Raw genomic sequence first — 55243 nt, forward strand, 5'->3', positions numbered from 1 at the left:
GGGACGCGCGTACATAGCGGCGATGCGGGTCAAGTTCAACTCGGCGCGCCGGGCGGGCTGGGATGACGCCGCGCCGGTTGGGTTGCTTACAGAGTCTGCGGCTCCGAACGGACGACGACGGACAGGCGGCCGCTACCCTGCTCGGTGTTCCCGTGCGCGGCGGGCTTCACCGTCACCTCGACGTCCTGCCCGAGGATGGTGAGAAACTCCATGAGGCGGCCGACCGAAACCGAAACCGGCTTGCACCGCATCAGGGCCGAGACCTGCGGCTGCGTCGTGCCGAGACGCTTGGCAGCCTCCGTCTGCGTGAGGCCGCTTTCCGAAAGCAGCTTGTAGATTTGCACGATGAGCTGGGCCTTCAGAAGCTCCTGCTCGGACTCCTCCTTGAAGCCAAGATCGGCGAACACATTGCCGCTGCTGTCGTGAAAATCCCGCGTCATGGCTCGGTCTCCCGGTACGTCTCTTTGTGAATAGCCTCCGCTATCTTCAGGCGGTCCTTGATGAGGTCGATATCCTGCTGCGGCGTCGCAATGCCCTGTTTCGATTTCTTCTGAAACACGTGCAGCACATAGAGCGCCGTGGCGTAACGCACGGTGTAGACCGCGCGATAGGTGCCGCCCTTGTCGTCCTCGATCAGTTCCAGCACGCCAGCGCCGCCAAAGCCTTTCAACGGCTTGGCAATCGGCGGTGTCACGCCGGTCTGCGCGGCATAGAGCGCAACGCCGAACGTCCGCCGGACACCCTTGGGCAAGGCCCGCATGTCGCGCTGGCTGGACGCGATCCAGACCAGCCTCTTTCCGGAAGGCTTGCACATACGGTTTCCGGTTGATCCCTTCGGGGTATCGGAAACCGTATCGTGCAGGCAGTATATAAATTATTATATAGAGATGGCAAGGCGCCTCCGGTTCGGTTTCCGGTCGATCCCTTCGGGGTGACGGAAACGGTCTCGCCGAAAACCCTGGCTCTGCCAGGGGCGCTCGATGGCGGGATTTTCCGCGGCCGGACGACGGCTTCCCGTACCGATCAGCGCGCCGGGGCCGCCTCCACCCTACGCGCCGGCCGGGATGACACCGTCCGCTCAGCCCGCGAGTTCGCGCCCGCGCAGGGTTGCGGCCGCGACCGCCTGCTCCAGCAGCGCATCGAACCCGGCCTCGGCCATCAGCACCGCCAGCGCCGCCGCCGTGGTGCCGCCCGGCGAGGTGACGTTGCGGCGGAGCTGGTCGGCCGGCAGGTCGGACAACCGCAGAAGCTCGGCGGAGCCGATCACCGTCGCCCGCGCCAGCCGCGCGGCGAGCTCGGCCGGCAGCCCGGCCGCGGCCCCCGCCCGCGCCAGACTTTCCACCAGCAGGAACACATAGGCCGGCCCGGAGCCCGACACCGCGGTGGCGGCGTCCATCAGCGCCTCGTCGTCGATCCACTCGCAGGCGCCGGTGGCGGCGAGCAGCGCATGGGCGAGTTCCCGCTGGGCCGGCGTCAGCCGGCCGTTGGGCACCGCCACGGTGATGCCGCGGCCGACCGCGGCCGGGGTGTTGGGAATCGAGCGGACGATGGCGGTGCCGGCCGGAAAGGCGGCCTCCAGATTGGCCAGCGTCTTGCCGGCCATGATCGACACCACCAGCGTGCCGGGGCCGGCGCGGCCGGCCACCACAGGCAAGGCGCTCGCCGCCATCTGCGGCTTGACCGCGAGCAGGATCACCGCCGGCGCCGGCAGCTTCGCAAAATCGCCCGCAAGGTCGGGATTGAGCGCGATGCCGCGCTCTCCGATCAGCGCCGCGGTCTCGGGCGGCGGCGCGGGGTCGACCACCACCACCTGGCCGGGATCGAGCCCGTCGGCGAGCCAACCTTCCAGCAGCGCGCCACCCATCTTGCCCGCGCCGAGCAGCACGAGCGGACCTGAAAACGAAGGAAGTGCCATGATGTCACACAGGATTCGGCGATCGCATCGCTCTCCTCTCCCCGCGCGGGAGAGGAGGCGCGCCGTTCCCGTCGAGGGCTATCAGGCCTCGCCGACCGTGTCGAGCAGCGAGGCGTCGAGCGCCTCGCGGGCGCTCTTGCCCGCCCACACCACGAACTGAAAGGCCGGGTAGAAGCGCTCCACCGCATCGACTGCCGCCTGCAACAGCGCCTCGCACTGCAGGTGGCCCATCGATGCGCCGCCGGCCAGCAGTTGCGCGTGGCGGAACATCACCACGCCTTCGCTCGACCACAGGTCGAAATGGCCGAGCCAGAGCTGCTCATTGACCATGGCCAGGAGCTTGAGCACTTCGGGCCGCCGTCCCTCCGGCACCTTGAGGTCGAAGGCGCAGGCCATGTGCAGCGCCTCGACCTGGTCCATCCAGGAGAACGAGACGTGATAGTCGCTCCAGCGGCCGTCCAGCGACAGGGTGATCTCGTCGTCGCCCGAGCGCTCGAACGTCCAGTCGTTCGCGCTGGCGAGTCGTTCGACCAGATCCACCGGATTGGCGCGATGCTCGACGTCGATTTCGATTAAGCTCATCCGGCCAACCTCGCGATCATGAGTCGTGGGGCGCGGTCGCAACTTCGAAACGGCGATGATCCACTCCCGCGAGAAGTTGAACGCGAATCATCGCCTGCGGAAATCATATCGTGGCCCGTGAACGGTCGGCTACCGCCCTCTGTATCCGAGGCGCTTGGATTCGCGCAACAGATTCAAGCGAATAGCCGGCTATATGCACATCTTCCTGCCGGGCTTCCGTCGTTCCTCTCCCGCAAGGGGAGAGGGACGAACGCAGCGGTCTCAACCGGCCATCTCTCGACCGGTCGTGTCTCGGCCGGCCATCTCTCGGCCGTTCATGTCTCAGCCGTTCATCTTGGCTTCGAGCGCGGCGAGGCGGGCGGCCAGCGCCTCGTTCTCCTCGCGCGCCTTGATCACCATGTCGCGCAGCACCTCGAACTCCTCGCGCGAGGGCACGTCGAGATCGCGCAGGATGCGCTCGGCCTGGGCGCGCACCACCGTCTCGGCCTCGCGGCGTACGCCATCGGCCATGCCGGCGGCATCGTTCACCAGGCGCGAAACATCGTCGAAGAACCGGCTCGTGGTTTGGGTCATGACCTCATCTCCTGATACGCGGTCCGCCCGAGCCGCTGGCGTTCGGGCGAATTCCAATCCGGTCATAGCCTGGATCCGGCCGGCGGGCTTCGCCAAAAATCGCAACCGGTATCTATAGGCTTAGAATGGCGACACAATGGTGGCGGTCCGTCGGGTGCGCAAGGCCTCCCGCGCGCCTGTGTCGCGCGGCGCACAGGCGCGGGCTTGACGCGCCGCGCCCCCACAGGCACAGCCTGCCGCCATGCTGCCGCTCTTTGCCCCGCCGCTCCTCGCCATTCCCTTCCCGGCCTTCGACCCGGTGCTGGTGTCGGTCGGCCCGTTCGCCATCCGCTGGTACGCGCTGGCCTATATCGTCGGGCTCTTGGGCGGCTGGTGGCTGACGCGGCGGCTGGTGTCGAGCCCGTCGCTGTGGGGCGGCACCCCGCCGATGCAGCCCGCCGACCTCGACGACGCGCTCTTGTGGATCGCGCTCGGCGTCATCCTCGGCGGCCGGCTCGGCTTCGTGCTGGTCTACAATCTCGACTATTACGCCGCCCACCCGCTCGATGCGCTGATGGTCTGGCGCGGCGGCATGTCGTTCCACGGCGGCTTCCTCGGCGCGGTGGTGGCGATGGTGCTGTTCGCCAGAAGCCGCGGCATCTCGGCGCTGTCGCTGTTCGACCTGGTGGCCGCGGTGGTGCCGATCGGCCTGTTCCTCGGCCGCATCGCCAATTTCATCAATGGCGAGCTGTGGGGCCGCGTCGCCGACGTGCCGTGGGCGGTGATCTTCCCCAATGGCGGGCCGGAGCCGCGCCATCCGAGCCAGCTCTATCAGGCGGGGCTCGAAGGCCTGCTGCTGTTCGCGATCGGCATGATCGCGGTGCGCATGGGCGCGCTCAGGCGGCCCGGGCTGGTGGCGGCGCTGTTTGCCACCGGCTACGGCATCGTGCGCATCGTCGGCGAGGTGTTCCGCCAGCCCGACCCACAGCTCGGCTTCTTCGCCTTCGGCCTGACCATGGGCATGATCCTGTCGGTGCCGATGATCCTGGCCGGCCTGTGGTTCATCCGCCGCGCCCTCGTCAATCCGCCGCGGGGATGACCCCGCTCGGGCGCGAGCTGGCCGACCTCATCCGCGCCGACGGCCCGCTGTCGGTTGCGCGCTTCATGGCGCTCTGCCTCGGCCACCCGCGCCACGGCTATTACCTCACGCGCGATCCGCTGGGCCGCGCCGGCGACTTCGTCACCGCGCCGGAAATCTCGCAGATGTTCGGCGAGCTGATCGGCCTGTGGTGCGCCGACGCCTGGAACCGCATGGGCGCGCCGGAGCGGGTGGCGCTGGTCGAACTCGGCCCCGGCCGCGGCACGCTGATGGCCGACGCGCTGCGGGCGCTGAAGGTGGTGCCGGCGCTGCGGGCCACCCTTGCCGTGCATCTGGTGGAGACCAGCCCTGCGCTCATGGCACGCCAGCGCGCGGCGCTCGAAGCGGCCGGCGTTCCGGCCGGCGTTCCGGTCTTCTGGCACGCCCGGCTGGCGGACGCCCCGGACGGCCCGAGCCTGATCGTCGCCAACGAGTTCCTCGACGCCCTGCCGGTGACCCAGCTCGTGCGCGGCCGCGACGGCTGGCACGAGCGGCAGGTGGGGCTCGATTCGGACGGCCGGCTCGCCTTCGGCCTGTCGCCGGCCCGCCTGCCCGACTCGCTGGTGCCGGCGGCGCTGCGAACCGCCCCGCCGGGCAGCCTCGTCGAGGTGTCGCCCGAGCGGGCGGCGGCCGTGCGCGAGATCGCCCGGCGGCTGGTGGCGCACGGCGGCGCGGCGCTGATCGTCGACTACGGCCACACGCAAAGCGGGCTCGGCGACACGCTGCAGGCGGTGAAGGGCCACGCCTTCGCCGATCCGCTGGCCGAGCCCGGCGAGGCCGACCTGACCAGCCATGTCGATTTCGCGGCCCTTGCGGCGGCCGCCCGCGCCGAGGGCGCCGCCGTCCACGGCCCGGTGACGCAGGGCGCGTTCCTCGCCGCGCTGGGCATCGACGTGCGGGCAGCGCGGCTGAAGGCGGCTGCCCCCGATCAGGCCGCGGACATCGACGCCGCTTTGCACCGCCTCACCGCCCCGGATGCCATGGGCAATCTGTTCAAGGTGCTGGCGATCGCCGATCCCAAGCTCGGCCCGCTCGCCGGGTTCGCGGGCTGAGGCGGGGTATCCCGCCAGCCCTCCCGCGTCATCCCGGGCGTAGCGAAGCGAAGACCCGGGATCGTCCCCCTTGTGGTGTCATCCCGGGCGAACGAAGTGAGACCCGGGATCGTCCTCCGAAGACGACACCCCTTTCCTGCGCACGGTCCCGGGTCGCGGGCCTTCGGCCCTTGCCCGGGACGACAGGACTACGGCGACCGGTCCCGGGTCGCGCGGCTGACGCCGCTTTCCCGGGATGACGGGATGACGGCCGGTGCCGTATCAGATCGCCGCGGCGGGGGCGGTCTCGTCGCCGGAGCGGGCGGGCTCCGTCCAGCTCTGCTCGCGGCGGTCGCGCCGGCAGCGCGGCGTGGGGATCATCCGGCAGACCTCGCCGATCCGGGTCGACCAGTCCCAGGCGCGGGCGAGCTCGCGGTCGAGCGCCGCCATGGTGCGCGACAGGTCGGGATCGTCGTCGACCAGCCAAGTCTCCGAGACGCGCGCGAACAGCATCGCCAGCCCCTGGGCGCGGGCCATGCCGCGCAGGCCCTTGGCCTCGATGCCGGCGCCGGCCAGCATCCACTGCATCGAGCGCAGCGACAGCCGACCCAGCGCCATGCCGAGCGGCGGGAAGCGCAGGCCCGAGGCGCGCAGATTCTCCACCGCCCGCCGGTGCGGCGCCAGAATCTCGAAGCGCTGCATCATCACGTCGAACAGCCGCTCGCGCGGGGTGGCGTCGGCGTCGTCATCGGCGGTTGCGGCCAGCACCTTGCGGTCGAGATCCTTGGAGAACGCCGCCACGATGTCGAAGGTGGAGCCGAACTCGCGGCGGAACTCGGCCAGCGGCACGCCGGCCCGCTCGCCCACCGTCTTGAGGTCGATCTCCTCGAACCGCCGCTCGGCGAGCAGGCCGAGGAACGCCTCGATCAGCCGCTCGCGCGGGGACGCCTCGGCCAAGCCGGGGACCGCCGGCTCGATATTGTCGCCGTTCGACATGTCGGTCATAGCCGCCTCCTCGAAAATGGGGGATCCGCAGGCCCGCTCGGCGGGCTGCGGACGTATTCGCGTCGCCTCAACATAGGACGTGCGCCGGCTGGCGCAACGGCAGCGCGACGCGCGTCGAAACGTCGAGCGTGAACCATTATATATCGCGCCGGCAGTTCCGCCGGCAGCAACCGAAAAGACCGATCGTGGCTCCCCCCGCCCCGCGCGCCAATCTCGATCCCGACCTCGACCTCGACCGCCGCGAGGCCGAAGCCGAGGCCGCGGCCGACCGCGCGCTCGCGGCGCAGGAGCTGGCCTCGGATCTGGCCGAGACGCTGGCGGAGGATTTCGGCGACGGCCCGGCGGGCGGCGAGGAGCCGGTGGTTGGCCAGCTTGTGCGCGGCGCGGCGCTGATCCGCGAGCTTGCCCGCCACGCCCCGAACGGCCCCGGCGTCTACCGCATGACCGGCGCCGCGGGCGACGTGCTCTATGTCGGCAAGGCCAAGAGCATCAAGCGGCGCGTGCTGTCCTATGCCCGTACCGCCGGCCACACCAACCGCATCGCCCGCATGGTGTCGCTGACCATGGCGATGGAGTTCGTCTCGACCCGCACCGAGACCGAGGCGCTGCTGCTCGAAGCCAACCTGATCAAGCGGCTGCGCCCGCGCTTCAACGTGGTGCTGCGCGACGACAAGTCGTTCCCCTACATCCTGATCACCGGGGATCATCCGGCGCCGCAGATCTGCAAGCATCGCGGCGCGCGCAACCTGCCCGGCAAGTATTACGGGCCGTTCGCCAGCGTGTGGGCGGTCAACCGCACGCTCAACGCGCTGCAGCGGGCGTTCCTCATCCGCTCGTGCTCGGACGCGGTGTTCGAAAGCCGCTCCCGCCCCTGCCTGCTCCACCAGATCAAGCGCTGCGCCGGCCCCTGCACCGGCGAGGTTTCGGCCGAGGCCTACCAGCGGCTGGTGAGCGAGGCCAACGCCTTCCTGTCCGGGCGCTCGCGGGCGGTGAAGGAGGAGCTTGCCGCCGACATGGAGGCCGCCGCCGCGGTGCTCGATTTCGAGCGCGCGGCGGTGCTGCGCGACCGCTTGGCGGCGCTGTCGGCGGTGCAGGCGCACCAGGGCGTCAATCCCAGCGGGGTGGAGGAGGCCGACGTCTTCGCCATCGCCCAGGCGGCCGGGCAGACCTGCGTCGAGGTGTTCTTCTTCCGCACCGGCCAGAACTGGGGCAACCGGGCGTTCTTCCCGCGCGCCGACCGCTCGCTGGAGCCGGGCGAGGTGCTGGCGAGCTTCATCAGCCAGTTCTACGACGACAAGCCGGTGCCGCGGCTGGTGCTGGCCTCGCACGCGCTGCCCGAGGCGGCGCTGCTTGCCGAGGCGCTCTCGGCCAAGGCCGAGCGCCGCGTCGAGCTGATCTCGCCCCAGCGCGGCGAGAAGAAGATGCTGATCGACAATGCCCGCCAGAACGCCGCCGAGGCGCTGGGGCGGCGGCTCGCCGAAAGCGCCTCGCAGATGAAGCTGCTGGCGGCGCTGGCCGAGACCTTCGCCCTGCCGCAGCCGCCGACGCGGGTGGAGGTGTTCGACAATTCCCACATCATGGGCACCAACGCGGTGGGCGCCATGGTGGTGGCCGGGCCCGAGGGCTTCCGCAAGAAGGAATACCGCACCTTCAACATCCGCTCGGCCGACATCACCCCGGGCGACGATTTCGGCATGATGCGCGAGGTGCTGCGCCGCCGCTTCGCCCGGCTGATGAAGGAGGCGCCGCGGCTGGCGGAGCCGCAAGCGGCATCGCAAGCCGCGCCCGCGGACGAGGCCGCCTGCGCCGGCGACGTCGCCGATGCTGCCGATGCTGCCGATTCGATGTCCGCCGCCGAGGCCAAGTGGCCCGATCTGGTGCTGATCGACGGCGGCGCCGGCCAGCTTTCGGCGGCGCGCGCGGTGCTGGCCGAGCTTGGGGTGGAGGGCGTGGCGCTGGTCGGCATCGCCAAGGGGCCGGACCGCAACGCCGGCCGCGAGCATTTCTTCATGGCCGGGCGCGAGCCGTTCATGCTGCCGCCGCGCGATCCGGTGCTCTATTTCGTCCAGAGGCTGCGCGACGAGGCCCACCGGTTTGCCATCGGCACCCACCGCAAGAAGCGCGGGCGCGACATCCGCGAGGGCGGCTTGCAGGAGATCCCGGGCGTCGGGCCGGCGCGCAAGCGGGCGCTCTTGCGCCACTTCGGCACGCTGAAGGCGGTGGAGCAGGCGTCGATGCGCGATCTCGAAGGCGTGGCCGGCATCAATGCGGAGACCGCAAAGCGGATCTACGATTTCTTCCATGAACGCGGCGGCTGATGCGAACTCCGGCCCAAGGGCCGGCGTTTCATACTCGGATCGCCGAAATCCCGTCTCCGAACGGTGATGTTCAGCGCGTATGTTTCGGGGGGCGCGACGCGCGCGCCCGGAAGCCGCACGAGGCAAGGAATATCCCTCCGATGCCCCAGGATGCGTTGACGGCTCGCCCGCTTGATGGCTTTTGTTGACCGCATGACTGATGCCGCCGGTTCCATCGCCCCGCCCCGTCCGGCCTCCACGCGCCAAGCGCACGTGCTGAGCCTGCCCAATGTGCTGACCTATGGCCGCATCCTGGCGGTGCCGGTGGTGGCCGCGCTGCTGTTCCTGTCGGACATCCTGGCGTTCGGGGAGTGGCTGCGCTGGCCGGCGTTGGCGATCTTCACGCTCGCCGCCGTCACCGACTATTTCGACGGCTATCTCGCCCGTTCCTGGAACCAGATCTCCAAGCTCGGCCGGATGCTCGACCCCATCGCCGACAAGCTTTTGGTCTCGGTGTGCCTATTGATGCTGGCGGCCGACGGCACCATCCGCGGCTGGTCGATCTGGGCGGCGATCGTCATCCTGATGCGCGAGATCCTGGTGTCGGGCCTGCGCGAATACCTCGCCGGCGTGCAGGTGTCGGTGCCGGTGTCGCGGCTGGCCAAGTGGAAGACCGTGCTGCAGCTCGTCGCCATCGGCTTCCTGGTGGCCGGGGCGGCGGGGGACGCGGTGCTGCCCGGCAACACCCTGATCGGCCTCACCTTGCTGTGGCTGTCGGCTATCCTGACGCTCTACACCGGCTGGGACTATTTTCGCGCCGGCATGCGCCACGTGCTGAACGAGTGACCGCCGGAGGAGCGTTCTTCCCTCTCCCCTTGCGGGAGAGGGTGGCGAGACCGAGCGTCAGCGAGGTCGAACCGGGTGAGGGGTGAGGTCGAGCCGACCTGCGGGTTTGGAATGAACGCCGGAGGGGCGATGCGGCTGGTCTATTTCGCCTGGGTGCGCGAGCGCATCGGCGTCGCGGACGAGACGGTCGAGCTGCCCGCGGGCATCGCCACGGTCGGCGACTTGGTGGCGTGGCTGAAGACCCGCGGCGAGGGCTATGACCACGCCTTCGAGAACCCGGCGGTGGTGCGCGCCGCGATCGACCGCCAGCACGTCAAGCCCGACGCCTCGCTCATCGGTGCCCGCGAGGTGGCGTTCTTCCCGCCGATGACCGGCGGCTGATCCTTCACATCCATGACCGTCCGCGTCCAGACCGCGCCGTTCGATGCCGACGCCGAAACCGCGGCGCTCACCGCCGGCCGCACCGACATCGGCGCGGTGGTGAGCTTCACCGGGCTCTGCCGCGGCGACGACGGGCTCGTGGCGATGACGCTCGACTGCTATGTCGAGATGGCCGAGGCCGAGATCGGCCGCCTGGTCGAGACGGCGCGCGCACGCTGGCCGCTGGAGGGCGTCACCGTCATCCACCGCCACGGCCGGCTCCTGCCGGGCGATCCCATCGTGCTGGTGGCGGTGGCCTCGAGGCATCGCCGGGCGGCGTTCGCGGCGGCCGAGTTCCTGATGGACTATCTCAAGACCCGCGCGCCGTTCTGGAAGCAGGAGGAGCGGGCAGGGGGCACCGCCTGGGTCGAGGCGACGGCGGCCGACGACGCAGCCGCGGCGCGCTGGGCGCCGGAGCGCTGATCGCCGGAGCGCCAGCCCGGGCCTCGTCATCCCGGGCTTCGCAACGCGAAGACCCGGGATCGTCATCCGAAGATGGGCCCCGTTCCGGAAAACGGTCCCGGGTCGCGGGCCTGCGGCCCTTGCCCGGGACAACAGACTGCGCCTCGTCACCCCGCCGGTTCGAGGTCGCGGATCAGGCCGCGCACGAAATCGGTGAGGCCGGTCTGGCGCTCGCGCTTCAGCCGCTCGGCGGCGAGGATCGCCCGCAACGACGCGAACGCCGCCTCGAACGCGTCATTGACGATGACGTAGTCGTATTCCGCCCAGTGGCTGAGCTCGCCCGCCGCCTTGGACATGCGCTTTCGGATCACCTCGTCGGAATCCTGGGCGCGGGTGTGCAGCCGCCGCTCCAGCTCGGCGGCCGAGGGCGGCAGCACGAACACCGTGACGAGGTCGTCGCCCACGCTTTCGCGCAATTGCTGGGTGCCCTGCCAATCGATGTCGAACAGCACGTCGCGCCCGCCCGCCAGCGCCGCCTCCACCGGCCCGCGCGGCGTGCCGTAGTGATGGTCGAACACCGGCGCCCATTCCAGCAGCTCGCCGTTTGCCGCCATCGCCTCGAAGCGGGCGCGGTCGATGAAATGGTAGTGGACGCCGTCGACCTCGCCCGGCCGCGGCGTGCGGGTGGTCACCGACACCGACATGGCGAGGGCCGGCTCGACCTCCAACAGCCGGCGCGACAGCGCGCTCTTGCCGGCGCCCGAGGGCGAGGACAAGACGAACATCAGCCCGCGGCGGGCCGGTGCGCGCGCGGGATCGGGATGTGGGCTCAACGTCTCACTCCAAGTTCTGGATTCACTCCAGGTTCTGGACCTGCTCGCGGAACTGGTCGATGACGTGCTTGAGGTCGAGGCCGATCTGGGTCAGCGACACGTCATTGGCCTTGGCGCACAGCGTGTTGGCCTCGCGGCCGAACTCCTGGGCCAGGAAATCGAGCTTGCGGCCGACCGGCCCGCCCTCGGTGAGCAGGCGGCGCGCCTGGGCGACATGGGCCATCAGCCGGTCGAGCTCCTCGCGCACGTCGGCCTTGGCGGCGAGCATCACCGCCTCCTGGTGCAGCCGGTCGGGGTCGAGGCCGTTTGCGCCCTCCAGCAGCACGCGCACCTGCTCGGTCAGGCGGGCGCGGATGGCGTCGGGCGTGCGCGCCGGACAGGCTTCGGCCAGCCCCGTCAGCCGGGCGATCTCGTCGACGCGGCCGCCCAGCACCGCGCCGATCGCCGCGCCCTCTGACAGCCGCGCCGCGGCCAGGGCGTCGAGCGCGGTCTCGAAGCTCGCCAGGATCGCCGCGTCGAGCGCCGTGCGCTGCTCGGCGCTCGGCTCGGCCTCGACGATCTCGATCACGCCCTTGAGCGCCAAGAGGCCGTCGACGCTGGGCGCGCCGGCCTCGATGCGGGTGGCGATCAGGCGCGCCGCCTCGATCACCGCCGCCAGCACCGGCTCGTTGATGCGCGCCTCGGTGACGCGGGTGGAGGCCTGCAGCGTCAGCGTGGCATTGATGGTGCCGCGGGCGAAGCGCCCCTGCACCAGCGGGCGCACCTTGGCCTCCACCGCCTCGAAGCCCGGCGGGGTGCGCAGGCGCACATCCAGCGACTTGCCGTTGACCGAGCGCAGCTCCCACGCCCAGCTCGTGCCGAAGAGCGCACCCTCGGCGCGGGCGAAGCCGGTCATGCTGGCGACCGACGCGGGGGCAGAGGCCGGGCTGGGAGACGGGCTGGCAAGGGTGGGGCTGGCAAGGGGCGAGTTGGCAAGGGACGAGTTGGCAAGCGACATGGCGCACTCCCCCCGCTGCAGGGCCGAGTCAGGGTCGGCGGGGCGGCCGGACCCTAAAGCATTCTCCGCAAAAGTGGGAACCGGTTTTGCGAACAGAGAATGCATCGCGAGAGAGCCATTCTCCGCAAAAGTGGGAACCGGTTTTGCGGGCGCTCCGAACCGATCCGGCCATGGCCCCTGGCCCCCCTTCCCTCGCGTGGCTGCGCCACGCGCGCCCGGGGGAGGCTGTCGCCCCGGGCGAGCAACGCGAGACCCGGGGCCGTCATCCGAAAGCGGCACCCCTTCCGGAACACGGTCCCGGCTCGGCGCCGGATGCTGCGCATCCCGCGCCGTCCGGGACGACAGGTTGGGCGGCACGGTTCGATCGGTTCGACCGCGGGCGCAGGTCGGCAGATGAACCGGCAGCCGGGTCGGACCGTATCTCGTCAGGTCGAACCCCGAAGGCAGTCTGCGGCTCCCCGGCCGTTTGAGGAGCCTTCCGGAAACATGGGAGACCAATGATGGAGCGCGCGAAGCGAATCGGACGGCAGGAAAACCCCGCCATTGTGGCGATCTACCCGCCGGGAGGCGTGTTTGCGCCGCCTGCCGGGCGGTGACGGTCACGGCGAGAGACCGGCAATCCGGGTGAGAACGGGCTCGGTCAGCACGCTCGTCTTCGAATAGCCATTGCGGCTATGGCGAAGGCCATATGCCGCCTCGCCGTCAAGATGCTCGTCGAGCTCGGCCTTCAAAGCCCGCTCGGCGAGCATCTTGTTCCGCTTGTCGACCAGCCCGTCCTTCGAAAACACCTCCTTGGGGTCGCGCCCTTCCAGACGCTGATCCAGCGTGTCCGTGCTGATCACCACGGCCTGCCCCCTCCACCGGGCTCGTTATGGCCGCTCACACAAAATTTCGGACAGTCCCATTTTGATGCGGCGATATCCGATCACCGTCTCGGTACGCGCCTCACGGCGCCTGCTCGAATGGCAGCGGCGGTCTCGGCAGCAATCCGTGACATGAACTTGCGCGAGAACTGGCCGAGCGGCTCGGCATCCTCGACCGCCCAGGATGTCTTGAGGTCGTCGGTGTTGAATTCGTCCACGATCACCCAAGCGGGCGTATAGAGCTTGGCGCGCCGCGCCTCGGTTTCCGGGATCTCGACGAAGCGCGTGGATGGCCCCGGAGGCCGGCTGGTGATCGGGAAGAGCAAGGGCTTCTGGCGACCGTCCTTGCCGGCGACAATCAGCATGACGCAAGTCGGCCGCACCTTGCGTCCGCTTTCCTCGCCGCGGTCGTGCTCCCGAGCCCACAGGTACGAATAGAGGATGACCTGACCGTGCTCGGGATCACTCATTGCGTCCATCATCCCGCACGACGGCATCGAGGCCCGCCAGGATTTCATCACGCTCCGCACCGGTCAGATCCTCGACGCGATACGCGCGTTGGGCGCTTCCTTGAACCAGCCGATCGAATTGCTCGGCGGTCAGCAGGACGAACTTGCGCTTGCCTCGTTTCGTGATCTCGACCGGCCCGCGGAACGCCGCTTCGACAACCTCACCGGATCGGTTGCCGAGGTCTGTCAGGGTGAAGCTTGCCATTGTCATCACCACACCTCTTAATCCATAAAATAGCTCAATTAGCTATTTTGCAGAATATAGGCATTTCCGATCAAGCTGGCCACAGCTTTCCGCGGAGCCGGCTTCTCGCACCGCGCGCCTTGGCGGCGTCCACTTCTGTCTTGCGCCCAGGAGCAATCGGTGCGCCCGTCGCCTGCCCTCCAGGTACGGATTTTTCCCCCACGGCCGCAATGACTTGCCGTCAAGTCGGGGGGAGGGCAAAGTTCGGTGCCGATTCACGCCCTGTCGGAAGCCTGGAAGAGACGCCTTGCGTCTATGTACATAATGATGTACAAAATAATAAATCATGTGCATGAGTTTGAATGGGATGAGGCCAAGCGCCTATCCAACATTGAAAAGCACGGCGTTGATTTTGAGGATATCGCTCCCGCGTTCGATGATGAGGGTGCGCTGCACATTCAAGATAATCGGTTTAGCTACGGTGAGGAGCGGTTTATTATGATTGCTCGTTATGAAAAAATCATCTTGAGCATCGTTTATACGCCACGTGGAGAGAAAACACGCATCATCTCCGCCAGAGCAGCCAACCTGAAGGAAAGGGCCCTCTATGAGCGATCCTGAAATGACAGAGGCGGTGCTGATAGACGGCAACCTCTACGTCAAGCAGCCTGATGGTAGCTTGCGACCGAGCGCCGGGAAAACGGATTTCGCCAAGCTTGCCGCGATGAGCGAGGAAGAGATCGAAGCCGCCGCCTTGAACGACCCCGACGCCCTGCCGATGACCGATGAGCAATGGGCGGAAGCGATGAAGGTGCCGCGCAAGCGCTACATTCACCTTGGCGTCGACGATGATGTGCTTAGCTGGTTCAAATCCCACGGGCGGGGCTACCAAACCCGGATAAATGCGGTTCTCCGGCGCTATGTCGAAACACACCGGAAGGCGGGCTAGACCATCCGTCGATCTCGTTGAACCGGGCGGACGCTCTAGCTCTGAGACTTCATTCTCGCCCCCCCTGTCGGCGCTGCTGGACTCCTTCTTTGTCGGCATCAGGAGGATCAACCGCGGTGGTGCGTTCTTGCGGAATTCGACCGCGCCTGCGCCCGTCGCCTGCCCTCCAGGCACGGATATTTCCCCCACGGCCGCAATGACTTGCCGTCAAGTCGGGGGGAGGGCAAAGTTCGCCGCCGATTCACAGTTTGGCCTTGAAGACGGCGTCAAGCCGGGCCAAATCTTCGCGGCGAACCCGGAGTGCATCATGGCCCCTGCCCGTCTGACCCTCGCCCGCGCGACCCGCGCCCGCGCGACCATCGCCCCCGCAACCGCCGCCCGCCTGATCCTGGCGCTCGCCGGATCGCTGCTGCTCGCCGGCCCGCTCGCCGCCCAGCCCGCCCCGCGCCTGCTCACCGTCCTCGGCGAGGCCCGGCTCGAGGTGGCGCCCGACCGCGCCTTCGTCACCGCTGGCGTGACCACCCAGGGCAAGAGCGCCCGCGACGCGCTGGCGGCCAATTCGCGCACCATGACCGACGTGCTGCGCATGCTGCGCGACGCCGGCCTGGAGGATGCCGACATCCGCACCGGCAACGTGTCGGTGCAGCCGGTGGTGGCCTATCCCGCCCCCAAGAACAGCGAACGCACCCCGCGCATCACCGGCTACACCGTCTCCAACCAGGTGAGCGTGCGCCTCGCCGACCCCGCCAAGCTCGGCGAGATGCTCGACAAGCTGGTCTCGGCCGGCGCCAACCAGGTTTCCGACATCCGCTTCGGCCTCGCCGACGAGGGCAAGCTGCGCGATTCCGTGCGCGCCGACGCCGTGAAGGACGCCCGCCGCAAGGCCGAGCTTTACGCCACCGCCGCCGGCACCCGCCTCGGCCGGGTGATGGCGCTCTCCGAAGTTGATGCGCCGCCGCTGCCGCGGCCGCTGGCCATGCGCGCCGCCGCCGCCGATGCCATGGCGGTGCCGATCGCCCCCGGCGAGCAGACGGTGAAGGTGCAGATCTCGATGACCTGGGAGCTGGATAACTGACAGCGGCGACAAGCGCCGCCGCAACGCCTCCCTGCGCCGGCATAACGCGCAGATGCGGCGGCGCAGCGTGCCCTCCTGCCAGTGTAACGCGACGATGCGGCGGCACAGCGGCGCGTTGCAGAACCATTATTCCGCACCCGCTCGAACAATAATCCGCCCACCGAGTTCTACCGGCATAGGGTTGTGTGGGAGGAGCGTGCAATGACCTGTGCCAAACGAGCCTTCAGGCAAGCGCAAATGGCGGCGATGGCGGGCGTTGCCGCGCTGACGCTGACCGCCTCGCCGATGAACATCGCCACGATGACCGTCACCACCCTGGCCACCGCGGCGATTTCCACCGCCTGGACGTCGCCCGCCGAGGCCCAGCGGGGCCACTATCGCGGCGGCGCGCGCGGCAGGGCCTTGCGCGGCGGCGGCTATCGCGGCGCCATCTACCGCGGCGGCTATCGCGGTACCGCTTGGCGCGGCGGTGCCTATCGTGGCGCCGTCTATCGCGGCGGTGCATATCGTGGCGCCGCTTGGCGCGGGAACGCTTGGCGCGGCGCCGCTTGGCGTGGAAATGCTTGGCGTGGAAATGCCTGGCGTGGAAATGCCTGGCGTGGAAATGCTTGGCGTGGAAATGCTTGGGGCGGCGGCTGGCGCGGCGCCGGCTGGAACGGCGGCGCCTACCGTTGGGGTTACCGCAACGATTGGCGCTACCGGAGCTGGAATCCGTGGGGCGCGGCGGCCGCAGGCTTTGCGCTCGGCGCGGTCACCGCCCCGGCGTGGGGATATAATTCCCCATATTATGCCGCCAACTATTATGACGACCCCTTCTACTCCTCGTATGGCGGACAGGTTTATTACATCAATGGTCGCCGCTGCTGGTGCCGCTAGAGCATTCTCCGCAAAAGTGGGAACCGGTTTTGCGACAAGAGAATGCGATAACTCAAGAATTGGAGCGTCCGACCGGGTCATTCCCATCGGCGGACGCTCCATCAACAGATAACCGCAGCGGTCGCCGCCATTGCGTGCTTGCGGTGAATATAACGGGTGATTGCATAAATTCTTGAAATCGCGCAAGGTGGCCCGAGCGCATACGAATGGCTGCGGGAAAAATGCCTCGGCAGATTTGGTCGAATGTATTGCGGCCACGGTCTTGCTGCCCCCTCGCCATAGGACGTTGAATTCGGAATATGAAATTCCATTCATCTTCCGGACCGTCTTATTTTGAACGTTTTTTCTCGCCATCTATTTGATAGACACAAGATATGCGAAGGACCATACATCATGTCCCTCTGGCCCCGCACGAAGACGTTTCTGGCCGTCGGCTTGGCAGGTCTGGTGCTGGCAGGTGGGGCCAGCGTGGCCACCAGCGTGCCGGCTGAGGCCCAGTATTACGGATCCCGGCATTACGGACCTCGGCACTATGGTCCGCGGCCCGGCCCCTATTACGGCCCCCGCCCCTATTACGGCCGCGGCTACTATCGCGGCTGGGACAATGGCGGTGCCGTCGCCGCCGGCGTGCTCGGCGGCCTGGCGCTCGGCGCCCTCGCCGCCCAACCGCGTGGGGTCTATGTCGCCGAATGCTGGATCGAGCAACGCCGAGTCGTGACCCGATCGGGTCGCGTCGTGTGGCGGGACGTCGAGGTGTGCCCCTGAACCGACCGTCCCGTCTGCGTCCGAAGCCGCCGCCGAGCCCCCCGCCCGGCGGCGGCTTCATTTCGTGCGAGCCCGAAGGGTCGGGACCCGCCGCGGCATCTGTCGAAAATCACGTTATATAACAATATTTTGCAGGGCCCGCGCTTGATCCCTTCGGGGGTTCCGGTAACCGTATCGGGAGGCCGCGAAGTCGCCGCCAGAGAGGCCGCCAGCAGGCCGTCATGAGATCGGCTCGCGCGACTCTGCGCCATTGGCTATGGTCGCGCATGCCCGTCTTCACCCCCGAACAGGACGCAGCGCTGACCGCGGTGGCGCGCTGGCTTAAAGATCGACCCAACGGCGCCACGCAGGTGTTCCGGCTGTTCGGCTATGCCGGCACCGGCAAGACCACGCTGGCCCGCCACATCGCCGAAGGCGTTGAGGGAACCGTGAAATTCGCCGCCTTCACCGGCAAGGCGGCGAGCGTGATGCGCCAGCGCGGCTGCGAGGGCGCCTCCACCATCCATTCGCTGATCTACCGGGCGCAGGAGAGCGAGGAGGAGGTGCCGAGCTTCCAGCTCTGGGACGACGCGCCGGCCTCCAAGGCCAGGCTGATCATCATCGACGAGTGCTCGATGGTCGACGAGGAGCTGGGGCGCGACCTGCTCTCCTTCGGCGTGCCGCTCCTGGTGCTGGGCGACCCGGCGCAGCTGCCGCCGATCCAGGGCGGCGGCTTCTTCACCAATGCCCCGCCCGACGCCATGCTGGAGGAGGTCCACCGCCAGGCGGCGGGCGACCCGATCATCCGCCTGTCGATGACCGTGCGCACCGGTGGCCAGCTTGCCCCCGGCGCCTGGGGCGAAACGGTGGTGGTGCGGCGCGATTCGCTCGATCCCAAGCGGGTGATCGGCGCCGAGCAGGTGCTGGTCGGCCGCAACAACACAAGGCGCGCCTACAATCAGCGCCTGCGCGAGCACCGCGGCTTCACCGACCCGATGCCGGTCGCCTCAGACCGGCTGGTGTGCCTGCGCAACAACCGCAAGAAGGGCCTGTTCAACGGCGCGCTGTGGTCGGTGGTCGAGGCCACGCCCGGCCGCACGCGGGCGCTGGTCAAGATGGTGCTGAAGCCGGAGGACGACGGCCGACGCAAGCCGCTGAAGGTCTCGGTGCGCTCAGAGTGCTTCCTCGGCGGGCTGGAGCAGCTCGACTGGCAGATGCGCCGGAACTTCGACGAATTCGATTACGGCTACGTGCTCACCGTCCACAAGGCGCAGGGCTCGCAGTGGGACGACGTGGTGCTGTTCGACGAAAGCTTCGCCTTCCCCGACAGCCGCGCCCGCTGGCTCTACACCGGCATCACCCGCGCCGCGAAACGGCTGTGCGTGGTGGTGTAGCGCCCATTACTGGCAGCTGGGCCGGCCCTACCCGTTCGCCGCCTCGAGGTTGCGGCGAAGCGCGTCGATCTCGCCCTGCAGGCGGCGCAGCTCGTCCATCGACATGCCGGTGGCCTCCAATATGCAGCCGGGAACCACCCGCGCCTTCAGGCGCAGATTGCGGCCGGCCGGGGTGAGGCGCACCCGCACGACGCGCTCATCGTGCGAATCGCGCGCGCGCGTCAAATGTCCCATGCCTTCCAGGCGCTTGAGCAGCGGCGTCAGCGTGCTGGAGTCGAGCGACAGCACCTCGCCGATGCCGCCCACGGTGCGGTCGTCGCCCTCCCACAGCACCACCATCACCAGATATTGCGGATAGGTCAGCCCCATCTCGGCGAGCAGCGGCTTGTAGACGCGGTTGAACGCCAGCGAGGCCGAATAGATGGAAAAGCAGACGAAATCGCCGAGAAAGGGGCCGTCATGCGGCTCGCCACGCGGCTGGCGTGCGGTCTCGGGCATCGTCATCCTCGTCGGTCACCGCCGCATCAAGGCGGCGGCGCAGCGTTGCATACGAATAAATCGCGCGCAATCCAATCGCAAGCACTTGACAGTCATTCGCGGATCTGCGATGAATACATCACGCGATTAGATCGTTCGCGATTTTTTCGCCGTGAGCACAAAACGTGCGGCGAGTCCTCCGGTCGCCGTCGTGGGGAAGACCAAGAGACCGTAACGTTACGCGCCCCTCGGGTATCGTTACGGAAACGGGCCGCGCCAGCCCCCGCCGGCGCGGCCCGTCCTGTTTCATAGGGTTTCCGGTCGAGCCCTTCGGGATCCCGGAAACAGTCTCGTCGAAAATCCCGTTATCGAACAAGCGGATGGTCGCCGAGGCGGCCTCCGGGGATCGTGACGCGATCACCCGGACACCGCATCACGCCCAGCGCACCTCGAACACGCAGGCCGGGTCGCCCAGCGCCTCGCAGGCGATCTCGACCACCGTGGCCGCCGGGCTGACCAGCGCCCGGAACAGCCGCTCGAACGTCGCCGCATAATAGTCGCACACCGGCACGTCGCTGGTCGCGCCGCGGCTGATCGGCCCGCCGGCGATGGTGAAGCGCAGCGGCGTGCCGGCGAGCACGTGGAACGCCCCGCCACCGGCAAACGTCCAGGCATTGCGGCTGATGGCGGCAAACAGCAGCCGCGCCGCGGCCGAGGGCGGCAGCATCTTCAGCACGATCTGGACGCCGCGCGGGATGCGGTGGGCCAGAAGATAGTCGCCGGTGGTGCGCCCGGCCTCGCGCGCGATCGCGCGCGCATGCTCCACGCCCAGCTTGGCGCGCATGGCCTGATGCAATCGCGTCACCTCGCGCTCATCGACCATCTGGCTCGGCGGATTGCCTATATAGGATTCCAGCCCCGCATCCTTGAGCAGCTTCTCCGCGCCATCCCGGCCGACATCCCGTTCCAGCGCCTCAGCAATCCGGATGATGGCGTTCGGGCCGATGCGCGCTGCCTCTTCGCCCGAATCTCCCTTGCCGTTCGCTCGATCCAACAAATGCCCCTCCGTCCCTCGTCCGGAACACCGGACTGCATCCCGCCGGATGTCTTATTCGATTTCCGGCCGATCCCTTCGGGATGCCGGAAACGGTCTCACCGAAAACCCCAGTTCTCCGAATAACTCTCGATGACGGGATTTTCGGCGATCGGAATACGGCTCGAAGGCCTGACCGGCCGGACTCGACATTGCCTGCCGGCCTCACCCTCGTCCCCGCGAGGCAAGGTCCGGCCGGCAATAGTGTCAAGCGCGCTTAACGTACACTTTTCCTGACAATTGTGGAGTCGTGGCCGGGCCACCGGTCAGCCGAGCGGAATCACCGGCTGATCGGCGTCGGCGATCGCCACCCGCGCCCGGCCACCGGCGAACCGTGCGATCAGCCCGCAAAGATCGTCGGCAGCCGCCGCAACGTCGCCAAAGCCGTTGGACTGCAGGGTGACCAGCGCCCGCCGGGTGGCCGGCGTGATCACCGAGCGGCCATCCTGCCGCCAGTTCCAGCGCCGGCACAGCACCTTGGCGGCATCGGCATAGACCACCTCGCCCGGCTTCGGCGGCCCGCCGAGTTCGCCCTCGCCGCTCATGTCCTCGAAGCTGTCGCCCTCACGCGCGTAGCGGAAGGCGACATCGCCCACCAATTGGGCGAGATCGTCGGCGCCGGCCGGCAGCACGTGCGCCAGCGACACCGCATTGTAGGCGTCGACGAAGCCGTTGATCGCCGGCAGGCTGCGGCCGGCCAGCACGTTCTTGACCAGCCGCTCGACCGAGGAGCGGTAGGAGGTCGACTTGATGCCGAATCCCTTATAGGCGGCGCGCCACGCCGCGATGCCGGGAATGGCGGAGAGTTCCAGGCCCGCCCACTGCGCGCGGCAGACCGCCTCGCGATCAGCGATCAGCGCATCGAGATCCGGCGGCCGTTCGGCCGGAATGGTGAGATCCTCGGCCACCACCGCGGCGATGCGGATGGCGGGAAAGCGCGGCAGAAGCTCTTCGATCGACAGCAGCATGGCGGCGTTGTGGCCGCCGCCGCGGCCACGTGCAAGCTCGGCAAAGTGCAAGCAGGACCTTTCGGCGGGTTCGCGATTCGAATTTCAACGGTCTTCTGATGACGGCCCCGGGTCCGCGCTTCGCGCTGCCCGGGGCGACAGCATCCTCTCACATCATCCCCAGCGCCCGCGGCAGCCACAGCGAGATTGCTGGCACGTAGGTCACCGCCACCAGGAAGCCGAGCATGGTGAGCAGCCACGGCCACACCGCGATCGTCAGCTCGGTGATGCCCATCCTGGTGATGCTGGAGGCGACATAGAGGTTGAGCCCCACAGGGGGGTGGCACATGCCGACCTCCATATTGACCACGATCAGAATGCCGAAATGGATCGGGTCGATGCCGAGCTTCACCGCCACCGGGAACAGGATCGGCGCCATGATCAGCACGATCGAGGACGGCTCCATCACATTGCCGGCCAGCAGCAGCAGGATGTTGACGAACAGCAGGAAGCCGATCCAGCCGACGCCGGTGTCGACGATCCACGCCGCCATGGCCTGGGGAATGTTCTCGTGCGTCATCAGGAACGAGAACAGCACCGCATTGGTGATGATGTAGAGCAGCATCGCCGAGGTGTTGGCGGACGCCAGCAGCACGCGCGGCACGTCGCGCAGCCGCATGTCCTTGTAGACGAACACGGCGATGACGAAGGCGTAGACCGCGCTCATCGCCGCGGCCTCCGTCGGCGTGAAGGCGCCGGAATAGATGCCGCCAATGACGATGGCGATGAGCAGCAGGCCCCAGATCGCCTCGCGGAACGAGGTCCAGCGCTCGGCCCAGCTCACCTTCGGCATGCGCGGATAGTCGAACTTCCAGGCGCGGTAGAAGGTGGTGAGCCCGAGCAGCGTGGCCAGCATCAGGCCGGGGATGACGCCGGCCATGAACAACTGCCCGACCGACGCGGACGTGACCCGCTCGCCCTCCGGGCCGGTGACCACCTGGCCGGCGGTGGCCACGGCATACATCACCATCACGATCGAGGGCGGAATCAGGATGCCGAGCGCGCCGGAGGTGGCGACGACGCCGGCGCCGAAGCGCGGCGGAAAGCCCTGCTTCTGCATCGCCGGCAGGATGATCGAGCCGATCGCCACCACGGTGGCGGGCGAGGAGCCCGACACGGCTGCGAACAGCGCGCAGGCCATGACGCCGGCGAGCCCGAGGCCGCCATACCAATGGCCGACCATCGAAGAGGCGAAGGCGATCATGCGGCGGGCAACGCCGCCATGGGTCAGAAAGTTGCCGGCCAGGATGAAGAACGGGATCGCCATGATCTCGAACTTCTCGATGCCGGTGAACAGCTTCAGCGCCACCGACTCGATCGGCACGCTGGTCAGGGTGAACAGGAAGGTGAGAACGGTGAGGCCCAGCGCGATCGAGATGGGCATCCCCGTCAGCATCAAGGCGACAAGGAGGCCGAAGATGATGGCGACGTTCACGGCTTCACCTCCTCGCCGGGATGATGGCCGGTGCCGGCCGGCGTTCCGTCCTCCTCCGTCATGCCCTCGACATAGGCATGGTCGTGATGGGGCAGGTCACCCGTGAACCAGAAGGTCCAGGCGACCTGGAGGAAGCGGAAGCACATCAGGTAGGAGCCGAGCGGCACGCACAGATAGACGAGCCACATCGGCACTTCGAGGTCGGCCGAGACCTGCTGGGTGTGGGCCATCTCCCACACGAACGTGGCGCCCAGCGTGCCGACGATGCCGGTGAACAGCGCGCCGCACATCAGCGCGAACAGCACCACCTTGCGCCGCCGCTCGGGCGACAGCCGGTTGACCAGCACGTCGACGCCGACATGCACGCCGGTGCGCACGCCATAGGCGGCACCGAACTTGGCCATCCACACGAACATGTAGATGCACAGTTCCTGCGCCCAGGTGAGGTTGATGCTGCGCAGCCACATGAAGCCGGCGCGCCCGACATCGGTCAGCCAGCCGATGTCGTGGGCGCGGCCGTAATTGAACACGGACGCGATGCCGCCCAGGCTGTAGCGATGGGCGACGGCGACGAAGATGACGATGGTGGCCGCGGCCATCAGCGTCGCGATCAGCGTCTCTTCAAGCCGGTCGAGCAGTCTCAGCATCACGCAGGCGTCCTCGGCAGGTGTCCTCGGCAGGTTGGTTGGGCCGGTCGGTTCGGCCGGCCGGCTCGTGGGCCGTGCCGGCGCATCGTTGCAGAGGCCGCCGGCCGCGCTGACGGTCCGCCGCCGATCGCCGCAAGTCCCGCTCGTGTGCGGTTTCCGGAAGATCGGCGCGGCGGGCCACTTCCCTCTCCCCTTGCGGGAGAGGGTGCCGAGCGATCGTCAGATCGCGAGGCGGGTGAGGGGTAAATCTTCCAGCGTTCACCCGTACATACCCCTCACCCGGCTCGACCTCGCATTCGCTCGGTCTCGCCACCCTCACCCGCAAGGGGAGAGGGAGGATCGCCGCTCCCGGTCGACGGCCCTTCCGGGCCGATATCACCCGGAAACCACCGGAGCGCGTCGCCCCAACCCACGGCTGGCCGGAAGCGAAACGGCCCGGCGAGAACGCCGGGCCGCCGGGATGAAGCCTCACGGGACGAGGCCGGTTTCCTTCTGCGTGCGGGCGATGAGATCGGCGCCGATGCGGCTCGCCATCTCCTCGTGCACCGGCAGCAGCGCCTTGATCCACGCCTCCTTCTCCTTGGGCGTGAGCTCGTGGAAGACCGTCTTGCCGGCCGCCTTCATCGCCGCCAGCGAACCGTCGTTCTCCTGCTGGGCGATCGAGTTGGCGTACTCGGTGGCTTCCGCCATCGCCTTCTCCAGGCCTTCGCGGACCTCGGGCTTGAGCCCGTCCCAGAACGCCTTGTTGGCGATCACCGCATAGCCGAGATAGCCGTGATTGGAGAGCGTGGCGTTCGACTGCACCTCGTGCATCTTCTGCGTATACATGTTGGAGGGCGGGTTCTCGGTGCCGTCGACCACGCCGGTCTGCAGCGCCTGATAGACTTCCGAGAACGCCATCACCTGCGGCACCGCGCCCAGCGCCTTCATCTGCGCCTCCAGCACCTTGGAGGACTGGATGCGCATCTTGAGGCCGAGGAAGTCGTCCGGCGTCTTGAGCGGCCGGTTGGCGCTCATCACCTTGAAGCCGTTGTCCCAATAGGCGAGCCCGACGATGCCCTTGGGTTCGAGCTTGGCCAGCAGTTCCTTGCCGATCGGGCCGTTGGTGATCTTCCGCAGCGCGTCCTTGTCGGGGAAGATGAGAGGTAGGTCGAACACCTCGAACTCGCGCACGCCGAGCGGGCCGAACTTGGCCAGCGAGGGCGCCAGCATCTGCACCGCCCCAAGCTGCAGCGCCTCCAGCTCCTCCTTGTCCTTGTAGAGCTGGGAGTTGGGATAGACCTCAACCTTGACCGCGCCGTCGGTGTATTTCTCCGCCAAGTCCCGGAAACGCTCCGCGCCTTTGCCCTTCGGGGTGTCCGGCGCCACCACGTGGCTGAACTTGATGACGATCGGCTGTTCGGCGCTTGCCGACTGCGGCGACAACGCAAGAATTACCGCAGCGGCAGCGAATGCCGCAGCGCCAAGTAATGCTGCCGCGCGAGGCGCGAGCCTTGTATTTTTCATGAGCGGTTCCTCGTAGCAGGACTGGTTGGCCCAGCAACCAACTAGTCAGGAACGGAAGGCATTCGCCATTAGGGATTTCCGTATCCGCCTCTTGAAATGAACCTCCGGCCACCATCTTGCGCAGGGCCGGAGGGGCGGAGGATTTCCGGCCCTCCGGGCGTGCCGCCAAGCCTGCCTGTGGCCACCCCCGTGTGAGCGGCGGACGCCGCCGCACCGGCGCGGCCCAACCGTTTCGACCCGGACGTTTCCGCTGCAGCGTCCAAGCCCGCTCGACTGAAGATGTGGCGAAATCGCCGAAACGCCGCCTCACGCCGATGATGCCGGCAGCACGGACGCAGCATATTTAATCAAACATGAATCGAAAGCCTCATAATATACAGCAGCAAATTTACCTCACGAAACCCTAACATATATTAATCAGTGATTGTTTCAAAGTATAGCGCTAGCTTCTTGCCGAGATGATGCTTCAACACTGACGGCCGGCACGGGAAGGACCGGCGCCCCGGCACCAGCCCCTGGCTGACCGGAGAGGCGCCGCCGGACACCGCCGATTGTGGCGAAAAATAGGCATGGCCAAAAGTAAGTATGGCGCAAAAATGGCATGGAACAAATTCCCGGCTCGTGCGTCAATTCAGCAACACGTCGAACCCATCCGCGTGCCAGCGCGACAGAGTGCTGAGCCCGGACGGGACATAGCGGAAAAGCGCGACGGGGCATTGGGACAGCGAGGCAGGACGATGGCGAGCAGGACGATGACCGGAAACCTGATTTCGAGCTCGAAGGACACGGATCTGCGCATCGGCGTGGTGGCGGCACTCGGGCTCGGCATCGTCGTCACGCTCGCCGCGATCCTGGCCCACGCGCCGCAGATGACGACCGAAACCCGTGCGACGATCACCCTGTCGGCCAGCGCGCCCGAGATCGCGCGGCCGGCCCCGAAGGTCATCGTGCAGCATCAGGAGGCGACCGATCACCTCATCCGGTGAGCGCGCCGGCCGACCGCACCCTCCGATTTCGTATAACCTCCCCTCTAGCCCCTCCCGCCCCTGCGTGAGGGGCTTCTTTTTTCGTCCGCCGCCCGCCCACGCGATGGGGACACGCCGCAAGCTTGGCCGCCGACGCCAGCGGCCGAGCGGCGCCGCGGGCGCACATCCCGCCCCATCAGAAGGAGCGCCAACGGCAAATCCCTCGCCGGGGAGGCCGGCAAGGGAGCGCTGATCCGTGTCAGGGAGGTTGCAGGCGGACGTCCGGCCTGCGGGGGCCGGAACTCCGATCATGCCAACGGCAGCGACAGCCCGGCCGTCGATATCAGGCGTGGCGCAACTGGGCGCCGATGCGGTCGAGCTCGACCTGCTCGCGCGCCGCCTCGACGAGGCGCTCGCGTTCCTGGTCGCGTTCTTCCAGGATCTCGACCTTCTTCAGCTCCTCGAACGCCTCGCCCAATTGCGCGCGGGCGTCGTCGAGCTGGGCACGCAACTCATCGGCCGACCGGCGCAGATTGTCGCGCCGCGTCATCGCCGCCTTGGCGTAGGTCGGATAGGCGAAATGGCCGGGATCGTCGATGCCGGCGCGGTCCTGCTCGGTCAGGATCTCGCGGTCGAGATCGGTGGCCATCCGCTCGAAATCGGCGATCATGGACTCGATCTGAACCACATGCCGGCGACGTTCGTCGACCTGGAAGCGTTTCAATCGGATGAGCGTTTCACGCGACTTCATGGACTCGACACTGAAATGCGGCAGATCGCCTTCGAGATCGGGACAACGGCAGGATGCGGTCGAACGCCCTGACCATAGGGTCGAGGCGTTGAACTTTGGTTACCAGGAAACCGCCGATGCAAAATCCGGCCGCAGGCGCGGCTTCGCCTTGGCTTGCGGCAGACCCGCAATCGGGCTTCAGGGGTCGGAGCGTCGAAGCGCGCCCACAACAATGTCCTGCCAAAACAACAGCATAAGGCAGGCTGGCTTGCCGAGGATCCCAAGGTGATCTCCGGTAAACCTTAAGATCGATCTGCGATAGCCGGCGGCCCCGCCAGCAACCTACCGTTACGTTATTTCGATCCCGGCGTGGCCGTGCCGACGATCTCGGCCAGGCGGCGATAGCCCTCGGCGAGCGAGGTCGAATCGTCCTTGGCCTGGGCCAAAAACGCCTCCAGCGCCGGATTGAGACCGATCGCCTCATCCACCTCGGCGCTGGCGCCGGCCCGGTAGGCGCCGAGCCGGATCAGCTCCTCCATGTCGGCATGGGTGGCCAGCAGCCTCTTGGCGCGCTGCACGGCCGGCCAGTGGGCGGGGTCGCAGGCGCGCGGCATGGTCCGCGACACCGACTTCAATATATTGATCGCCGGATAGCGCCCGCGCTCGGCGATCGAGCGCTCCATCACGATATGGCCGTCGAGAATGCCGCGCACCGCGTCGGCCACCGGCTCGTTGTGGTCGTCACCGTCGACCAGCACCGAGAAGATGCCGGTGATGGTGCCCTCGCCGACGCCGGGGCCGGCGCGCTCCAGCAGCCGCGGCAGCTCGGTGAACACGGTGGGGGTATAGCCCTTGGCGGTCGGCGGCTCGCCGGTGGACAGCCCGATCTCGCGCTGCGCCATGGCGAAGCGGGTGACCGAATCCATCATGCACAGCACGTCCGCGCCCTGGTCGCGGAAATATTCGGCGATCGCCAGCGTGAGATAGGCCGCCTGCCGGCGCATCAGCGCCGGCTCGTCGGAGGTGGCGACCACCACCACGGCGCGCTTCAAGCCCTCCTCGCCGAGGTCGTCCTCCAGGAACTCCTTGACCTCGCGGCCGCGCTCGCCGACCAGCCCGATCACCGACACGTCGGCCACGGTGTTCTTGGCCAGCATCGACAGCAGCACCGACTTGCCGACGCCCGAGCCGGCGAAGATGCCCATGCGCTGGCCGCGGCAGCAGGTGAGGAACGTGTTCAGCGCCCGCACCCCGAGATCGAGCGGCGCGCCGACCCGGCGCCGGGCGTGGGCGGAGGGCGGCGCATTGCGGAACGGATAGGGCTCGGCGCCCGGCGGCAGCGGCCCCTTGCCGTCGACCGGCTCGCCCATGGCGTTGACGACCCGGCCGAGCCAGCCGGCCGAGGGCCGCACGCTCGGCACCACCGGCGAGACGATGGCCCGGCAGCCGCGCCGCACGCCCTCGAGGTCCGAGAACGGCATCAGCAGCGCCCGGCCGGCGACGAAGCCGACCACCTCGCAGGGAATCGAGCGCCCCGGCGCGGTCTCCACCGAGATGCGCGCGCCGATCGGCATCGAGTTCACCGGCCCCGCCACCTCGACCAGCAGGCCGCGCACGGTGGCGACGCGGCCGAAAATCTCGACGGCACCGACCTCGGCGATCTGCTCGGCAAGCGCCTTCATGCCCGTGTTCCCTTGATTGGCCGCATTTCCGTGGATCGCCGCAAACCCGCCCCCGGAGTAAACGATTTGTTTACCCGCCTCGTTAATCATTGATCCGGTTCGGGGAGACGATCGGCAGCCGCAGCCAAAGGTCTCAACGGGCAAGCCATTTATCCGGAATTCCTCCGGCGATGCATGAACAGGGTGCGGTTGCGAAACGCGGTCGATGGACGAATCTTAGCGTGATTCGTAAGGAGTCGTGCAGGGGCCTATTGCCCCAGCGAATCAGACTTTGTTAACCATCGTTCGTTAGGATCGAATCGATTGTTCCGAACCGAGTTCGTGTGACGAGCGGCTGGGGTCCGGGTCGCCGCTTTTTGGCGGGAAGGGGATACTTATGCGTGTCCTGCTGATTGAGGACGACAGCGCGACCGCGCAGAGCATCGAATTGATGCTCAAGTCGGAGAGCTTCAACGTCTATACGACCGACCTCGGTGAGGAAGGCGTGGACCTTGGCAAGCTCTACGACTACGACATCATTCTGCTCGACCTCAATTTGCCGGACATGTCCGGTTATGAGGTGCTGCGCACCCTGCGCGTCTCCAAGGTGAAGACGCCGATCCTGATCCTCTCCGGCCTCGCCGGCATCGAGGACAAGGTCAAGGGCCTCGGCTTCGGCGCCGACGACTACCTCACCAAGCCGTTCCACAAGGACGAGCTGATCGCGCGCATCCACGCCATCGTGCGCCGGTCGAAGGGTCACGCCCAGTCGGTCATCGCCACCGGCGATCTCATCGTCAATCTCGATACCAAGACCGTCGAGGTGCACGGCGCCCGCGTCCACCTCACCGGCAAGGAGTACCAGATGCTGGAGCTCCTCAGCCTGCGCAAGGGCACGACGCTGACCAAGGAGATGTTCCTCAACCATCTCTATGGCGGCATGGACGAGCCGGAGCTGAAGATCATCGACGTCTTCATCTGCAAGCTGCGCAAGAAGCTGGCCAACGCCTCCAACGGCAAGAACTACATCGAGACCGTGTGGGGCCGCGGCTACGTGCTGCGCGAGCCGTCCGACAACGACGAACGCATTCCAGCCTGAGACCCTCTTCCGCAAGCCCCCGTCCTGGCCCCGCTCGCGCGGGGCCTTTTGTTCGTGCGGCGGGAAATCGGTCGCGGCAGGAAAAACTTGGCGGCAGGAAAAACTTGGCGGCAGGAAAAACTTGGCGGCAGGAAAAACTTGGCGGCAGGCGGGATGATCGGGTGTCGGGATCGCCGGGACAAGCCCGGCGACGACGGGGGCCGTTCCCGCCAGGCCGCCTGGACCCGCAGGCTCCCATCCACGCAGGATGGCCTTATGCCGACCGCATGAGGCGGTTTCCGGCCCGCAGGGCCGGAGAACCGAACGCCGTTCGCCGAAAAATCCCTTCCTGAGCGCGGATTTTTCGGTGAAATCGTTTCCCGCGTCTCGAAGGGATCACCTGCAGGCCGTATGAGACGGCCGACGGCGTCGCTCACGAGCGACGACCGGGGGCCGGACCGCCTTCGACAGGAGCGGGCGATGCGCATCATTGTACTCACCGGGGCTGGCGTCTCAGCCGAGAGCGGCCTCGGCACCTTCCGCGACAAGGCCGGGACGGGCATCTGGGCCAAGTTCGACCCCATGAAGCTCGCAACGCCCGAAGCCTTTGCCGCCGATCCCGCCTACGTGCACGCCTTCTACAATGCGCGCCGCCGCAACCTGATCGAGGCGACGCCGAACGCGGCCCACCTCGCCTTGGCGCGCCTCGAAGAGGGGCTGTCCGCGCGCGGGGCCGAGCTCTTGCTCGTGACCCAGAACATCGACGACCTGCACGAGCGCGCCGGATCGAAGCGCGTCCTCCACATGCACGGCGAGCTGCTGAAGGCGCGCTGCGCGCGGTGTGGGGCGGTGGCGGACTGGTGTGCCGACCTCGGCGTCGAGACCCCCTGCCCGGCCTGCGCCAGCGAAGGCGAGATGCGCCCGCACGTGGTCTGGTTCGGCGAGATGCCGCTCGGCATGGACCGGATCGAGGCGGGGCTGATGTCGGCCGATCTGTTCGTGGCCATCGGCACCTCGGGCTCGGTCTACCCGGCGGCGGGCTTCGTGTTCGAGGCCAGGGCGGCCGGCATCCGCACCTGCGAGATCAACCTGGAGCCGTCCGACAACGCGCACCTGTTCGACGAGCGGCGCTACGGCCCGGCGAGCGAGGCGGTGCCGGCCTGGGTCGCACAGCTGCTCGCAGGCGCGTGATGCGGTTTCCGGCCGATCCAGCCGGGAAACCGTATTCCGATCGCAAGAATAGCCCGTTTCCGAACAAGGGATTTTCGGCGAGACCGTTTCCGGTATCCCAAGGGGATCAACCGGAGCCGTGTCACGCACGCGCGCCGGCAGCCGCAGCCAGCCGCGGCATGCCGATCGAGCCGAGGCCCGGCTTGCCGCTGGTGTTGGGCTGATAGAGGCCGCGCTTGTCCGGCACCGGCACGAAGGCGTCGGTGAGGCCCACCACCGTCTCGGCGGCGCCGAGCACCAGGAAGCCTTCCGGCACGGTGAGCTTGGCGATGCGCTTCAGCACGTCGATCTTGGTGTCCTGGTCGAAATAGATCAGCACGTTGCGGCAGAACACGATGTCGAACGTGCCGAGCGACGAGAAATCGGTGAGCAGGTTGAGCGGCCGGTACTGCACCATCGCCCGGATCTCGGGCTTGATCTGCCAGATGTCGCCGGACTGGTCGAAATACTTCACCAGCATCTGGATCGGCAGGCCGCGCTGCACCTCGAACTGGCTGTAGACGCCGGCCCTGGCCTTCTCCAGCACCTCGTTCGACAGGTCCGTGCCGATGATCTCGACCCGCCAGCCGACCAGCTTGTCGGCGGCCTCCTTGAGCAGGATGGCCAGCGAATAGGGCTCCTGGCCGGTGGAGGCGGCCGCACACCAGATGCGCAGCCGCCGCTCCTTGGCGCGCAGCGCCATCGCCTTGGGCAGCATGGTGTCGCGGAAGTGGTCGAACGGCACCTTGTCGCGGAAGAAGAACGACTCGTTGGTGGTCATCGCCTCGGTGACCTCGACGGCGAGCCGCTCGGCGCCCGGCGCCTTCAGCTTGGCGACGAGATCGGAGATCGCGGCGAGCCCGGCCTTGCGCGCCACCGGCAGGAGCCGGCTTTCGATCAGATACTGCTTGTCGTTGGAGAGCAGCAGCCCGGAGCGCTCCTTGAGGAATTTGCGCAGATACTCGTAATCGAGCGGCGTCACAGGCGATCTCCCGATGCGAGGCGGATGATGCGCGGGGCGATGTCGGCGAGCGGCAGCACCGCCGAACACACCCCGGAATGAGCGGTGGCGCCGGGCATGCCCCAGACGACGCTGGTCGCCTCGTCCTGGGCAATGACCGCCCCGCCATGCGAGACGACGTCGCCGGCGCCGTGGGCGCCGTCGGAGCCCATGCCGGTGAGCACGACCGCGAGCAGGCCCGCGCCATAGGCGTCGGCGGCCGAGGCGAACAGCGGATCCACCGCCGGCTTGCAGTAGTTCACCGGCGGCCCGTCCTCGAGCCCGATCACCGGCACGTTGTTGACGCGCTTGATCACCATGTGCCGGCCGCCCGGCGCGACATAGATGGTGCCGGCGGTGATCGGCTCGCCGTCGATGCCCTCGTGCGCCGTCCGGCCGCTGGCGCGGCCGAGATGCTCGGCGAGAATGGTGGTGAAGGTCGGCGGCATGTGCTGGGTGATGATGATCGGAAAGCGCGCGGCGATCGGCGCCAGCCCCTTCAGCACCACCTGCAGCGCCTGCGGCCCGCCGGTCGACGAGCCGATGACGATGACGCGCGGCGGGGTCGGCGGAAACGGCCGGATCCGGATGTCGGCGGGCAGCGGCCCGAGGCGCGCCGCGAGCGGCGGCGCCACCGGCCGGCCGGGCACTGGTGCCCCTGCCGGCGCCGGGCGCACGGCGGTGCGGCGGCGGCGCGCGCCGAGGCTCTTGATCTTGTCGACCAGCTCGCGCCGGAAGGTCGTCGAGGTGGTGACGTCGCGATTGGTCTCGGGCTTGGGGATGTAGTCGGCGGCGCCGAGCGACAGCGCCTTGAGCGAGATCTCGGCGTTGCGGCGCGTCAGCGTCGACGCCATGATGACGATGAGGTCGCGCTTCTTCTCAAGCAGCAGCGGCAGCGTCGAGATGCCGTCGAGCTCGGGCATCTCGATGTCCAGCACCACCACGTCCGGCTCATAGCGGCTGAACTGGTCGACCGCCTCGCGGCCGTTGCGCAGCGAGGCGACGACCTCGACGCCCGTCTCCTCGGCCAGCCACCGCGACACGAGACCGCGCACGACGACGGCGTCGTCGACGATCATCACGCGGATCGGCTGGTCGGTGGAGGTGATGATCGGAGCGGTGGCAGTCATCTTCGGCACGCGTCGCAAAGGGGAATGGGTCGGGGCCTGCGCGTCGCACGCGCGGCCCGTGCCGGATCGGCGCGGTTCAGATCAAGCCCACTTCCTGGAACTTGGCCTCGACGATCTCCTTGTCGAACGGCTTCATGATGTATTCGTTGGCGCCGGCATGCAGCGCGCGGGCGATGTGGGCGACGTCGTTCTCGGTGGTGCAGAACACCACCTTCGGCGAGGCGCCGCCCGGCATGGCGCGCAGGTGCTTGAGGAACTCGTAGCCGTCCATCACCGGCATGTTCCAGTCGAGCAGCACGGCGTCGGGCATCTGCCGGCGGCAGGCATCCAGCGCCTTCTCGCCGTCCTCGGCCTCGTTCACCGCGAACTTGAAGCCCTCGATGATGCGGCGCGCCACCTTCCGGATGACGCTCGAATCGTCGACCACCAGGCACGTCTTCATGTCATCCACTCCGTTCAGGCCGCGAGGGCGTCAATGCCGTTGTCGAGCACCCGGTCGACATCGAGGATCACCATCAACTGGCCGTCGAGGCGGTGCACGCCGGCCGACACCCGTGCCCAGCGCGGATCGAGATTGGCCGGGTTGGCCTCGTGCGTCGCCTCCGACACCTTCAGCACCTCGCCGACCTGGTCGATCAAGAGGCCGTAGCTTTCGCCCTTGTGCTCGATGCCGACCGCCATGTTGGTCCTGCCGTCGTCGCGGGCGGGGAGCCCGAGCCGCACCCGCATGTCGATGGCGGTGACGATGCGGCCGCGCAGATTGAGCACGCCGGCGAGTTCCGGCGCCGCCAGCGGCACGCGCGTCAGCCGGTCGGGCATGAACACGTCGTGCACGCGCTCGATGGGCAGCCCGAACAGTTGCCCGCCGATCAGCACGGTGACGAATTCCGTGGTGTCCTGGCTCATTGCCGTGGTCATGGTGGTTCCCTCGCCGCTCACGCCGCCTTCTCCCACTCGACCGTGCATTCCTTGAGCGCGGCGATCAGGCCCTGGCGGTCGAACTTGGCGATGTGATCGTCGAAGCCGACGCTGCGGCCGCGCTCGATGGAGGCCGGCGTCGCCACCGACGACAGCGCGATCATCGGCATGTGCCGGGTGCGCGGATCGCCCTTGACCTGCTCGGCCAGCTCGAAGCCGTCCATGCCCGGCATCTCGACGTCGGCGACGACGATGTCGAAGCGCGGATCCTGCTTCAGCGTCGCCAGCGCCGCCTCGCCGTCGGTGCAGGCCACCACCTCGTAGCCCGCCGCCCGCAGCACCGGCGTCAGCATGTTGCGGAAGAACGGCGAGTCGTCGACGAACAGCAGCTTCGGCGACGGGCCGCCGACGCGGATCGACTTGCGCGACAGCCAGTCCTCGAACGCCATCGGCAGGTAATGGCCGATGTCGATGACCTCGGTCGCCTGGCCCTTGATCACCGCCGAGCCCAGCACGCCCGGCTGCTCGCTCGCCACCTCGATGTTGAGGCGATCCTCGACGATGTCGACGATCTCGTCGACGACGAGGCCCATCGAGCGGCCAGCCTCGGAGAACACCAGCATTGGCTGGGTTCCCTCCGAGCGCACCGTGACGTGCGGATTGACGGTGACCAGCGGCATCAGGCTGCCGCGATACTGCACCAGCCAGCGGCCGTTGGAGCGCTCGATCTTGGCGGCGTCGATCTCCTCAAGGCGGGTGACCAGCGACAGCGGCACCGCCTTGGGCTCGGGCGAGCCGGCGCGGAACACCAGGAGCGACATGGTCTGGCCGGCGGCCTGCGCGTGCGCCGCCTCGGCGTCGTCCTCCTCGGCGCGGTGCGCCTCGGTGCCGGCGCCGAACGCCGCGGCGATGCCGTTCGGATCGATGATCATGATCACCGAGCCGTCGCCGAGGATGGTGTTGCCGGAGAACATCGAGATGTGGCGCAGCTTCGAGGACATCGGCTTGACGACGATTTCCTCGGTGTGGAACACGCCGTCGACCACGATGCCGAAGGTCTGGTTGCCGACCTGCGTCACCACGATGAAGCCGGTCTCCTCGTCGAGCTTCTGGCCGCCGTCGATCTTCAGCAGCCGCTTCAGGTGCACGAGCGGCAGGAGCTTGTTGCGCAGGCGGAGCACCGGGGTGTCCTTGATGCGCTCGATGCGGTGCTCCGAATTGGTCTGCGCCCGCACCAGCTCGACCACCGCGAGCTGCGGGATGGCGAAGCGGTCGCCGCTGGCCTCGACGATCAGCGCCGAGACGATGGCCAGCGTCAGCGGGATCTTGATGGTGACGGTGGTGCCTTCGCCATAGACCGACTTGAGGTCGATGGTGCCGCCGATCTGGTCGATATTGGTGCGCACCACGTCCATGCCGACGCCGCGCCCCGACACCGAGGTCACCTTGGCGGCGGTGGAGAAGCCCGGCGCGAAGATGAACTTCTGGATCTGGTTTTCCGACAGCTTCTCGGCGTCGGCCTCGCTGACCAGGCCGTTGGCGATCGCCTTGGCCTTGATCTTCTCGGTGTTGAGGCCGCGTCCGTCGTCGGCGATCTCGATGATGATGTGGCCGCCCTCGTGGAAGGCCGACAGGCGGATGGTGCCGGTCTCCGACTTGCCGTTGGCGCGCCGTTCCTCCGGACCTTCGAGCCCGTGGTCCGCCGAGTTGCGCACCATGTGGGTGAGCGGATCCTTGATCAGGTCGAGCACCTGCCGGTCGAGCTCGGTCTCCGCGCCCACCGATTCCAGCTCGATCGACTTGCCAAGCTCGTTGGCGAGGTCGCGCACGATGCGCGGCAGCTTCTGCCACGCATTGCCGATCGGCTGCATGCGCGTCTTCATGACGCCTTCCTGCAGCTCGGCGGTGACGTTGGACAGCCGCTGCAGCGGCACCTTGAATTCCGAATCCTCGTGGCGGCGGACGATCTCCAGGAGCTGGTTGCGGGTCAGCACCAGCTCCGACACCATGGTCATCAGGTGTTCGAGCGTCTCGACATTGACGCGGATCGACTGGTTCTTGACCATCGACTCCGGCGCCTTGTCGTCGTCCTCGGCCTTGGGGACAGCCTTCTTGGCGTCGGATTTCTTGGCGTCGGGTTTCTTGGCGTCGGATTTCTTGGCCTCCGCCTTCTTCGCCTCAGGCTTCTTGGCTTCCGGCGCTTTCGCCTCGGGTGCCTGTGCCTCGACCACCTCGGCCACCTCGATCTCGGCCGCTTCGAGGTCCATCGCAGCCTGGGCCGGCATGGTCGCGGGCTCCGGCTCCGGCAGCTCGACGGAGGTCTCGCGGAACGCCCGCTCCAGCTCGTCGAGCGACACCTCGCCCGGCCGCAGCGGCCGCTCCAACGTCTGCTCGGCCAGCAGTCCGGCGGCCGTCTCGTCGTCCGGCTGCTCGGGCTTGCTGTCGTCCTCCGGCGCGGTCGGCGGCGCGGCGATCTCGGCGGCGCCGTGGAGCGCCATCTGTTCGAGCTTGCCGATCAGATCCTCGTCGGAGCCGGCGGGCTCCTCCTGCTGGCGCTCCAGCCCGTCCAGCACCAGCTTCAGCCGGTCGATGGTGGACAGGATCAGCGTCACCGCCTCGCCGGTCACCGGCATGCCGTCCCGGAACTTGCCCATCAGGGTCTCGGCGGCGTGCGCCAAAGCCTCCAGCCGTGGCAGCCCGAGAAAGCCGCAGGTTCCCTTGATGGTGTGAACAAGGCGGAAGATATTGTCGAGGATCTTCTTGTCGTTCGGGTCCTGCTCGAACCGGACAAGCTGAACGTCGACCGTATCCAAGCTCTCGTTGGTTTCGGTCAGGAATTCGCGAAGTAGATCGTCCATGAGGGGCACGCCTCGGTCGCACATGGCGGACTGAACCGGACGATCGCCCGGATCATTCAGGCAGTGTCGGAGACATGCGTTAAAATTGACTGAAATGAATCGGCGGGAACCATTGCCCGGCCGGTAAGGTAGACAATCCGTTTACGGTCTACGTTCTCACAAACCAGGATTGTACTAAAATTGACGCTCGCGCACGCACAGCGCGCACCCCGCCCCCCGAAACGGTTACCGGAATCGCCGCGCCGCCGCGTAACGGCGGCAGGCCGGCGTCAGGCGCTGGCGACGTTGAACGCCACGCCGCCCTGCTCCAGGGCCACCGTCACGCTCAGGCCGGCGGCGCGGGCGAGAAGCCCGGTATAGAAGGGCTGGATCAGGGTGCCGTCGATGTGGCCGTTGGCAGGATGGCCGGCCAGCAGTTCGCGGATGCCGGCGGGCACGCGCGGATTGGTGCCCTCGGCCACCACCCGGAACCCGTCGCCTTCGCTGCGGACCAGGATGACGCCGCCGCGCGGGATCGTGTTGCCCGCCAGCACCACCAGATTCAGCAGAAGCTTCACCCGGTTCTTCGGCATCAGCCGCCGCGGCACGTCCCAGGTCAGCTTGGTGCGCTCGTCGTCGAGCACGCCGCGGGCGACCGTCTCGGCATCGCCGGTATCGACCTCGGCGCCGGCCGAGCCGGCGGCACCGAACGCCAGCCGGCAGAACTGCAGGCGGGCCGAGGCCTGCCGCGCGCTCTTGCGGATGAGGTTGAGGGCGAACGAGCGCATGTCCTCGTCCTGGTTGTTCTCGTCGAGAACCTCCAGGCCATTGACGATCGCCCCGACCGGGCTGATGACATCATGGCAGACGCGGCTCGCGACCAGGGCCGCGAGATCGAGGCCATCGAGGGCGAACACCTCGGTTCTCGAAGACCCCTCGGTTCTCGAAGACCCCTCGGACCTCGAAGACCCCTCGGACCTCGAAGAAACGTCCGACATCGAAGAATCGGACGATTGAGCCTCGGACTTGAAAGCGTCGGACATCGGAGCGTTGGACATGGGAGCCTTCCGGTGGCCGGGGAAAGAGCCGCGATTCGCCGATTATGCGGCACGGTTCGGATACACCGGCAAGCCCCCGTGTGCCAAGACTGACGGCATGATTGGGCAACATGATTGAATCGAACGGCGATTGCCGCGTCCGCGACCTCGACCTGCTCGCCGCCTTGGGCGCCCTCGCCGTCGAGGCGGGCCGCCGAATCGAGGCGGTGTGCGCCACCGGCATCTCGGCCCACCTGAAGGCGGACGGCAGCCCCGTCACCGAGGCCGACCGGGCCTCGGAGGCGATCCTGCTCGCCGGCCTGGACGCGCTCTGCCCCGGCGTCCCGGTGGCCTCCGAGGAGGCCGTGGCGGCCGGGATCGTGCCGGCGGCCGCCGACCGGCTGTTCCTGGTCGATCCGCTGGACGGCACCAAGGAATTCCTGGCCGGCAATGGCGAATACGCCGTCAACATCGCCCTGATCGAGCGCGGCCGGCCCGTCCTCGGCGTGGTGCATGCGCCGGTGGGCGGCGACACCTGGCTCGGCCTGGTCGGCGCCGGCGCCTGGCGGGCCGCCGCGGCGCCGGACGGGCTCGTGCCGCGCTCAGCCTGGCAGCCGGTCCACTGCCGGCCGCGCCCGGCGGTGCCGACCGTGGCGCTGAGCCGCACCCATCTCGACCCGGAGACCGAGCAGGCGGTGGCGGCGCTGGGGCCGACGACCCGCCTTCAGCTCGGCTCGGCGCTGAAATTCGCCGTCGTCGCCGAGGGCCGGGCCGATCTCTATCTGCGGCTGGGGATGGTTCGCGAATGGGACATCGCCGCGGGCCACGCCCTGCTCATCGCCGCCGGCGGCACGGTGACGGCGGCGGACGGCTCGCCCCTCATCTATGGCAAGGCCGCGGACGGCTTCGCCGTCACCGGCTTCCGGGCCACGGGCGCGCCGTGATCCGGCTTTCCGCCTGACCGGAGCGGCTTCTTTCTTCCCTCTCCCCTTGCGGGAGAGGGTGGCGAGGCCGAGCAGCGCGAGGCTGAGCCGGGTGAGGGGTGCATATGGCGAATGCTGGAAGATTCACCCCTCACCCGCCTCGCGATCTTTGATCGCTCGGCACCCTCTCCCGCAAGGGGAGAGGGAAGAGCGGGCAGCGGTCTTCCGCCCACGATTCCAGGCCGATCGCCCGAAAGACCCTCTCAGCGCGACAGCGTCTTGCTGGCCTCGCTCCAGCCGGATTCGGCGGCCCGGAACGCGTTGCCCGGATCGGTAAAGAACCGCTCGCGGCTGGCTTCGTTGCGGAACAGCAGCAGCCGGCCGGACCAGACCGCGAACACTTCGGGATTGCCGGGCACCGCCGCCTTGCGGGCCACCGCCGACGGGTCATGGCCGCCGAACGCCGGCATGTAGTCGTCGGGCGCCTCCTGGAAGGCGGCGAGATTGCCGGCATTGACGAAGCGCCAGACGACATTCGCATGCGAAAGCTCGAACTTGGCGCTGCCCTGCCGGGCCGCGCCCTCAAGGTGGTAGGCCACCGGGTCGTAGCCCCACAGCGCCAGCCCCGAATGGCGGTCGGCCACCACCCGCTCGTTGGTGGCCGCCGCGGCCGATCCGAGCAGCGCAAAGGCGATCAGGAGCGCTGGCCACGCGGGGCGCCAGCGGCGCAGCGCCCGCCACCGCGACTGCCCAGTACACGCCATACTCATGTCCAATACTTTGCCTTCGCTGTGGCGAATCGCGCCGGCTGCGGCGCAAACGGTTTTCGCCGAGGTCGCGTACCAGACCGAGTATAGGAACGGGCGGTGAGCGCCGCGTTAATCCTTCATCCCGTCCAACCGGAGCACGACTGATGATCCGCCTTCGGATTCTGCTGTTCGCCCTCCTTGCGGTTCTTGCCGGCGCCCCGTTCGCTCCCGGTCAGGCGCAAGGGCACGACCAGGCCCCGCCGCCGCAAAGCCGCGTCGGCCAGTTCAAGCCCGACGAGCTGGTCCAGGCCGGCCACAGCTTCTTCGGCAGCATCTCGCGCGGGCTGGCGCTGGCGATCCAGGACGTGGTGGCCAAATGGGGCCTGCCGAACGGCTACATCCTCGGCCAGGAGGGCACCGGCGCCTTCGCGGTCGGCCTGCGCTACGGCGAGGGCACGCTCTACACCAAGAATGCCGGCGACATGCCAGTGTTCTGGCAGGGCCCCTCGCTCGGCTTCGACTTCGGCGGCGACGGCGCCCGCACCATGATGCTGGTCTACAACATGCGCCAGGTAACCGACATCTTCCAGCGCTTCCCCGGCATCGCCGGCTCCGCCTATCTGGTCGCCGGCTTCGGCATCACCGCGCTCACCGCCGACGGCATGACGGTGGTGCCGATCCGCTCGGGCGTCGGCCTGCGGCTCGGCGCCAATGTCGGCTATCTGAAGTTCACGCAGCGGCCGACCTGGAACCCGTTCTGACCTGGGTTCCGGCACGCCGCGACCGCCTGCCCCGACCGTCTGCCGGATTCTGAAGGATCCTGCGGGATCCTGCGGGATCCTCCGGAAGCCGCAAGGGCGGCTTCCCCTTGGTCCGCCAACGCATCTTTGTGCCGCGGCGGGGTCTGCTTTCGCTGGCAGCCGCCTTGCCGCCATGGCATGAAGGCAGCGAAACCGCTGCCCTCCGGGACGGAGCCCGGGACCGCGTTCCGGGAGCGTGTCCCGGCCGGGATTCCTCGTCTTCGGCCGGGGGCGTGCGGCGCTTCTCAAGGCCGGGAGCGGGGCGCTGAGCGCCGGCTCCCGCGGAAAGGTCGCACATGATCGAAATGATCATGTACTTCGCACTCGGCTTCCTCCTGGCCATGGCGCTCGCGCTCACCGCGATGCCGGCGGTGTGGACGCGCGCCGTCCGCCTGACCCGCCGGCGGATCGAAAGCCTCGTTCCGGTCTCGCTGGCCGAGATCCAGGCCGACAAGGACCAGCTCCGCGCCGAGTATGCGGTGGCCATCCGGCGGGTGGAGATCGAGGCCGAGGCGCTGCGGCAGAAGACCGCCGAGCAACTGGCCGAGATCGGCCGCAAGACCGAGACGATCCTCGCCCTCAGGGCCGACCTCGCCGACAGGGACGCCGGCCTTGAGGCGCTGGGCTCGCAGGATCGGGCCTTGGCCGACCATCTGGCCGCGGTGCAGCAGGAGCTGGCCGCCCGCACCCAGACGCTCGAACAGGTCTCCGCTTTGCTGTCGGACCGCGAGGCCTCGCTCGCCGGCCTGCAGCGCCTCGTCGACGAAACCGCGAGCCTGTCGCACGACCAGAAGGCCGAGATCGCCACGCTCACCGCCCAGGCGGCCAGCCTGCGCCAGCGCCTGGCGGCGCGGGAGCAGGAGCTGGAGCAGTTCATCGACGAGCGCGGCCGCGCCGCGCGCATGGCCGTCCGCCTCGCCGATCTCGAAAACCGGCTGGCCAGCTACGTCCGCGAGCGCGACATGCTGCTGAAGCGCATCGCCGTGCTCGAAGGCGAGATCGAGCGCGGCCCTGCCGCGCTGACCGCCGCCATGGCCACCCTCAAGGCCGACAATGGCGCGCTGGAGGGCACCCTCGCCCAGGCCCGCGAGGAAATCGCCCGGCTGCGGCACGACCTCGCAGAGGCCAGGCGGCAGGCCGAAGGCACCGGCGCGGCCGAGCGCAGCGAGAACGCGCTGCTGCGCGAGCGCATCAGCGACGTCGCCGCCGAGATCGCCCGCCTCACCGCCCAGATCGAGGGCCCCAGCTCGCCGATCCCGGCGCTGATCGCCGAGCCCGCGCGGCTGAATGGCGCAGCCCCGGCCCCGGACGCGCCCGCGGCCCCCGCCTCGCTCGCCGAGCGCATCCGCACCCTTCAGGCGCGCACCGCCAACCCCTGACGCTCAGGCCCCGCACGCCCGCGGCCGGTTCAGACCGAAGACCGCATCACGGCGCCCGGCTGCGGACGAAGGCCAGGAGCTCGGCGATCTCCTTGCGGGTGAGGTCGAGCGTCGGCATCGGCGGGTGCGGCGAGGTGATGGCGGCGGCGAAGCTCGCCTCCGTCCAGGGCTTGGCCCCGATCGAGCGGAAGGTCGGCACCCCGTCATTGCCCTGCAACTGCTGGGCATCGACCAGATGGCAGCCCGAGCACCAGCGCTCGGCCAGCACCCGGCCGGCCGCCGCATCGGCGCTCTCGGCCGCCGCCGGCTGCCCCCCGACCCCCAGCGCAAGCCACGCGATCGAAAGTCCGAGGGCGATGCCGGTTCCAGAAAGCCGCATGATGCACCTGCTTCGGTTGTGTCGATGGCGCAAGGCCTGACCGGGAGCAGTGTTGCAGAGCGCGCCGATGCCGGCCATCGGAAATTTCGCCCCGCCCCGGCCGCGCCCTGCACCGCGCCCGTCTAGTCGCGCGGCCGCATGTCGAGCACGCGCTTGGCCTTGCCGATCGAGCGCTCGATGGAGTTGGGATCGACCACATTGACCCGGACGGTGACGCCGACGATCGCCTTGACGTGGTGCGTCAGCTCCTTGGCCTGGACGGCGCGCACGGCCGCGTCGGCGGCTTCCGGCCGGGCCTCGACCAGCACGCTCATGGTGTCGAGGCGGCCTTCGCGGCCGAGCTCGATGACGTAGTGCGGCGCCAGCCCGGAGCATTTAAGGATCTGCTCCTCGATCTGGCTCGGGAACACGTTGACGCCGCGCAGGATGATCATGTCGTCGGAGCGGCCCGACACCTTCTCCATCCGCCGCATCGAGCGCGCCGTGCCGGGCAGAAGCCGGCTGAGGTCGCGCGTGCGGTAGCGGATGATCGGCATCGCCTCCTTGGTCAGCGAGGTGAACACCAGCTCGCCGAACGCGCCGTCCGGCAGCACCGCCCCGGTCACCGGGTCGATGATCTCGGGATAGAAGTGGTCTTCCCAGACGTGCAGGCCGTCCTTGGTCTCGACGCACTCATTGGCGACGCCCGGCCCGATCACCTCCGACAGGCCGTAGACGTCGATGGCGTGCATGTCGAACGCCGCCTCGATCTCGTGGCGCATGGCGTTGGTCCACGGCTCGGCGCCGAACATGCCGACCTTCAGGCTGCAGGTGCGGGCGTCGACCTTGATGCGGCGGAACTCGTCGAGCAGCGCCAGCATGTAGGACGGCGTCACCATGATGACGTCGGGCTGGAAGTCGCGCATCAGCTGGACCTGACGCTCCGTCATGCCGCCGGACACCGGGATGACGGTGCAGCCCAGCCGCTCCGCGCCGTAATGGGCGCCGAGCCCGCCGGTGAACAGGCCGTAGCCATAGGAGACGTGCACCTTCATGCCCGGCCGGGCGCCGGCCGCGCGCATCGAGCGGGCCATCACGTCGGCCCACATGTCGATGTCGGCCTTGGAATAGCCGACCACGGTCGGCCGGCCGGTGGTGCCGGAGGAGGCGTGGACGCGGATCACCTGCGACTGCGGCACGGCGAACATGCCGAAGGGGTAGGTGTCGCGCAGGTCCTGCTTGGTGGTGAAAGGGAACTTGCCGAGATCGGCCAGGGTCTTCACCTCGTCCGGATGGACGCCGGCGGCGGCGAACTTGGCACGGTAATGCGGGACGTTCTCATAGGCGTGGCGCAGCGTCCATTTCAGGCGCTCGAGCTGCAGCGCGGTCAGTTCGTCGCGCGAGGCGGTTTCGATCGGCTCGAGGTCGCCCGGGCGCGGTGAGAGGTCCAACATCGTGCTTTCCTTCCTCAGGCTTGGGCGGTCCGGACACGCGAACGCCACGTTCGGGGGCAGGCAATAGCGCCCCCCTCCCCCGCGCTTCATTGCGGTTGATCACGTAACCGGCGGGCCCCGGCGATTTTTTTGGCGTCTCACGCAAAATCCGGCCCGAGGGCCGGATTTTGCATCCCTGTCGCCGAAAAATCGTGTCAGATCAAGGAATTTTCGGCAAGGCCGCGCCGCTGGCCGGCCCGATCACGGGCACTCGCGCAGCAGCCGGTCGTGCTCCGCCGAGAGTCCGGCCAGATCGAACTCCTCGACCACCACCCCGGCGCCGAACGTCGTGACTTCGAGCACGAGGCGGCGGCCCATCAGGATGCGGTCGAACACCTTGCCGCGGAAGCGCACCTGCTGCACGGCGCGGTCCCTGCGCGGCAGGGTGCGCACCCGGCTCGGCTCGGAGTTGTCGAGGCGGAAGCGGTAGCGCGCGACGCCGCCGCGCTGCCCGAACCTGACAACCATCTCCTCGCGGCCGACCCGGACATCGGGCCTGCCGGGCGGGGAGATGACGCAGGCCACGCCATCGGTGAGGGGATCGCGCCGGCGCTCCAGCACCCAGCCCGCAGGCCCGCTCCCGGCCGGCGCCGCGGGCATATTCGTCGCCGGCTTGTCCGCCTGCGCCCCCTTGGCGCTCTCGGCGTCGAAGCACCGCAGCCGCTCGGCCGCGTCGGCGATGCCGGGACAGCGCGAGCCCTCCGCCACCGTCTCGGCTACCGCCGCCCCGGCGAGACCCAGCGGCACGGCCAGCGCCAGCGGCACGGCCAGCAGCGTCAGAAGCCTCCCGAGAGTCGTCATGGATATCTCCAGTCCGGGTGATCCAAGGATGTTGTTTAGAGCATTCTCCCCAAAAGTGGGAACCGGTTTTGCGAAAGAGAATGCGACAACTCAAGAACTTAGAGCGCCCGATCTGATGCAGTCAGATCGGATCGCGCTCTGGAACCTGTTCCCTGGCGATCGGCTCTCTTCTTCCCTCTCCCCTTGCGGGAGAGGGTGCCGAGCGATCAAGGAACGCGAGGCGGGTGAGGGGTGAATCCTCCAGCGTTCGCCCATATGCACCCCTCACCCGGCTCGACCTCGCTGACGCTCGGTCTCGCCACCCTCTCCCGCAAGGGGAGAGGGAAGAACGCCCCTCCCGGCGAGCATCCTCGCCAGATCGACCAACCTGGATTCAAATGGTTCTACGCCCGGCCCGCAGATCAGATCAGATCAGCGTGCCCGGCACGGTGCGGCTGTGGCCGCGGAACTCGGCGATCACGTCGCCGTCCGCGGTCAAGGTCACGTCATAGATGCCGGAGCGCTCGGCCCGGTGGCGCTCGCGCGCCAGCGCGGTGAGCTTCATGCCGATCTGGGCCGGCTTGAGGAAGCTGATCGAGCAGTGCTGCGCCACCGCCCGCTGCCCGTAGGAATTGCAGGCATAGGCGAAGGCGGTGTCGGCCAGCGCGAAGATGTAGCCGCCATGGCAGGTGCCGTGGCCGTTGACCATGGCCTCGGTCACCACCATCGACGCGGCGGCCTCGCCCGGCCCGACGTCATCGATGACGATGCCGAGCGCGGCGGGCGCCTTGTCGTCGGGCATCATCGCGTCGGCCGAGCGGCGGGCGATCTCTTCGGGCGTCATGTCCATTCGCGTTCTCTCGATACGTGCTTGCGGGGATTACGGCCCGAAGGCGCGGCGATCAACCGCCGCCTCGCCAGGAATTGCGTTTCCAGCCAAGGATTTCCGCCGAGACGTCCGCCGCGGTTCCGAAGGGAGCACTGGCAAGCGATCCCATTCGCCGGCCGCAGGGCGCGCCGGACATTGACAGAGGTCAATACGCCGGGCTCGCCAAAAGAGCAGCTTTCCACGCAAGGCAGCGATGCGCTATGAGCGCAGCCTGACAAAACTTCAGAAAAATGCGCGGACCAACCGCACCATGGAGGGGGAGCACCCATGACGGCAAGTATGACGGCAAGAGCCACGACGACAGTGACGGCAAGACTGCTGGCGGCCGCCCGGCTGACCGCAACGGCATCCATGCTGGCGCTCGGCCTCGCGGCTGGTTTCGGCGGGGTGGGCGCGGCCCAGGCCGGGGAGATCAGGATCGGCTCGGTCCTGTCGGCGACCGGGCCCGCCGCCTTCCTCGGCGACCCCGAGGAGAAGACGCTGAAGCTCTATGCCGAGGAGATCAACAAGGCCGGCGGCATCAACGGCGATACCATCAAGCTCGTCATCTATGACGATGGCGGCGACGCCGACAAGGCGCGCACCTTCGCCACCCGGCTGGTGGAAGAGGACAAGGTGGCCGCGGTGCTGGGCGGCACCACGTCGGGCACCACCATGGCGATGGTCCCGGTGTTCGAGGACGCCGAGATGCCGTTCATCTCGTTCGCCGGGGCGGTCGGCATCGTCGAGCCCACCAAGAAGTGGGTGTTCAAGACCCCGCACACCGACCGCATGGCCTGCGAGAAGATCTTCGAGGATCTCAAGAAGCAGAATTTGACCAAGGTCGGCATCATCTCCGGCACCGACGGCTTCGGCAAGTCGATGCGCGACCAGTGCGTCAAGGTCAATGCCAAGTACGACGTCGAGATCGTCGCCGAGGAGACCTACGGCCCGCGCGATTCCGACATGACCGCCCAGCTCACCAACCTCAAGGGCGCGCCCGGCATCCAGGCGCTGGTCAATCCCGGCATGGGCCAGGGGCCGGCGATCGTGACGCGCAACGTGCGCCAGCTCGGCATCGCGCTGCCGCTCTACCAGAGCCACGGCGTCGCCTCGAAGAGCTTCATCGAGCTGGCGGGCGATGCCGCCGAGGGCGTGCGCCTGCCCGCCGCCGCCATCCTGGTGGCCGAGAAGCTGCCGGACAGCGATCCCCAGAAGGCCATCGCGCTGGGCTACAAGACCTCCTATGAGGCGGCCACCAAGGGCCAGGTCTCGACCTTCGGCGGCCACGCCTTCGACGCGCTGTTCATCCTCAAGGGCGCGCTTGAGCGGGCGAAGTCGTCGGACGCCGCCAAGATCCGCGACGAGATCGAGAAGACCACGGGCTTCATCGGCACCGCCGGCATCTTCAACATGACGCCGGCCGACCATATGGGCCTCGACCTCACCGCCTTCAAAATGCTCGAAGTGCGCAGCGGTGACTGGACGCTGGTGGAGTGACGGCAGCACGGAACGCGTCGTCCCGGCCAAGCGCGCATGGCGCGCGCGAGCCGGGACCGCGAGCGGAATTCAGCACCCTTCGGCATGCGGTCCCGGGTCGCGGCTTCGCCTCGCCCGGGACGACGCGCAATGGACGATCTCAGCGGAAGTAACGTGATGGCCGATTTCGTCCAGTTCGCCATGTCGGGGCTGACCGTCGGCGCCGTCTATGCGCTCGTCGCGCTGGGCTTCACGCTGATCTACAACGCCTCCAGCGTGGTGAACTTCGCCCAGGGCGAGTTCGTCATGCTGGGCGGCATGGCGACCGTGTTCCTCGCCGCGCTCGGCCTGCCGATTCCGCTGGCGGCGCTCGCCGCGGTGGCGGTGGCGGTGGTCACCGGCCTCCTGGTGCACACCCTCGTCATCGAGCCCGCCCGCGGCGCCAATGCGGTGACGCTGATCATCCTCACCATCGGCGTGTCGCTGGTGCTGCGCGGCGCCGCCCCCCTGGTGTTCGACAAGCAGTTCCACAAGCTGCCCGGCTTCTCGGGCGAGGAGCCGGTGTCGCTGCTGGGCGCCCTGGTGCAGCCGCAGGCGTTCTGGGTGGTCGGCGGCACGGCGGTGATCGTGCTGGCGCTGAAGGTGTTCCTCGCCCACACGCTGTTCGGCAAGGCGGTGCTCGCCACCGCCGCCGACCGCATGGCGGCGCGCCTCTCCGGCATCAACACCTCCGTCATCGTCGGCTTCTGCTTCGCCATGTCGGCGGCCATCGGCGCCATCGCCGGCATCCTGGTCACGCCGATCACGCTGACCAGCTACGACGTCGGCGTGATCCTGTCGCTCAAGGGCTTCGCCGCGGCGGTGCTGGGCGGCATCGGCAATCCGCTGGGCGCGGTGGCCGGCGGGCTGCTGCTCGGCCTCTTGGAATCGTTTGCGGCCGGCTATCTGTCGTCCACCTACAAGGACGCGGTGGCCTTCGCCATCCTCATCGCCGTGCTGATCGTCATGCCGGGCGGGCTCGCCCGCGTGAAGCACGTGGAGCGGGTGTGATGGCGCTGAAGCTTTCCCCCGCCGTCCTGATCCTGATCGCCACCGTGCTGATCGTCGTATTGCCGGGCCTCGTGCTGCCCTCGCCCTATTACTACCGGGTGGGCGCGCTGGTGTTCATCAGCGCGCTGGCGGTGATCGGCCTCAATTTGCTGATGGGCTATGCCGGCCAGGTCAGCCTCGGCCATGCCGGCTTCTTCGCCATCGGCGCCTATGGCACCGCCATCCTGCCGGCGCAGCTCGGCTGGCCGCCACTGCTGGCCGCCGCCACCGGCGTCGTGCTGGCCGCCGCTCTGGCCTTCGCCATCGGCCGGCCGATCCTGCGGCTTCGCGGCCAGCACCTCGCCGTCGCCACGCTCGGCATCGGCATGCTGATCACCATGGTGCTGAACGCCGAGGTCGCCATCACCGGCGGCCCCGACGGCATGGCGGTGGCCCGCGCCACGGTGTTCGGCTTCAAGCTGCGCGCGCCGGAGACCTGGTACTGGATCAGCGGCGGCCTGCTGATCCTCGGCGTCGTCGCCGCGCTCAATCTTCTCAACAGCCCGACCGGGCGGGCGCTGCGCGCGCTGCACGATTCGGAGGTCGCCGCCGAGGTGCTGGGCATCGACGTCACCCGCTACAAGCTCGTGGTGTTCGTGGCCGCCTCCGTCTATGCCGCGGTGGCCGGGGCGGCGCTCGCTTTGTTCAGCGGCCACGTGACGCCGGACGTCGGCAGCTTCCTGCGCTCGGTCGAGTTCGTGACCATGGCGGTGATCGGCGGGCTCGGCTCGATCCTGGGCTCGATCGTCGGCGCCGCGGTGCTGGTCATCCTGCCCCAGGTGCTGACCGTGTTCCAGGAATACGAGACGCTGGTGCTCGGCGTGATGATCATCCTGTTCATGATTTTCCTGCGCGGCGGCATCGTGCCGGGGCTGGCCGCGCGCCTGACCGCGAGGCTCACGCCATGAGCATTCTGGCGGTCGACGGCCTCGGCATCGCCTTTGGCGGCATCCGCGCGCTCGACGCGGTGTCGTTCGCGGTGCCGCGCGGGATGATCTTTTCGATCATCGGCCCGAACGGCGCCGGCAAGACCACGCTGTTCAACGTGATCTCCGGCATCTACCGCACGACCGACGGCACCCTCGCCGTCGACGGCCTCGACGTCACCGGCCTGCGGCCGGCGACGCTGGCCAGCCTCGGCCTGTCGCGCACCTTCCAGAACCTGCAGCTCTTCACCCGCATGACGGTGCTGGAGAACGCGATGACCGGCCGCCACCGCCACGAGTCGCGGGCGATCCTCGGCCATCTCGTGCGCTCGCCGGCAACCCGCGCCCAGGAGCGGCGCTCGCGCGAGCTGGCCATGGCCTGCCTCGCCCGCGTCGGCCTCGACGGCGAGGCCGGCCGGCTGGCCGGCGCCCTGCCCTATGGCGCGATGAAGCGGCTGGAGATCGCCCGCGCGCTCGCCACCGAGCCGCGCCTCTTGCTGCTCGACGAGCCCGCCGCCGGCTGCAACGCCGCCGAGACCGAGGAGATCGACCGCCTGCTGGTCGATATCGCCGCGAGCGGCATCACCATCGTGCTGATCGAGCACGACATGAAGCTGGTGATGGGCATCTCGCACCGCGTGCTGGTGCTGGTCGAGGGCCGGGTGCTGACCGAGGGCGAGCCGCACGAGGTGGCGCGCGACCCGCGGGTCATCGAGGCCTATCTCGGCCGCGACGCCGCCCACCGCCTTGTCGAGGCCCCCTCCTATGCTTGAGGTGCATGACCTCGTCAGCGCCTATGGCCGCATCGAGGCCCTGCACGGCGTCTCGCTCAAGGTCGAGGCCGGCGAGGTCGTGGCCCTGGTCGGCGCCAACGGCGCCGGCAAGACCACGCTGCTGCGCGCCATCTCCGGCGTGCAGCCGATCCGGCGCGGCAGCGTCACCTTCGCCGGCCAGCGCATCGAGGCCTTGGCCGCCCACCGCCGCGTGGCGCTGGGCCTGGCGCAGGTGCCCGAGGGCCGGCACGTGTTCAAGCCGCTGAGCGTCGTCGACAATCTCCGGCTCGGCGCCTATCGCCGCGGCCGGGCCGAGGCCGAGCTGAGCCTGGGCTATGTCTACGACATGTTCCCGGTGCTGAAGGAGCGGCGCGACCAGGCGGCGGGCGCGCTGTCCGGCGGCCAGCAGCAGATGCTGGCGATGGGCCGCGCCCTCATGTCGCGGCCGAAGCTGCTTCTCCTGGACGAGCCGAGCATGGGCCTCGCGCCGCTCCTGGTCGAGCAGGTGTTCGCGGTGATCCGGCGGCTGGCGGCCGAGGGGGTGACCGTGCTCGTGGTCGAGCAGAACGCCTTCGCCGCCCTGCAGATCGCCGACCGCGGCTATGTCATCGAGACCGGCCGCATCGCGCTCTCCGGCACCGGCGCGGCGCTGATCGCCGAGCCGCGGGTCCGCGAGGCCTATTTGGGACTGTGACCCGCCAACAGCGCCGCCGGACGCGGTTTTCCGCATTGCGCGCCTGCTCAGGCTTTGCCCAGGGTGGCGTGCAATTGAACAGTTCTATAGAGTGCGCCGCCCTTGACAGGGGCATGACATTCCCAAAGGGCAAAAATCCCCAAAGGGCAAAGATTCCCGAAAGGGCAAGGATCCCCAAGAGGGCAAGGAATCCCAAGAGGGCCGGTATCGCGATGAACCTTCAAGTCAGAGATGTCGAGGTCGAGGCGGCGGGCACGGAGTCGCTGCCGCTGATGGGCAATGAGGCCATTGCCCGCGGCGCCTGGGAGGCGGGCGTGCGCGTCGCCGCCGCCTATCCCGGCACGCCGAGCACCGAGATCCTGGAGTCGCTGGCCGGCTATCCGGCGTCCGACCTCTATGCCGACTGGTCGACCAACGAGAAGGTGGCGCTCGACGTGGCCATCGGCGCGGCGCTCTCCGGCGTGCGGGCGATCTGCACCATGAAGCATGTCGGCCTCAACGTCGCCGCCGACTCGCTGATGTCGCAGTCCTATATCGGCGTCCATGGCGGCCTCGTCCTGATCGTCTGCGACGACCCCGGCATCCACTCCTCCCAGAACGAGCAGGACACCCGCCTGTTCGCCAAGCTGGCCGGCGTGCCGGTGCTGGAGCCCTCCGACGCCCAGGAGGCGTATGACTTCACCAAGCTGGCGTTCGAGCTCTCGGAAGCCTTCGACACGCCGGTGATCGTGCGCTCCACCACCCGCCTGTCGCACACTCGCTCGCTGGTGCGGGTCGGCAGCCGCAAGGTGCCGGCGCCGAAGGGCTTCGTCGACCAGCCGACCAAGACCGTGACCATCCCGGCCAATGCCCGCCGCCTCCACCCCAAGGTGATCGAGCGCGAGGCGCGGCTGGCGAAATTTCTCGAAGACTCCCCGCTCACCCGCTGGGAGAAGGGCGACACCCGCTTCGGCATCGTCACCGGCGCGACATCCTATCTCTACGTCAAGGAGGTCGCCCCCACCGCCTCCATCCTCAAGCTCGGCACCGCCTATCCGCTGCCCGACGAGACCATCAAGGCGTTTGCCGCCTCGGTCGACCGCCTGATCGTGGTCGAGGAGCTGGAGCCGGTGCTGGAGAAGGAGATCCGGGGGCTGGGCCTTGCGGCCGAGGGCAAGGCGTTCTTCCCGCGCATCGGCGAGTTCTCGCCCGAGCTGGTCCGCGCCGGCCTCGCCAAGGCCGGGCTGATGGACCCGGCGCCGGCGCCGCTGTCGCTCGACATCGAGCCGATGGCCCGCCCGCCGGTGCTGTGCTCGGGCTGCCCGCACACCGCCACCTTCCTGGCGCTGCGGGGCTTGAGCGCGCGGGTGGCCGGCGACATCGGCTGCTACACGCTGGCCGCCGTCGAGCCGCTGCGCTCGATCGACACCACCGTGTGCATGGGCGCCTCCATCGCCAACGCCACCGGCATGTCGCTGTCGGGCACCGAGACCAAGCCGATCGTCGCCACCATCGGCGACTCGACCTTCCTGCACTCCGGCATTCCGCCGCTGATCGACGCCGTCTATCACAAGGCCAACATCACGGTGGTGATCCTCGACAACGGCATCACCGCGATGACCGGCGGCCAGGACCATCCCGGTACCGGCCGCACGCTGCGCGGCGAGCCGGCGCCGCGGGTCGACTACGAGAAGCTGTGCCGCGCGGTGGGCGTGGAGTCGGTGCGCATCGTCGATCCCTACGAGGTCGGCCGGCTCTATCAGTCGCTGCGCGAGGCGATCTCGACCAAGGGCGTGTCGGTGGTCATCGCCCGCCGGCCGTGCGTGCTTGATCCGGTCAAGATCAAGGGCACGGCGCTGGCGGTGAACGCGGCGGGCTGCGTCGCCTGCCAGTCGTGCATGAATCTCGGCTGCCCCTCCATCACCTGGTCGGACGAGGTGCATGAGGGCCGCCACAAGGTGAAGATCGATCCGGCGAGCTGCATCGGCTGCACGGTGTGCGCCCAGGTCTGCCCCTCGGACTGCATCCAGCCGGTGCACTGAGCATGATGCGCAAAAGTGGGAACCGGTTTTGCGAGAACATCATGCTCAACCAAATAACGATATCGCATCGACGGTGCCGGCAAAGTCCGAAGGTCGCCGAAGCATGATGCGCAAAAGTGGGAACCGGTTTTGCGTAAATGACCTTTGCGCAGAAGATCTTTACGCAAGAAGCCTTTGCAGGCGAGACCGCAACACCTCAAGGACGTCGGGCACCGCTCCGATCCGATCAGTCAGGCCGATGCTCCCGTGAACGCCAGGCGCACGAAGATGACCGCTGCAAACACCGCTCTCCCCTTGGACGACGCCGCGGCCGCGGCCGACCCCAACCCGGCGCAGGCGCGCAACATCATGATCGTCGGCGTCGGCGGCCAGGGCGTGCTGATGATCTCCAAGGTGATGGCGCTCTTGGGCCAGCGCCAGGGCCTGCAGGTCAAGCAGAGCGAAGTGCACGGCATGGCCAAGCGCGGCGGCATCGTGTTCAGCCATGTGCGCTTCGGCAAGGAGGTGTGGTCGCCGACCATCGCCAAGGGCGACGCCGACGCGCTGATCGCGCTGGAATGGGCGGAAGGCCTGCGCTGGCTCGACCATCTCAAGCCCGACACCGGCGTGTTCATCGCCGACACGCGGCGCATCGTGCCGCCGTTTGCCTGCCGCAGCCGCAAGCACGGCGCCACCACCAATTATGCGCGCGAGACCCCGGCCGAGATCGTCGGCCGCATTGCCGACGGCTATGCGCTCGACGCCACCTCGATCGCCGAGGAACTGGGCGACGTGCGCGCCGCCAACACCGTGCTGCTCGGCACGCTGTCGGTGTCGCTCGGCGATCCGGCGGCCGAGTGGCTGGCGGTGATCGAGGAGCTGGTGCCGAAGCGCACCCGCGAGATCAACCGCAAGGCGTTCGAGGCCGGCCGCGCCTGGGCCGAGGCCGCGCGCGCCGACCCCGAACTGCGCTTCGACAAGACCATCGCCTGGCGCCCCGCCAGCCGGCCGCATGCCGACGTGTCGTTCGAGGTCACGATCAATCCGGCCTGGTGCAAGGGCTGCGACATCTGCGTGAAGCTGTGCCCGGAGCGCTGCCTTGCGATGTCGCGCGAGCAGGTCGCGACGGTCAAGCATCCCGAAGCCTGCACCGGCTGCCATGTGTGCGAATGGCTGTGCCCGGACTTCGCCATTTCCGTCAAAACCAACGTGCGTGAATCCGCGACCGCGTGATGTCCTCTTCCCTTCATTCGCTTCAAGGCAACAAGGCCTGCGCACTGGCGGCCATTGCCGCTGGCTGCCGCTTTTTCGCCGGCTACCCCATCACCCCCTCCTCCGAGATCGCCGAGCAGATGTCGCGCGATCTGCCGCGCGTCGATGGCGTGTTCGTGCAGATGGAGGACGAGATCGCCTCGCTCGCCGCGGTAATCGGCGCCTCGCTCGGCGGCTCCAAGGCGATGACCGCCACCTCCGGCCCCGGCTTCTCGCTGATGCAGGAGAATCTCGGCTTCGCCGCGATGACCGAGGTGCCCTGCGTCATCATCAATGTGATGCGCGGCGGCCCCTCCACCGGCATGCCGACCAAGCCGGCGCAGGGCGACATCATGCAGGCGCGCTGGGGCACCCATGGCGACCACCCCATCATCGTGGTGGCGCCGGCCTCGGTGCAGGAGGTCTATGCCGAGACCATCCGCGCCTTCAATCTGTCGGAACGGTTCCGCGTGCCGGTGGTGGTGCTCTACGACCAGATCATCGCCCACCTGATCGAGACCGTCGAGCTGCCGCCCAAGGGCTCGATCCACACGGTCGAGCGCAAATGGGCGAGCGGCACCGAGGAGGGCTTCAAGCCCTACGCTGAGACCGACGACCTCGTGCCGGTGATGGCCCGCCCCGGCGACGGCCATCGCCTGCACGTGACCGGCCTCACCCACACCGAGGACGGCTTTCCGACCCAGAAGCCCGACCTCGCCGCGCACGCGTTGAACCGCATCCTCGACAAGATCGAGCGCAACCGCGCCGAGATCGACAAGGTCGAGCAGATCGAGACCAAGGACGCCGGCACCGTCATCGTTGCCGTCGGCATCGCCGCGCGCGCCGCGCGCCGCGCCGTGCAGATGCTGCGCTCAGAGGGCATCCGCGCCGGCCTGGTGCGGCCGGTGACGCTGTGGCCGTTCCCGGACGAGGCGCTGCGCGCCGCCACCGCCAATGCCCGCGCCGTGCTGGTGCCGGAGATGAACGCCGGCCAGCTCATCCATGAGGTCCAGCGCGTGGTCGGCGGCAGCGCCAAGGTCGCCGGCCTCAACCGCGTGGACGGCGAACCGATCCCGCCCGCCGCCATCGCCCAGAAGGTTCGGGAGCTTGTCGCCGATGAATGAGATCGCCCGCGTGTCCGACTTCGACGTGAAGGACTATCTGCGGCTCAATCTGATGCCGCACTTCATGTGCCCGGGCTGCGGCCACGGCATCGCGCTGCGCTCGCTGTTGTGGGCGGTGCACGAGCTTGGCATCGACCGCAACAAGCTCGCCGTCGTCTGCGGCATCGGCTGCTCGGGCCGCACCGGCGCCTATATCGACGCCAACACCTTCCACACCACCCACGGCCGGCCGCTGGCCTTCGCCACCGGGCTGAAGCTGGCGCGCCCCGACCTGACCGTGGTGGTGATCACCGGCGACGGCGACTGCCTGGCCATCGGCGGCAATCATCTGATCCACGCCTGCCGGCGCAATCTCGACATCACCTGCCTGATGCTCAACAATGAGATCTACGGCATGACCGGCGGCCAGGTGTCGCCGACCACCTCCGCGACGCGGGTGACCTCGACCACGCCCGCCGGCAACACCGAGCCGACCTTCGACGCCTGCAAGCTGGCGGATGCGGCGGGCGCGAGCTTCGTCGGCCGCGAGGTGACGCGGCAGGCGCCGGCGCTGAAGAACCTGATCCGCGCGGCGATCGAGCACGACGGCTTCTCGTTCGTCGAGGTGATGTCGGACTGCACCGAGATCTATGGCCGCAAGAACGAACTCGGCGAGTCGGCCGAGATGATCCTGAGCCAGAAGAGCGACATGGTGCCGGACGGGCTCGGCAATGCGCCGGACCAGCCGTTCCGCCCGAACCGCATGGCCACCGGCATCCTCGCCCGCCACGCAAGGCCCGAATACGGCCGAACCTATCGCGAGCGCTCGGCCGAGCTGCGCGCCGGGACGGAGGGCTGACCATGACCGGAATGGAGCGCACCGAGATCCGCCTCGCCGGCTCCGGCGGCCAGGGCCTGATCCTGGGCATGCAGATCCTGTTCCGCGCGCTGGGGCTGGAGGGCAAGCGCGCCGCCCAGTCGCAGAGCTACGAGCCGACCTCGCGCGGCGGCTACTGCTATTCCGACCTGATCCTCGCCAGCGATCCGTCCGACTATCCGCTGGTCACCGGCCTCGACATGATCGCCGCCCTCTCCCAGGTCGGCATCGACCGCTCGCTTCCCTTCATCAAGCCGGGCGCGCTGGTGATCGTCGACGAGCGCCTCGTCGAGACGCCGCCCACCGGCCCGTTCAAGCTGCACGTGCTGCCGCTCAGCCAGCGCGCCGCCGCCATCGGC

At 68.3% G+C, this 55243-nt stretch carries 57 protein-coding genes and 1 pseudogene (1 of these 58 running past the window's edge); 28 read left to right on the plus strand and 30 right to left on the minus strand.

Annotated elements, in window-relative coordinates; genetic code table 11:
• Positions 1-86: 86 nt before the first annotated feature.
• From F1193_RS06305 to F1193_RS06325, 5 genes are all read right to left on the minus strand, one after another.
• On the minus strand, positions 87-440 hold the full coding sequence (locus F1193_RS06305; RefSeq protein ID WP_150096833.1) for a helix-turn-helix domain-containing protein: 354 nt from the start codon (positions 438-440) through the stop codon (positions 87-89).
• Entirely contained in the window at positions 437-814 is a 378-nt protein-coding gene (locus F1193_RS06310; protein ID WP_150096834.1) for a type II toxin-antitoxin system RelE/ParE family toxin, read from the minus strand. Before F1193_RS06310 ends, F1193_RS06305 begins: the two co-directional genes overlap by 4 nt.
• Positions 815-1078: 264 nt before the next feature.
• A complete protein-coding gene (proC, locus tag F1193_RS06315; RefSeq protein WP_150096835.1) occupies positions 1079-1915 on the minus strand; it encodes a pyrroline-5-carboxylate reductase in 837 nt (278 codons plus the stop codon).
• Positions 1916-1996: 81 nt separating this feature from the next.
• Complete coding sequence (locus F1193_RS06320) at positions 1997-2497, minus strand: type III secretion system chaperone family protein (RefSeq protein WP_150096836.1); 501 nt, start codon at positions 2495-2497, stop codon at positions 1997-1999.
• Between the two features lie 321 nt (positions 2498-2818).
• Complete coding sequence (locus F1193_RS06325; RefSeq protein WP_150096837.1) at positions 2819-3070, minus strand: accessory factor UbiK family protein; 252 nt, start codon at positions 3068-3070, stop codon at positions 2819-2821.
• Between the two features lie 241 nt (positions 3071-3311).
• On the opposite strand from F1193_RS06325, the gene lgt reads away from it, so the two are divergent.
• Together lgt and F1193_RS06335 are read left to right on the plus strand one after the other, a co-directional pair.
• Positions 3312-4148 carry a prolipoprotein diacylglyceryl transferase gene (lgt, locus tag F1193_RS06330; RefSeq protein WP_150096838.1) on the plus strand — a complete coding sequence of 279 codons (837 nt, stop codon included), beginning with the start codon at positions 3312-3314 and terminating at the stop codon, positions 4146-4148.
• The gene (locus F1193_RS06335; RefSeq protein ID WP_150096839.1) at positions 4145-5239 is read left to right on the plus strand and encodes a class I SAM-dependent methyltransferase; all 1095 of its coding nucleotides are present in this window, start codon (positions 4145-4147) and stop codon (positions 5237-5239) included. The genes lgt and F1193_RS06335 overlap by 4 nt, the downstream gene beginning before the upstream one ends.
• A 261-nt stretch (positions 5240-5500) precedes the next feature.
• Here F1193_RS06335 and F1193_RS06340 read toward each other — a convergent pair whose 3' ends face one another.
• Entirely contained in the window at positions 5501-6223 is a 723-nt protein-coding gene (locus F1193_RS06340) for a TetR/AcrR family transcriptional regulator (protein ID WP_150096840.1), read from the minus strand.
• Positions 6224-6408: 185 nt separating this feature from the next.
• Here F1193_RS06340 and uvrC point away from each other — a divergent pair, with 185 nt between their 5' ends.
• The 4 genes from uvrC to F1193_RS06360 all read left to right on the plus strand — a co-directional run bounded on the left by uvrC (position 6409) and on the right by F1193_RS06360 (position 10209).
• Positions 6409-8541, plus strand: a complete 2133-nt coding sequence (gene uvrC, locus F1193_RS06345; RefSeq protein ID WP_170263418.1) for an excinuclease ABC subunit UvrC — start codon at positions 6409-6411, stop codon at positions 8539-8541.
• Positions 8542-8733: 192 nt separating this feature from the next.
• On the plus strand, positions 8734-9366 hold the full coding sequence (gene pgsA / locus F1193_RS06350; protein ID WP_150096841.1) for a CDP-diacylglycerol--glycerol-3-phosphate 3-phosphatidyltransferase: 633 nt from the start codon (positions 8734-8736) through the stop codon (positions 9364-9366).
• Positions 9367-9495: 129 nt separating this feature from the next.
• Positions 9496-9747, plus strand: coding sequence for a molybdopterin converting factor subunit 1 (gene moaD, locus F1193_RS06355; RefSeq protein ID WP_150096842.1), 252 nt, complete (start codon positions 9496-9498; stop codon positions 9745-9747).
• A gap of 12 nt (positions 9748-9759) precedes the next feature.
• The gene (locus tag F1193_RS06360) at positions 9760-10209 is read left to right on the plus strand and encodes a molybdenum cofactor biosynthesis protein MoaE (protein ID WP_150096843.1); all 450 of its coding nucleotides are present in this window, start codon (positions 9760-9762) and stop codon (positions 10207-10209) included.
• A 146-nt stretch (positions 10210-10355) separates the two neighbouring features.
• Here F1193_RS06360 and gmk read toward each other — a convergent pair whose 3' ends face one another.
• The 5 genes and pseudogenes from gmk to F1193_RS06385 form a co-directional block, all read right to left on the minus strand.
• Complete coding sequence (gene gmk, locus F1193_RS06365; RefSeq protein WP_150096914.1) at positions 10356-10973, minus strand: guanylate kinase; 618 nt, start codon at positions 10971-10973, stop codon at positions 10356-10358.
• Between the two features lie 70 nt (positions 10974-11043).
• Positions 11044-11916: a YicC/YloC family endoribonuclease gene (locus F1193_RS06370; RefSeq protein WP_150096915.1), complete on the minus strand. Its 873-nt coding sequence runs from the start codon at positions 11914-11916 to the stop codon at positions 11044-11046.
• A 740-nt stretch (positions 11917-12656) separates the two neighbouring features.
• Positions 12657-12863 (minus strand): annotated as a pseudogene (locus tag F1193_RS06375) (transposase); the annotation flags it as partial.
• Between the two features lie 80 nt (positions 12864-12943).
• The gene (locus tag F1193_RS06380) at positions 12944-13363 is read right to left on the minus strand and encodes a hypothetical protein (RefSeq protein WP_246164167.1); all 420 of its coding nucleotides are present in this window, start codon (positions 13361-13363) and stop codon (positions 12944-12946) included.
• A complete protein-coding gene (locus tag F1193_RS06385) occupies positions 13344-13595 on the minus strand; it encodes a type II toxin-antitoxin system Phd/YefM family antitoxin (RefSeq protein ID WP_150096845.1) in 252 nt (83 codons plus the stop codon). The genes F1193_RS06380 and F1193_RS06385 overlap by 20 nt, the downstream gene beginning before the upstream one ends.
• Positions 13596-13841: 246 nt before the next feature.
• On the opposite strand from F1193_RS06385, the gene F1193_RS06390 reads away from it, so the two are divergent.
• The 6 genes from F1193_RS06390 to F1193_RS06415 all read left to right on the plus strand — a co-directional run bounded on the left by F1193_RS06390 (position 13842) and on the right by F1193_RS06415 (position 18612).
• Complete coding sequence (locus F1193_RS06390; protein WP_210247310.1) at positions 13842-14195, plus strand: BrnT family toxin; 354 nt, start codon at positions 13842-13844, stop codon at positions 14193-14195.
• Positions 14182-14523: a BrnA antitoxin family protein gene (locus F1193_RS06395; protein WP_246164168.1), complete on the plus strand. Its 342-nt coding sequence runs from the start codon at positions 14182-14184 to the stop codon at positions 14521-14523. The genes F1193_RS06390 and F1193_RS06395 overlap by 14 nt, the downstream gene beginning before the upstream one ends.
• Before the next feature lie 307 nt (positions 14524-14830).
• Complete coding sequence (locus F1193_RS06400) at positions 14831-15598, plus strand: SIMPL domain-containing protein (RefSeq protein WP_150096846.1); 768 nt, start codon at positions 14831-14833, stop codon at positions 15596-15598.
• A 237-nt stretch (positions 15599-15835) separates the two neighbouring features.
• On the plus strand, positions 15836-16474 hold the full coding sequence (locus F1193_RS06405; protein WP_170263421.1) for a hypothetical protein: 639 nt from the start codon (positions 15836-15838) through the stop codon (positions 16472-16474).
• Between the two features lie 393 nt (positions 16475-16867).
• Positions 16868-17239 carry a hypothetical protein gene (locus tag F1193_RS06410; protein ID WP_150096848.1) on the plus strand — a complete coding sequence of 124 codons (372 nt, stop codon included), beginning with the start codon at positions 16868-16870 and terminating at the stop codon, positions 17237-17239.
• A 266-nt stretch (positions 17240-17505) separates the two neighbouring features.
• Positions 17506-18612 (plus strand): ATP-dependent DNA helicase, encoded by a 1107-nt coding sequence (locus F1193_RS06415; protein ID WP_150096849.1) that lies wholly within the window; start codon positions 17506-17508, stop codon positions 18610-18612.
• A 27-nt stretch (positions 18613-18639) separates the two neighbouring features.
• Here F1193_RS06415 and F1193_RS06420 read toward each other — a convergent pair whose 3' ends face one another.
• From F1193_RS06420 to F1193_RS06445, 6 genes are all read right to left on the minus strand, one after another.
• Positions 18640-19110, minus strand: a complete 471-nt coding sequence (locus F1193_RS06420; RefSeq protein WP_150096850.1) for a MarR family winged helix-turn-helix transcriptional regulator — start codon at positions 19108-19110, stop codon at positions 18640-18642.
• A gap of 412 nt (positions 19111-19522) precedes the next feature.
• Complete coding sequence (gene bchJ / locus F1193_RS06425; RefSeq protein ID WP_150096851.1) at positions 19523-20143, minus strand: bacteriochlorophyll 4-vinyl reductase; 621 nt, start codon at positions 20141-20143, stop codon at positions 19523-19525.
• Positions 20144-20448: 305 nt separating this feature from the next.
• Entirely contained in the window at positions 20449-21201 is a 753-nt protein-coding gene (locus tag F1193_RS06430) for a B3/B4 domain-containing protein (protein WP_246164169.1), read from the minus strand.
• 97 nt (positions 21202-21298) lie between these two features.
• Positions 21299-22585 (minus strand): TRAP transporter large permease, encoded by a 1287-nt coding sequence (locus tag F1193_RS06435; RefSeq protein WP_425457213.1) that lies wholly within the window; start codon positions 22583-22585, stop codon positions 21299-21301.
• Between the two features lie 35 nt (positions 22586-22620).
• A complete protein-coding gene (locus F1193_RS06440) occupies positions 22621-23271 on the minus strand; it encodes a TRAP transporter small permease (RefSeq protein WP_150096853.1) in 651 nt (216 codons plus the stop codon).
• Positions 23272-23739: 468 nt separating this feature from the next.
• The gene (locus F1193_RS06445) at positions 23740-24777 is read right to left on the minus strand and encodes a TRAP transporter substrate-binding protein (RefSeq protein WP_150096854.1); all 1038 of its coding nucleotides are present in this window, start codon (positions 24775-24777) and stop codon (positions 23740-23742) included.
• Between the two features lie 569 nt (positions 24778-25346).
• Between F1193_RS06445 and F1193_RS06450 the strand changes: the two genes are divergently transcribed.
• Positions 25347-25763 carry a hypothetical protein gene (locus F1193_RS06450; RefSeq protein WP_150096855.1) on the plus strand — a complete coding sequence of 139 codons (417 nt, stop codon included), beginning with the start codon at positions 25347-25349 and terminating at the stop codon, positions 25761-25763.
• 322 nt (positions 25764-26085) lie between these two features.
• Here the strand turns inward: F1193_RS06450 and fliJ are convergent, their stop codons facing one another.
• Both fliJ and fliI read right to left on the minus strand, forming a co-directional pair.
• Positions 26086-26493 (minus strand): flagellar export protein FliJ, encoded by a 408-nt coding sequence (fliJ, locus tag F1193_RS06455; protein WP_150096856.1) that lies wholly within the window; start codon positions 26491-26493, stop codon positions 26086-26088.
• 332 nt (positions 26494-26825) lie between these two features.
• Entirely contained in the window at positions 26826-28154 is a 1329-nt protein-coding gene (gene fliI, locus F1193_RS06460; protein ID WP_150096857.1) for a flagellar protein export ATPase FliI, read from the minus strand.
• A gap of 376 nt (positions 28155-28530) precedes the next feature.
• Here fliI and ctrA point away from each other — a divergent pair, with 376 nt between their 5' ends.
• Together ctrA and F1193_RS06470 are read left to right on the plus strand one after the other, a co-directional pair.
• Complete coding sequence (gene ctrA / locus F1193_RS06465; RefSeq protein WP_150096858.1) at positions 28531-29232, plus strand: response regulator transcription factor CtrA; 702 nt, start codon at positions 28531-28533, stop codon at positions 29230-29232.
• Positions 29233-29691: 459 nt separating this feature from the next.
• Complete coding sequence (locus F1193_RS06470; protein ID WP_150096859.1) at positions 29692-30402, plus strand: NAD-dependent deacylase; 711 nt, start codon at positions 29692-29694, stop codon at positions 30400-30402.
• Between the two features lie 121 nt (positions 30403-30523).
• Here the strand turns inward: F1193_RS06470 and F1193_RS06475 are convergent, their stop codons facing one another.
• The 6 genes from F1193_RS06475 to chpT all read right to left on the minus strand — a co-directional run bounded on the left by F1193_RS06475 (position 30524) and on the right by chpT (position 37222).
• Complete coding sequence (locus F1193_RS06475) at positions 30524-31402, minus strand: CheR family methyltransferase (RefSeq protein ID WP_150096860.1); 879 nt, start codon at positions 31400-31402, stop codon at positions 30524-30526.
• A complete protein-coding gene (locus F1193_RS06480) occupies positions 31399-32550 on the minus strand; it encodes a protein-glutamate methylesterase/protein-glutamine glutaminase (RefSeq protein WP_246164170.1) in 1152 nt (383 codons plus the stop codon). The genes F1193_RS06475 and F1193_RS06480 overlap by 4 nt, the downstream gene beginning before the upstream one ends.
• 76 nt (positions 32551-32626) lie before the next feature.
• Positions 32627-32992 carry a response regulator gene (locus tag F1193_RS06485; RefSeq protein ID WP_150096861.1) on the minus strand — a complete coding sequence of 122 codons (366 nt, stop codon included), beginning with the start codon at positions 32990-32992 and terminating at the stop codon, positions 32627-32629.
• A gap of 14 nt (positions 32993-33006) precedes the next feature.
• A complete protein-coding gene (locus F1193_RS06490; protein WP_150096921.1) occupies positions 33007-33468 on the minus strand; it encodes a chemotaxis protein CheW in 462 nt (153 codons plus the stop codon).
• Between the two features lie 17 nt (positions 33469-33485).
• On the minus strand, positions 33486-36326 hold the full coding sequence (locus F1193_RS06495; protein ID WP_150096862.1) for a hybrid sensor histidine kinase/response regulator: 2841 nt from the start codon (positions 36324-36326) through the stop codon (positions 33486-33488).
• A 269-nt stretch (positions 36327-36595) separates the two neighbouring features.
• Complete coding sequence (chpT, locus tag F1193_RS06500; RefSeq protein WP_246164171.1) at positions 36596-37222, minus strand: histidine phosphotransferase ChpT; 627 nt, start codon at positions 37220-37222, stop codon at positions 36596-36598.
• A gap of 251 nt (positions 37223-37473) precedes the next feature.
• Between chpT and cysQ the strand changes: the two genes are divergently transcribed.
• Positions 37474-38286, plus strand: a complete 813-nt coding sequence (cysQ, locus tag F1193_RS06505) for a 3'(2'),5'-bisphosphate nucleotidase CysQ (RefSeq protein ID WP_150096864.1) — start codon at positions 37474-37476, stop codon at positions 38284-38286.
• 242 nt (positions 38287-38528) lie between these two features.
• Here cysQ and F1193_RS06510 read toward each other — a convergent pair whose 3' ends face one another.
• The gene (locus tag F1193_RS06510; protein ID WP_150096865.1) at positions 38529-39029 is read right to left on the minus strand and encodes a YHS domain-containing (seleno)protein; all 501 of its coding nucleotides are present in this window, start codon (positions 39027-39029) and stop codon (positions 38529-38531) included.
• A 149-nt stretch (positions 39030-39178) separates the two neighbouring features.
• Here F1193_RS06510 and F1193_RS06515 point away from each other — a divergent pair, with 149 nt between their 5' ends.
• Both F1193_RS06515 and F1193_RS06520 read left to right on the plus strand, forming a co-directional pair.
• A complete protein-coding gene (locus tag F1193_RS06515; RefSeq protein WP_150096866.1) occupies positions 39179-39775 on the plus strand; it encodes a DUF1134 domain-containing protein in 597 nt (198 codons plus the stop codon).
• Positions 39776-40110: 335 nt separating this feature from the next.
• Positions 40111-41193, plus strand: coding sequence for a coiled-coil domain-containing protein (locus tag F1193_RS06520; protein ID WP_150096867.1), 1083 nt, complete (start codon positions 40111-40113; stop codon positions 41191-41193).
• A gap of 46 nt (positions 41194-41239) precedes the next feature.
• On the opposite strand, the gene F1193_RS06525 is transcribed toward F1193_RS06520, so the two are convergent.
• The 4 genes from F1193_RS06525 to paaI form a co-directional block, all read right to left on the minus strand.
• Positions 41240-41572, minus strand: a complete 333-nt coding sequence (locus tag F1193_RS06525) for a c-type cytochrome (RefSeq protein WP_150096868.1) — start codon at positions 41570-41572, stop codon at positions 41240-41242.
• Between the two features lie 122 nt (positions 41573-41694).
• Complete coding sequence (gene paaK, locus F1193_RS06530) at positions 41695-43005, minus strand: phenylacetate--CoA ligase PaaK (protein ID WP_150096869.1); 1311 nt, start codon at positions 43003-43005, stop codon at positions 41695-41697.
• A 240-nt stretch (positions 43006-43245) separates the two neighbouring features.
• Positions 43246-43845, minus strand: a complete 600-nt coding sequence (locus tag F1193_RS06535) for a hypothetical protein (protein WP_150096870.1) — start codon at positions 43843-43845, stop codon at positions 43246-43248.
• 406 nt (positions 43846-44251) lie between these two features.
• A complete protein-coding gene (paaI, locus tag F1193_RS06540) occupies positions 44252-44674 on the minus strand; it encodes a hydroxyphenylacetyl-CoA thioesterase PaaI (RefSeq protein ID WP_210247312.1) in 423 nt (140 codons plus the stop codon).
• Positions 44675-45064: 390 nt separating this feature from the next.
• Here paaI and F1193_RS06545 point away from each other — a divergent pair, with 390 nt between their 5' ends.
• The 10 genes from F1193_RS06545 to F1193_RS06590 form a co-directional block, all read left to right on the plus strand.
• Complete coding sequence (locus tag F1193_RS06545; RefSeq protein WP_210247314.1) at positions 45065-46192, plus strand: ABC transporter substrate-binding protein; 1128 nt, start codon at positions 45065-45067, stop codon at positions 46190-46192.
• A gap of 156 nt (positions 46193-46348) precedes the next feature.
• Positions 46349-47221: a branched-chain amino acid ABC transporter permease gene (locus F1193_RS06550; protein WP_150096924.1), complete on the plus strand. Its 873-nt coding sequence runs from the start codon at positions 46349-46351 to the stop codon at positions 47219-47221.
• Positions 47221-48168 (plus strand): branched-chain amino acid ABC transporter permease, encoded by a 948-nt coding sequence (locus F1193_RS06555; protein WP_150096871.1) that lies wholly within the window; start codon positions 47221-47223, stop codon positions 48166-48168. The genes F1193_RS06550 and F1193_RS06555 overlap by 1 nt, the downstream gene beginning before the upstream one ends.
• Positions 48165-48959, plus strand: a complete 795-nt coding sequence (locus F1193_RS06560) for an ABC transporter ATP-binding protein (protein ID WP_150096872.1) — start codon at positions 48165-48167, stop codon at positions 48957-48959. The genes F1193_RS06555 and F1193_RS06560 overlap by 4 nt, the downstream gene beginning before the upstream one ends.
• On the plus strand, positions 48952-49653 hold the full coding sequence (locus F1193_RS06565; RefSeq protein WP_150096873.1) for an ABC transporter ATP-binding protein: 702 nt from the start codon (positions 48952-48954) through the stop codon (positions 49651-49653). The genes F1193_RS06560 and F1193_RS06565 overlap by 8 nt, the downstream gene beginning before the upstream one ends.
• A gap of 212 nt (positions 49654-49865) precedes the next feature.
• On the plus strand, positions 49866-51674 hold the full coding sequence (gene iorA, locus F1193_RS06570; protein ID WP_150096874.1) for an indolepyruvate ferredoxin oxidoreductase subunit alpha: 1809 nt from the start codon (positions 49866-49868) through the stop codon (positions 51672-51674).
• Between the two features lie 267 nt (positions 51675-51941).
• Positions 51942-52886, plus strand: coding sequence for a 2-oxoacid:acceptor oxidoreductase family protein (locus F1193_RS06575; protein ID WP_150096875.1), 945 nt, complete (start codon positions 51942-51944; stop codon positions 52884-52886).
• Positions 52886-54028 carry a 2-oxoacid:acceptor oxidoreductase subunit alpha gene (locus F1193_RS06580; RefSeq protein WP_150096876.1) on the plus strand — a complete coding sequence of 381 codons (1143 nt, stop codon included), beginning with the start codon at positions 52886-52888 and terminating at the stop codon, positions 54026-54028. Before F1193_RS06575 ends, F1193_RS06580 begins: the two co-directional genes overlap by 1 nt.
• Positions 54021-54866, plus strand: a complete 846-nt coding sequence (locus tag F1193_RS06585) for a 2-oxoacid:ferredoxin oxidoreductase subunit beta (RefSeq protein ID WP_150096877.1) — start codon at positions 54021-54023, stop codon at positions 54864-54866. The genes F1193_RS06580 and F1193_RS06585 overlap by 8 nt, the downstream gene beginning before the upstream one ends.
• Before the next feature lie 2 nt (positions 54867-54868).
• A protein-coding gene (locus F1193_RS06590) for a 2-oxoacid:acceptor oxidoreductase family protein (RefSeq protein WP_150096878.1) crosses the window boundary here: on the plus strand, positions 54869-55243 show its 5' portion. Its footprint extends 177 nt past the window's final position; the window shows 375 of its 552 coding nt (coding positions 1-375); it begins with the start codon at positions 54869-54871; its stop codon lies beyond the right edge, outside the window.

This window comes from Blastochloris sulfoviridis, assembly GCF_008630065.1.
Lineage (GTDB): Bacteria > Pseudomonadota > Alphaproteobacteria > Rhizobiales > Xanthobacteraceae > Blastochloris > Blastochloris sulfoviridis.

Coding starts and splice junctions, on each gene's coding strand:
- F1193_RS06305 (WP_150096833.1), bottom strand. CDS start 440: ATGACGCGGGATTTTCACGACAGCAGCGGCAATGTGTTCGCCGATCTT.
- F1193_RS06310 (WP_150096834.1), bottom strand. CDS start 814: ATGTGCAAGCCTTCCGGAAAGAGGCTGGTCTGGATCGCGTCCAGCCAG.
- proC (WP_150096835.1), bottom strand. CDS start 1,915: ATGGCACTTCCTTCGTTTTCAGGTCCGCTCGTGCTGCTCGGCGCGGGC.
- F1193_RS06320 (WP_150096836.1), bottom strand. CDS start 2,497: ATGAGCTTAATCGAAATCGACGTCGAGCATCGCGCCAATCCGGTGGAT.
- F1193_RS06325 (WP_150096837.1), bottom strand. CDS start 3,070: ATGACCCAAACCACGAGCCGGTTCTTCGACGATGTTTCGCGCCTGGTG.
- lgt (WP_150096838.1), top strand. CDS start 3,312: ATGCTGCCGCTCTTTGCCCCGCCGCTCCTCGCCATTCCCTTCCCGGCC.
- F1193_RS06335 (WP_150096839.1), top strand. CDS start 4,145: ATGACCCCGCTCGGGCGCGAGCTGGCCGACCTCATCCGCGCCGACGGC.
- F1193_RS06340 (WP_150096840.1), bottom strand. CDS start 6,223: ATGACCGACATGTCGAACGGCGACAATATCGAGCCGGCGGTCCCCGGC.
- pgsA (WP_150096841.1), top strand. CDS start 8,734: ATGACTGATGCCGCCGGTTCCATCGCCCCGCCCCGTCCGGCCTCCACG.
- moaD (WP_150096842.1), top strand. CDS start 9,496: ATGCGGCTGGTCTATTTCGCCTGGGTGCGCGAGCGCATCGGCGTCGCG.
- F1193_RS06360 (WP_150096843.1), top strand. CDS start 9,760: ATGACCGTCCGCGTCCAGACCGCGCCGTTCGATGCCGACGCCGAAACC.
- gmk (WP_150096914.1), bottom strand. CDS start 10,973: ATGTTCGTCTTGTCCTCGCCCTCGGGCGCCGGCAAGAGCGCGCTGTCG.
- F1193_RS06370 (WP_150096915.1), bottom strand. CDS start 11,916: ATGACCGGCTTCGCCCGCGCCGAGGGTGCGCTCTTCGGCACGAGCTGG.
- F1193_RS06380 (WP_246164167.1), bottom strand. CDS start 13,363: ATGATGGACGCAATGAGTGATCCCGAGCACGGTCAGGTCATCCTCTAT.
- F1193_RS06385 (WP_150096845.1), bottom strand. CDS start 13,595: ATGGCAAGCTTCACCCTGACAGACCTCGGCAACCGATCCGGTGAGGTT.
- F1193_RS06395 (WP_246164168.1), top strand. CDS start 14,182: ATGAGCGATCCTGAAATGACAGAGGCGGTGCTGATAGACGGCAACCTC.
- F1193_RS06400 (WP_150096846.1), top strand. CDS start 14,831: ATGGCCCCTGCCCGTCTGACCCTCGCCCGCGCGACCCGCGCCCGCGCG.
- F1193_RS06405 (WP_170263421.1), top strand. CDS start 15,836: ATGGCGGCGATGGCGGGCGTTGCCGCGCTGACGCTGACCGCCTCGCCG.
- F1193_RS06410 (WP_150096848.1), top strand. CDS start 16,868: ATGTCCCTCTGGCCCCGCACGAAGACGTTTCTGGCCGTCGGCTTGGCA.
- F1193_RS06415 (WP_150096849.1), top strand. CDS start 17,506: ATGCCCGTCTTCACCCCCGAACAGGACGCAGCGCTGACCGCGGTGGCG.
- F1193_RS06420 (WP_150096850.1), bottom strand. CDS start 19,110: ATGCCCGAGACCGCACGCCAGCCGCGTGGCGAGCCGCATGACGGCCCC.
- F1193_RS06435 (WP_425457213.1), bottom strand. CDS start 22,585: ATGCTGACGGGGATGCCCATCTCGATCGCGCTGGGCCTCACCGTTCTC.
- F1193_RS06440 (WP_150096853.1), bottom strand. CDS start 23,271: ATGCTGAGACTGCTCGACCGGCTTGAAGAGACGCTGATCGCGACGCTG.
- F1193_RS06445 (WP_150096854.1), bottom strand. CDS start 24,777: ATGAAAAATACAAGGCTCGCGCCTCGCGCGGCAGCATTACTTGGCGCT.
- F1193_RS06450 (WP_150096855.1), top strand. CDS start 25,347: ATGGCCAAAAGTAAGTATGGCGCAAAAATGGCATGGAACAAATTCCCG.
- fliJ (WP_150096856.1), bottom strand. CDS start 26,493: ATGAAGTCGCGTGAAACGCTCATCCGATTGAAACGCTTCCAGGTCGAC.
- fliI (WP_150096857.1), bottom strand. CDS start 28,154: ATGAAGGCGCTTGCCGAGCAGATCGCCGAGGTCGGTGCCGTCGAGATT.
- ctrA (WP_150096858.1), top strand. CDS start 28,531: ATGCGTGTCCTGCTGATTGAGGACGACAGCGCGACCGCGCAGAGCATC.
- F1193_RS06470 (WP_150096859.1), top strand. CDS start 29,692: ATGCGCATCATTGTACTCACCGGGGCTGGCGTCTCAGCCGAGAGCGGC.
- F1193_RS06480 (WP_246164170.1), bottom strand. CDS start 32,550: ATGACTGCCACCGCTCCGATCATCACCTCCACCGACCAGCCGATCCGC.
- F1193_RS06485 (WP_150096861.1), bottom strand. CDS start 32,992: ATGAAGACGTGCCTGGTGGTCGACGATTCGAGCGTCATCCGGAAGGTG.
- F1193_RS06490 (WP_150096921.1), bottom strand. CDS start 33,468: ATGACCACGGCAATGAGCCAGGACACCACGGAATTCGTCACCGTGCTG.
- F1193_RS06495 (WP_150096862.1), bottom strand. CDS start 36,326: ATGGACGATCTACTTCGCGAATTCCTGACCGAAACCAACGAGAGCTTG.
- cysQ (WP_150096864.1), top strand. CDS start 37,474: ATGATTGAATCGAACGGCGATTGCCGCGTCCGCGACCTCGACCTGCTC.
- F1193_RS06510 (WP_150096865.1), bottom strand. CDS start 39,029: ATGGCGTGTACTGGGCAGTCGCGGTGGCGGGCGCTGCGCCGCTGGCGC.
- F1193_RS06515 (WP_150096866.1), top strand. CDS start 39,179: ATGATCCGCCTTCGGATTCTGCTGTTCGCCCTCCTTGCGGTTCTTGCC.
- F1193_RS06520 (WP_150096867.1), top strand. CDS start 40,111: ATGATCGAAATGATCATGTACTTCGCACTCGGCTTCCTCCTGGCCATG.
- F1193_RS06525 (WP_150096868.1), bottom strand. CDS start 41,572: ATGCGGCTTTCTGGAACCGGCATCGCCCTCGGACTTTCGATCGCGTGG.
- paaK (WP_150096869.1), bottom strand. CDS start 43,005: ATGTTGGACCTCTCACCGCGCCCGGGCGACCTCGAGCCGATCGAAACC.
- F1193_RS06535 (WP_150096870.1), bottom strand. CDS start 43,845: ATGACGACTCTCGGGAGGCTTCTGACGCTGCTGGCCGTGCCGCTGGCG.
- paaI (WP_210247312.1), bottom strand. CDS start 44,674: ATGGACATGACGCCCGAAGAGATCGCCCGCCGCTCGGCCGACGCGATG.
- F1193_RS06545 (WP_210247314.1), top strand. CDS start 45,065: ATGCTGGCGCTCGGCCTCGCGGCTGGTTTCGGCGGGGTGGGCGCGGCC.
- F1193_RS06550 (WP_150096924.1), top strand. CDS start 46,349: ATGGCCGATTTCGTCCAGTTCGCCATGTCGGGGCTGACCGTCGGCGCC.
- F1193_RS06555 (WP_150096871.1), top strand. CDS start 47,221: ATGGCGCTGAAGCTTTCCCCCGCCGTCCTGATCCTGATCGCCACCGTG.
- F1193_RS06560 (WP_150096872.1), top strand. CDS start 48,165: ATGAGCATTCTGGCGGTCGACGGCCTCGGCATCGCCTTTGGCGGCATC.
- F1193_RS06565 (WP_150096873.1), top strand. CDS start 48,952: ATGCTTGAGGTGCATGACCTCGTCAGCGCCTATGGCCGCATCGAGGCC.
- iorA (WP_150096874.1), top strand. CDS start 49,866: ATGAACCTTCAAGTCAGAGATGTCGAGGTCGAGGCGGCGGGCACGGAG.
- F1193_RS06575 (WP_150096875.1), top strand. CDS start 51,942: ATGACCGCTGCAAACACCGCTCTCCCCTTGGACGACGCCGCGGCCGCG.
- F1193_RS06580 (WP_150096876.1), top strand. CDS start 52,886: ATGTCCTCTTCCCTTCATTCGCTTCAAGGCAACAAGGCCTGCGCACTG.
- F1193_RS06585 (WP_150096877.1), top strand. CDS start 54,021: ATGAATGAGATCGCCCGCGTGTCCGACTTCGACGTGAAGGACTATCTG.